Source organism: Thalassospira lucentensis (assembly GCF_050516545.1).
Classification (GTDB): Bacteria; Pseudomonadota; Alphaproteobacteria; order Rhodospirillales; family Thalassospiraceae; genus Thalassospira; species Thalassospira lucentensis_C.
Genome location: NZ_CP191544.1, coordinates 4000446 through 4058116, shown reverse-complemented (window position 1 = coordinate 4058116; position 57671 = coordinate 4000446). Strand labels below are relative to the sequence as shown.

Genomic DNA, 57671 nt, shown 5'->3' with positions numbered 1-57671 from the left:
TTTTCCTTTGCCGGGACCATGCCAAATGTCGGCTTTATGGGTCTTCCTTTGATCATTGGGCTATTGGGGCCAGAGGCCATCGTGCCAGTGATCGTCGCCCTTGCCTTTGACTTGATTGTCATGCTGTCACTTTCATTATTGCTGCTTGAAGGGGCCAAGCATGCCAATGGCACAAACCCGACAGGCAAGATCATACGCGGTGCGCTGACCAATCCGGTTGTTCTGGCCATTATTCTCGGGGTTATTGCCAGTTCGCTTAACCTGAGCTGGCCAAACGGGGTGGATTATCTTTTGGAACTGCTGGGCGGAAGTGCAGGCCCTGCGGCACTTTTTGCCATTGGCGTTGCCCTTGTTGGACGCCCGATTGCCGAAAAGCGCGCGGAACTTCTCGCCATGTCCTTTGCCAAGCTTATTGTCCATCCGCTTGCAGTCTTTGTCGGATTTTACATTGTCGGGACAGTTGCCGACCTTGAAACCAAGGCCGTATTGCTGCTTGCGGCCCTGCCGACCGCAGGCAACGTCTTCGTCGTTGCCACCACCTATGATCGCTATATCGTGCGAAGCTCTTCGATTGTGCTGGTGACCACGGCCGTCGGTGTGATCAGCTTTTCGCTCTTCTCACTTTATATCGACCCTATCGTCGGCCTTCTGACCGGCACCACCCCATAGGCACGTAAAACCGGCCCACAGAAATTCGCCGCACGGCTAAGCATGCGGTAAAGCCTGAGCACTACAACAATAATTAAATTGGGATCGTGGTGAGGTTATCTGATCAAACAGCCGTTTTGATCGTATGGGCCCGGCCGATCCACTTTTCGACTCGGCTCATCAGCTTTTCACGGTTGATCGGCTTTAAGACAAAATCATTGCCACCAGCCGCAACACCACCGCGAAGGTCTTCTTCCCCCTGACGGGCCGTCACATAGATGATGGCACAGGCCAGATCGGGGAAATAGGTCCGCACATTAAGGGCGGTTTCAAAACCGTTCATATCCGGCATCATGATATCGAGCAGGATGATGCGCGGGCGCTTGGTTTTAAGAAGCTTGAGCAGGTCCTTGCCCGAGGAAACACCCTGAAACATGAAACCGCCGCTTTCGACGATTCGTTTCAGTAAGACCAAGCTCTTGGGGTCATCATCGACTCCAACGATCAGAAGATCATTTCCAGCTGGCATGGCATTCCCTCTTTGGCTTGGACCTTTTGGGGCAGAACGGCAAAACGCCGCGTATTAACGCGGCGCCAGTACCATAATCATAACACGGCCTTCCATCTTAGGCATCATTTCCGGCTTGGCGAGGTCCTCTAGGTCCCCCGAGAAGCGCTGGAGCATGCTAAGACCGAGATCCTGGTGAGCCATTTCACGTCCGCGGAAGCGCAACGTAACCTTCACCTTGTCTCCACCGCCAAGAAACTTCTGCGCGGCACGCAGTTTGACATTGTAGTCATGGATATCGATGTTCGGACGGAGTTTGATCTCCTTGACCTCGATAACCTTCTGTTTCTTTTTGGCCTCGTTCTGCTTCTTGCTTTGTTCGTATTTGAACTTGCCGTAGTCGATCAGCTTGCACACAGGCGGTTCAGCATTGGGAGCGACTTCGACGAGATCGAGTCCAACTTCCGCTGCCTTTTCAATGCCTTCACGCACCGTCATCGGGTCGGACATATTGCCTTCAGCGTCGACAACACAGATGGCTCGGGCTTTGATATCCTCATTGACGCGCGGACCGTCCTTGGTCGGCTGCATCGGTTTGCGTGGTCGTGCTATGGATAATCTCCTATGGTAATCAAACAAATCGGTCAGAAACAGAAACAAGGAAAGCACCGCTGCGTTCAACAGTGTTTTCCTCAAGACCTGACCTAGCATATCTGTATACGTTCAGAAAGCAATGTTTTTAGGCAATTACACTGGTTGCAAAGCGCCATTTTCTGCGCCTTTGCTTTAGAGCACCCAGATCAATGCCAGTCTGGAAATTTTAATCGGTCAGATCAAGCCGACGACAGACTTCTTCCATGACCCGATTTACCGTCAATTGCCGCAAATCACTTTCACGCACAATACTGACCGCATTTTTGCCAATCCCGCGTGGCGCGCTAAGCTTGGGATCAGATTCACGTGAAAAAAGCACAATTGATGGCGCACCGGCAGCAGCGGCAATATGCATCGGCCCGGTATCATTGCCAATTGCAAGGACCGACCGTGCGGCCAAGGATGCAATATCGAGAAATCCGGTTCGCCCCATCAGATTGCGTGCCTTTGGGCACATCTGATCAATCTTGCTTAGAACGTCACTTTCCTTATCCGTGCCAATCAGCAACGGGGTTAAGCGATAATCTGCAAGTTTTTTGGCCAGCAACCCGAAACGCTCAGCCGGCCAACGCTTTGCCGGACGATGCGGCGCACCACCAGGACAAATCAGGACAAACGGGCTTCGAATGCCAAACCGATCCAATTCGATGTCCGGACCGGCAATAAAAGGTGCAGGCACATCCATGATGCCCGCATCAGCAAGCTGATCTGCCGTACGGTCAATCGAATGCATGTTGTCGCGGTCCGGATTGGCATGCGGATGCGAACATCCTCTGGCAATGCCTGACCATTCCGGTTTGGGCCCCGGCCAGAACAGCTTGTAGTAAAAACCACTTCGGTCTGATGTTTGCAGATCATAGACCCGATCGAACTTACCATTTCGCAGGAAACGACGCAGTGCCAAAACTTCGCGCGGCTGGGTCAGTTTCGGCCGACGGTCAATCGCAATGGAGTCAAAGAAACCGCTGGCCTTGATCAAATCAACATAGGGTCGTGTTGTCAGAACCGTAATATGTGCGTTCGGATGTGCTGCACGAATGGCCGCAAACGGCCCCATCGCCAAAATGACATCGCCCAACGCCGAAAGCTTGATCACAAGAATCCGCTCACGGGCAGGTTCATTGGTTTGCACAGCGTATTCCTCATCCACAGCTATAACTGCAGTGTCCTGCACAGTGTCAACTTTCCGATCTGTCATGCTGCGGTCCTGGAAGCGCGCTTAAGTGCCTTGGCATAAACGCCAAGTGTTCTTTCGGCCATTTGCTCAAGCGAGAATTCATCAATCACGTGCTGGCGCCCTTTGGCTGCGAGTCTCGCGCGTTTTTCCGGGGTTAAGCTAAGTACCTGAATAAGCGCACGCGACAGCTGCTCAACCTCATTTGGGCTTACCAGCCAACCGGTCTCGCCCGGTAAAACCGTTTCCATTGCGCCGCCATGAGCGGTCGAAATAACGGGCCTGCCCATCGCCTGTGCTTCGGATGGAATACGACCGAATGCTTCTGGCTGAATGGAAGGACAGGCAACCACATCTGCCAACATATAGGCTGCTGGCATATCCGCGCAGTGATCGACAATATGGACAACGTCTTCCAGACCCAGCTTGCCTGTAAGCTGCAGGATTTCATCGCGATAGCCAGTTCGGCCCTGATCAGACCCGACAATCAGGCACCTGATCTTACGATGGCCCAACTCTTCAAGCACTGCTGGCAAAGCGCGGATCAGGAAACAATGCCCTTTCCAGCGCGTGATGCGTCCGGGCAACATGATGACATATTCTTCACCATCCAGACGCCACTGGTTTGACAACGTGATCAGGCGTTCCTGACTGACATTCTCCGGATTGAACAGGTCAACATTGGTGCCGCGTGGCACAATGTTCAAACGTTCCGGATCGACTTTGTAAAATTTATTGATGTGATTGGCGATGTGCTTGGAAATTGCAATCACCTGATCGCCCATGGTCATGATCGCGTTATAGCGACGCTTGAACGGATTGGTGTATCCGGAATACGTCCCATGGAAGGTCGTCACAAACGGAATACCTGCTTTCCGCGCAGCAAAATAGGCACTCCAGGCCGGCGCACGTGAGCGGGCGTGAATAATATCAACACCTTCGTCACGGATAAGCTTTACCAGCGCATCGATGTTTTTGCGCATGGTCAGGATATTCTTTGATTTCAGCGGCAAATTGATATGTGTGGCACCAAAGCGTGCCAATTCACGCTCAAGCCTTCCCCCTTGGGATGCGACAAGTGCCTTGCCACCGCCATCAACAATTGCACGTGCAATATCGACCGTGCCACGCTCCACACCACCGGCGCCAAGTTCGGGCAACACCTGCAAAATTACTGCAGGACGATAGTCACCACCTTGCGCTTGGGGCTCTGATCGATAGACTGTTTCTGTCATTACTTCTGACGCGCTCATGCAACTCCAACCATCAACACCCAAGGATTCCGCCCCGGATGACACATGACATGCCGACGCCACAGCTTGAAAAGCCTAAATATCTTAACCGGCCTGACGGATTGAAAATCGCATACCATCACGTGCCGGGCAAGCAATCTGACGTACAGGCGCCCAATACTCCTGGGGTTATGTTCCTTGGCGGTTTCATGTCAGACATGACCGGCACCAAGGCAACCCATCTTGAAACACACTGCATTCGGCAGGGGGTGGCTTATACCCGCTTTGACTATTCCGGTCACGGACAATCGTCGGGTAAATTTGCCGATGGCACAATCGGTCAATGGGCTGCTGATGCCATTGCCATTCTTGATGAAATCACCAAAGGTCCACAGATACTTGTCGGCTCTTCCATGGGCGGCTGGATCATGCTGCTAACTGCCCTTGCCCGCAAAGAACGGGTTGCCGGTCTGGTGGGCATTGCAGCGGCCCCGGACTTCACCGAAGATTTGATGTGGGCGCAATTTAGCGAAGCCCAGAAAAAAACGATCATGGACGAAGGTGCATTGATCGAACCGACTGAATATGGCGATGATCCTTACACAATCACCCGTGATTTGATCGAAGATGGTCGCAATCAGCTGTTATTGCGCAAACCGCTTGCGCTTAGCTGCCCGGTCCGCTTGGTTCAGGGGATGCAGGACCCTGATGTGCCATGGCAAACCGCCATTCGCCTGACTGAAGCACTGGTAAGCGATGATGTGCGGGTTGATCTGATCAAGACAGGTGATCATCGCCTGTCTGAACCCGATCAACTTGACGTCATAACCAAACATATTGATGAAATGATTGCGCAGACGGCAGGTTAACCCGCCGTCTGCGCATTTGGGGCCCGCCCCAAGACCACTAAGGGAATTCAGGCAAGAACAACCATCTCGTCCTGAACCTTGACCGCTACGGGTTCCAGTACATCCCCCATGCAGGGGCCAGATACGCATTCGCCATCTTCAATGCGAAAACGCGCACCATGGGTCGAACAAATGATTTCACCGCCAAATTCACTGATGAATTCATCTGGTTCCATATCAAGCGGAACCCCGACATGCGGGCAACTGTTCACATAACCAAAAACGCCTTGGTCACTGCGGACAACGAAAATGCCCTTATCTCCCAGATGAAGCCCCTTGGCGCCTGTCGCATCAAGATCGGAAAGCTTGCACAAAACAGTGCCTGCTTTTGGCAGATCACTCATGGTGCAACGCCACCCATTTCACAGATGGCAGACCAGGATGCATCATCAATCGGCATCACGGACAAACGCGACTGTTTCAGTAATGAAAGATCGGCAAAACGCGGATCCGCTTTGATATCGGCAAGGCTCACAGGCAATTTTAACGGCTTGACCGTTTTAAAATCAACCTGAACAAACTTGTCCTTGGCATCGGTTGGATCGGGATAGAATTCGCGCACCACTTCGACAATGCCAACAATGCGTTTTTCATTTACCGAATGATAAAAGAACGCTTTATCACCAATTTGCATGGTGCGCAAATTCTTGGCTGCCTGATGGTTTCGCACACCATCCCAGCCCTCGACACCCTTCTTGACCTGATCGTCCCACGACCAGCTTCCCGGTTCGGTTTTGATCAGCCAATATGCCATGGATCAGAAAACCTTCTTGAACGGACGGATCACAACGGATTCAAAAAGACCGGCTTTGCCATAAGGATCATTCGCGGCAAATTCACGGGCATCTTCGATTTTATCAAAATCGATAATAAAGACCGAACCGTTCATGCCTTCCATATCAGGATCAAGGGTCGGGCCTGCTGCAACGATGCGATCAGCAAAACCGTCCTTGATATAGGCAATATGGTCATCACGATTGGCCTTACGAACATCAAGGTGGCCGGGCTTATCAACACAACGGATATAGAAATGCATGGACTGCTTCCTGCTTTTTTATGAGATCAATGCCCATAAACTGCCAGAAGGTCGTCGCATTCTCAAGCCGAACCAATTGGGAGTGCAATTCAGACGTTCAAATTAGTCCGCTGCTTCAAGCTCATCGCGGAACGGGCGCTGCAACAAGGCATTGATCGTACTGCGCAAATCAGCACCGTGATTGGCCACCTGATCGACGGCCGAACAGATCGGCATTTCAATGCCGTATTTCTCAGCAACCGCTGTGATAGAGGCCGCCGTATGAACGCCTTCGGTCACCGAGCGACGTTCACCCAGAATATCTTCGGATTTCCGGCCTTCGCCAAGTGCGACGCCAAAAGTGTAGTTACGTGACAAAGTTCCCGTACAGGTCAGGGTTAAATCCCCAAGTCCTGCCAGCCCCATCATGGTTTCAACCCGGCCCCCCATGGCACCTGCCAACCGCGACATTTCGGCAATACCGCGGGTAATCAGGGCAGCACGGGCATTATCGCCAAGTGCAAGCCCCGCAACCACACCACTTGCAATCGCCAGAACGTTTTTGATCGCACCGGCAACTTCAACACCGGCAACATCGGTGCTGAAATAAGGGCGGAATTCAGGTGTCCCAATCAGTTCAACCAGACGCTTGCCCAACACCCGATCTTCACAGGCAAGGGTGATGGCGGCTGGCAAGCCAACGGCAACTTCCTGCGCAAAGGTCGGACCAGAAAGGACGGCAACCGGAACATTGCCAAGGGTTTCTGTTACGACCTGCGCCATCAAGGCACCGGTTTGTTTTTCAATGCCCTTACAGCAAATCACCGCAGGCAGGCCATCGACCCAATGGGCGGCAAGTTTGGTCAGGGTTTCACGAAGATGCTGTGCCGGGGTCACCAACAAAACTGCATCAGAATCGCGCAATCCGTCATAAGTGGTGGTCGCACGCAAGGCACCGGGCAAAGAAACACCGGGCAAGTAAAGATCATTTTCGCCCTTGGTGTTGATCCGGTCTGCCAATTCCGGATTGCGCAAAATCAGTTCGACATCTTCACCGGCACGCACCGCCTGCACAGCCAAAGCCGTTCCCCAGGCACCGCCACCAACAACTGTAATGCGCTTTTTCATGTCTTGTGTTCCGGCAAAATGTGAAGTCGCTCTTTATCTTTCGGTAAGACGACCAAGGGGTCTGTCAGTACCCTAATGCCCTATGCCTTAACGCCCGCCCCCGGACGTTTAGGGGCCTCGGGATCAAGCGGCCAGCGCGGGCGTGGTTTGAAATCAAGATCATCGCGTTCACCAAGGCGGAACCGTTCCAGCCCGGCCCAGGCAATCATCGCGGCATTATCGGTACAAAGATCAAGGGGTGGTGCTACCAGCTGCATCCCTGCCTGATCAGTCAGTTCTGTTAAACGCCCACGCAGATATTTGTTGGCGGCAACCCCGCCCGCCAGAACCAGCGTCTTACCGGTCGGATAATCACGCATGAACTCAAACACTGCGTTTCTGGTCCGATCAATCAGGGTATCGCCCACCGCACGTTGGAATGATGCGGCAAGGTCGGCTTTGACTTCCTCGGTCTGCTGGTCAATCGGGAACCCGTCCATATAGGTTCGGACCGCCGTTTTAAGCCCCGAGAATGAAAAATCACAGCCAGCGCGGCCACGCAAAGGGCGCGGCAGACCAAACCGGTTCGGATTGCCCTTGGTTGCAATCTGTTCCAGTGCCGGACCGCCGGGATAACCCAGCCCCATCATCTTGGCGGTTTTATCAAATGCCTCGCCAACCGCATCATCAATGGTGGTGCCAATACGTTTGTATTTGCCAACTCCTTCGACGATCAGAACCTGACAATGGCCGCCAGACACCAGCAACAGCAAATATGGAAACGGCACATCGTCGGTCAAACGCACGGTAAGGGCATGACCTTCAAGATGGTTCACCGCAAGAAATGGTTTTTGAGCAGCGAAAGCAATCGCCTTGGCTGTCATGGTTCCGACCATCACCCCGCCAATCAGGCCCGGCCCCCCGGTACAAGCGACCGCATCAAGATCAGAAAATTCAAGACCGGCATCATCCATGGCTTCGGCCACCAGACGATCAAGATGTTCAAGATGCGCGCGGGCGGCAATTTCGGGAACAACCCCGCCATAAGGGCGATGATCATCAAGCTGGGACAAAACACGGTTTGCCAATATCTCGCGCTTGTCATTTACGACAGCAGCGGCGGTTTCATCACAGCTTGTTTCGATACCAAGTACGATCATGCTTTTGATCCGGTCAGGGTCTGCCAAAAGTCCGGCAATCGGAATCCAATATACGCGTCGCGCAGATGTAGCGGAAACTTTACCTGCTTTCCACCCCCGAGCGGCGCATTTGCCATATGCAGTTATCGCGTTTCACGCATGGTTTCGGCGATAACAAAGCCGCAATTCCCCGGCAGTCCGTCAACATAGATCAATGAAATATGCCGAGGCCTGACTAAAATCACGATGATATTGAACCAAAATTTTCAGCCCCGAACCGCTCCGCCAGACCTTGTTTTCAAACAGTTTTAAGACTAAGACTCCACCCATGACAGATACAGTAAAACTTCGCATTGGCACCCGTGGTTCGCCCTTGGCCTTGGCCCAAGCGCACGAGGTCCGTGACAAACTGGCAGCCGCCCATCCCGAACTTGCGCAAGATAGCGCAATTGCCATTACCGTGATCACAACGACCGGCGACAAGATCCTTGATCGCGCCCTGTCTGAGATCGGTGGCAAGGGCCTGTTCACTAAGGAAATCGACGATGCCCTGATGGGCGGGGAAATCGACCTTGCTGTGCACAGTATGAAGGATGTCCCGACCGTGCTTCCAGATGGCATGATCTTGCCAACCATTCTGCCGCGCGAAGATGTCCGAGATGCGTTTATTTCATTGAAATATAAAAGCTTCGCCGAAATGCCTGCGGGATCTGTCATCGGATCCGCATCCCTTCGCCGTCAGGCCATGATCCTGAACAAATACCCGGATCTTAAAGTCATCACCTTCCGCGGGAATGTTCAGACACGCCTGCGCAAACTTGGCGAAGAACAGGTCGATGCGACATTGCTGGCGATGGCCGGACTGAACCGTTTGGGTCAGCCCGAAATCGCCACCGCGCCAATTGCCGAAGACGATATGTTACCTGCCGTTGCCCAAGGGGCGATAGGCATCACCATTCGCCAACAAGATACCCGGACCAAAAACTGGATCGCGGCCCTGCATTGTGAAACCTCGGCCATTCGTGTCGCAGCTGAACGTGCCGCCCTTCGTGCATTGGATGGATCATGTCGAACTCCGATTGCGGCCTTGGCCGAATTCCAGGATGACGGCAGTTTGCGTCTGCGTGTCTCGATCGTGCGCCCGGATGGCAGTGAACGGCTTGATACCGAACGCAGAATTGCTAATCCGGATATTCAAACTGCAATGGCTGCTGGCACCGATGCCGGTGAAGAGCTGAAACAGCGTGGCGGGCCAGACTTTATTTCGGCCTGATCAAAAACTGACGGGAACGTAGATGGGACCATTGGTTTTAAATACTCGGCCCGACACTGATTCTGCTGAGCTTATTGCTGCGCTGGAAACGCGTGGCTACCGTCATGTGTCCGCACCTATGTTGCACATCGCGTTCCCTGAACCGGAAATGCCGCTTGATACCACCCCCTATCAGGGCCTGATTTTTACATCCGCCAACGGGGTTCGGGCCTTTGTCCGGCTATCTGATAATCGCAGTCTGCCTGCTTTGTGCGTTGGCGATGCCACGGCGCGCATGTGTCATGAACTGGGATTTGAGCACATCCGCTCAGCCAATGGCGACATTCATGATCTCGCCGCCCTCATTCGGGGAAATATTGATCCGGCTACGGGTCCGCTTTTCCATCCCGCAGCGCGCAAAACCGCCGGTGATCTTGGACAAATTCTGCGTGAGGATGGCTATCAAATTGATCGACAAACGGTCTATGAAGCCCATGCCAGTACCGAACTGCCACAAGATGCTTTGGATGCTTTAATCAGGCATGATGTTGATACAGTTTTATTTTTCTCTCCCCGCACTGCGGAAACCTTTGTTAAGCTGGTGCACAGCTATAAGCTTGAAGGGGATTTGGCCGGGGTAAGTGCAATTTGCTTAAGCCCGGCGGTGCAATCGCGGATATCTAACCTTACATGGCATAGAACGCACGTTGCATCACAACCAACACAAGAATACCTTCTTTCTTTGTTAGATCAGTCCCTTTCGTAATGGCTTCCTGCGCCTAACGCCGTTTTGGGCATAACCGCAAACTGCAATGGTCCGATCGTGAAAAAACCAGAAACGCCGAAACCAACTGCTCCCGCAAAATCGGCCGATAGCGAAAAATCGTCCGAAACCATTTCCGTTGATAGCAAAGGCAATGCGAGTCCGGATCCCAAAAAGGCGGATGCCTCACAAGCGGCAAAATCGGACACAACCAGCGCAGACAAAGCCAAACCGGCTGACAGCGCGGGCGCAAAACCGGCAACCACTCACGCCCCGATCAAACCGGGCGGCGGTTCAAAAACCGATGACAGTGCGAAGAACACCAGCGCTGTCACCAAGGAAACTGCAAAATCCAAAGGTGGTGGTGGTAAGACCCTTCTGTTGTTTGTGATCATTATCGTTGGTGCCCTTGCAGCGGGCTGGTTGACCCGCGCGTTCTGGTGGCGCGATGCCGAACCGATTTTGACCCAGTATGTCCCCGATCAAATCCTGGCTGAAATCACGCCAGAAGGATTTGGCACCGCGGATGATCAAAACAATGACATTGCGCTCACCAATGAACCGAGCACATCAACCCCGGCGTCAGACGACAGCACAAACACCCCTCCCGCCCCCAATGAAGACGCGGCGATGACCGAAAAGGATGACGGCGAACTCCAGTCCGAGGATTTGCTGCCAAGCCTATCTGATAGCGCCTCCGAAATGGTCAATGCCGATGCGATCCCCGATGGATCGGTTGTCATTGATCCGGCCTTGACCGAACGCCTGTCGCGACTGGAAGGCACGATTGATGCCCTGCGCGAACGTCTGAGCAATGAACGTGGCGATACCCTAAGCAACACAGTTGCGCGCCGCATGGCCGAGATCGAAACCCGATCCACCCCGATCGAAGAACTTGCCCGCGTTGAAAGCGAACTTGCCGGTGTCGCCAATGAAATGCGCGAACTTTCCGCACGCCTGTCGACAATGGAAGAAGAAGTCCGCGCGACTGCCGGCCTGCGGGTGGAAAGCCGTGGTCAGGCAATTGCCATGGCCGTCACCATCCTGCGTGATGCTTTGCAGCGCGGCGGACCTTTCGTCATTGCCCTGAACCAGCTTGAACGCAGTGCCGGTGATGACGCCATGATTGCCGAACAGATCGCGATCCTTAAGCCCCTTGCCGATCAAGGGGCACCGACCATCGAAAAGCTGCGTCAATCCTTCCCGGCTATGGCTCAGCAAGCCGTTCAGGCCGCGACCGATGATCATTCGGGCAGTGTCCTTGAAGCCACTTGGGCCAATATCAAAAAGCTGGTTCCGGTCCGTCGCGTCGATGCTGCAGGTGAAGAATCGCTTGAAGGCCGTCTGGTTCTTGCTGAAAACGCCCTTGCCCAAGATGACCTTGATGCTGCTGTTACAGCCCTTCAAGGAGTCGAAGGAGAACACGCATATGCTGCGGTCAGTGAATGGCTTAGAGAAGCCGAACGCCGCCAAACCCTTAACGCCGCGATCGCCAGCCTCAGCGCACATGCCATCAGTCTTCTGACCGGGACGGAGGGCAGCCAATGATCCGTCTTCTGACCTTTGTCCTTATTACCACTGCCTTGGTTTTCTGCACAGTCTGGTTTGCCAATAACCCCGGCAACATGACGATTGTCTGGCTTGGCTATCGTTTTGATGGCTCCATTGGCATGGTTGCCCTTGGTCTGCTTGCCCTGACCGCAGTTCTGGTTCTGGTATGGCGCGGCTGGACAATGATTGCCAATTCACCGGGCTGGGTCGGTCGCCTTCTGGGCAGCCGCCGTCGCAAAAAAGGCCAACAGGCCCTGACCATGGGATTGCTTGAACTGGCATCGGGCGATGTCCGTCAGGCGTTGAAACATACTCGTGCGGTGGATCGTTATCTCGAAGATGACACCCTGACCCGTCTTTTGACCGCACAGGCAGCAGAGCTTGATGGCGACAATGATGCCGCCAAGCGCCAGTTTGAAGCAATGCTTGAAAAACCCGACTCGGCGTTCTTTGGTCTGCGCGGATTGCTGCAACTGGCCCTGAAATCCGATGATCGGGGCGCTGCCCTTGATTACGCCGAACGTGCCCATCGGTTGCGCCCGCGTAATCCGGCAGTGATCGTCACGCTGTTTGATTTGCTGCTGACGTCCAAACGCTGGGACCGTGCGCTGAGCCTTTTGGTCGATGCGCAAAAGGCATCGGTGTTTGGCGAACAGGAACTTACCCATCGACGCGCCTTATTGATTACAGCAAAGGCAGAAGATGCCATCGCATCGGGTGAAAATGCCGAAGCAATCAAACTTCTGCGCAAGGCGCTTAACGCAGCCGGTGACTTTACCGGTGCGGCAGTCTTGCTGGCCGGTCTTTATCGCGATTTGAAACAGGATGGCAAGGCGCGTGAAGCCGTGATGCAAAGCTGGCGCGTTGCACCGTCTGCCGCCCTTGGTGCGATTTACCGTGAAACACTTACCGGTGATCCACTGGCCAAGGTTAAATCCGTTGAAAAACTGGTGGCAACCAACCCCGATCATATCGAAAGCCAGATTGTTCTTGCCGAAGCTGCCCTTGAAGCTGACCTTTGGGGCATTGCGCGACACAACATTGAAAAGGCCATGGCGACCAAGGCTGAAGCCCGCCATTACCGTCTACTGGCCGATCTGGAATTGCGTGAAAATCAGGATGGCGCCAAGGCACGTGATCTTCTGATCAAGGCAAGTCACGCCAATACGGACCCTGATTGGCGGTGTGGGGCTTGTGGTACTGAAACAGATCGATGGGTGGTTTCCTGTCCGTCTTGTCATTCGTTTGGCAGCGTTGAATGGCGCGCGCCATTGCGAGTGCATCAGGATGACGCCCCCAAGCCACGCGATGACACTCAAACGGCAGGTGTTACCGCCCCCGCCGCGATCGAGCAGGATGGTGCCATCATTGAACATAGTAACGATGATGCAACCGCCACAAAACCGACCGAAAAGGGCACACAACCTGCTCTTTAAGGTCAGCCAGGACGGTGCTTTATCACCCAAGACAAACAAAAACCCCGGGGACATGCCCCGGGGTTTTGCATTTTATCGTGCCAGAACTTAGTGGCGGAAATGACGCATGCCGGTAAAGACCATGGCAATGTCATGTTCGTCAGCCGCAGCGATGACTTCTTCATCACGCATCGAACCACCCGGCTGGATAACAGCCGTTGCACCGGCCTGAACTGCGGCCAGAAGACCATCAGCAAACGGGAAGAATGCATCAGATGAAACCACCGAACCCTTGGTGCGAAGTTCATATTCACCGGCATTTTTGCTAGCTTCTTCTGCTTTCCACGCTGCAATGCGCGAGCTGTCGACACGGCTCATCTGCCCGGCACCAACGCCAACGGTTTTGCCGTCTTTGACATAAACAATGGCATTTGATTTGACGTGCTTGCCAACGCGGAAGGCAAACAGAAGGTCATCAAGCTCGCTATCCGTCGGGGTGCGCTTGGTCACGACTTTAAGTTCGTCGCGTTTCACACGGCCTGCATCGCGGTTCTGCAGAAGATACCCACCCGCAAGGGAACGAAGCGTCATGTCTTCGCCTTCTGGGTCCGCCATGCCGCCAGTCACCAGCAAACGCAGGTTTTTCTTAGCCGACAGAACTTCCTTGGCCGCGTCATCCGCATCCGGGCAAATCACGACTTCGGCAAACAGCTTGGCGATTTCTTCGGCAGTTGCCTTATCAAGCGTACGGTTGACCGCAATGATGCCGCCAAATGCCGAAACCGGATCACATGAAAGCGCCTTGTGATAGGCTTCAATCAAAGTTGCACCTTCGGCTACACCACACGGGTTGGCGTGTTTGATGATGGCAACAGCCGGTTTTTCGTCAAACTCGGATACCAATTCAAACGCAGCATCGGTGTCATTCAGGTTATTGAATGAAAGTTCCTTACCCTGAAGCTGGGTTGCGGTTGAAACACCCGGACGGTTTTTACCGTTGGTGTAAAACGCAGCCTGCTGGTGGGGGTTTTCACCATAACGAAGGGTCTGTTTCAGTTCGGCAGAAACATTAAGACGCTGCGGGAAGGTTTCACCAAGTTCACCGGCAAACCAGCTTGAAATGGCCGAGTCATAAGCACCCGTGCGGGCAAAAGCCTTAGCAGCCAGAACGCGGCGGGTATCAACCGTGGTGGCACCGGCATTGTCTTTCATCTCGGCAACCACGCGGTCATAGTCGCCTGGATCAACAACGACGGTCACCGATTCATGGTTTTTCGCCGCAGAGCGGATCATGCTTGGCCCGCCAATATCGATATTCTCGATGCAGGTGCCAAAATCGGCACCCTTGGCAACGGTTTCTTCGAACGGATAAAGGTTCACCGCAACCAGATCGATCGGGGCAATATCGTTATCTTCCATTGCCTGCATATGGCTTGCAAGGGGACGACGGCCCAAAAGGCCACCGTGAATTTTTGGATGAAGCGTTTTAACACGGCCATCCATGATTTCAGGAAAACCGGTGTGATCGGCAACTTCCTTAACCGGGATACCTGCGGCTTCAATCGCCTTGGCAGAACCACCGGTGGACAGGATTTCAACACCCTGTTCGTGAAGAGATTTGGCAAATTCGACCAAGCCGGTCTTGTCAGAAACGGAAATAAGCGCGCGCGCAATACGAGCAGTCATTGGGTTCGCTTTCATGCATCAATGTGATGAAGGTTGCGGACCCATTGATGATATATCGGCCCACATAATACAGTTTGCACATGGCTGCTCGTGCATGTGCAATTGATAGTGTTGCGGGCATGACCGGCCGTTAACGGGATCAGAATGCCTTTATTCCAATCCGGGCCGACACATGATCAATGAGTCCGAACCATGGTTGTTTCGCGCGGAGCTTTACCATGTGCAGCGCAAAAAGTGGACCCCGAATTCTTGCATGGCGGGTTTTAGCAATCCGGTCATCTAGGGTCCGAAGCCATACCCAAAACGGGGCCGCCGTTGGATCACCCCAAAGACCGCCCCGTCAAAATGATGCCAACCCTCAGATCAGGCGACGTTTTTCTTGATCCCCAAAACATCAAGTGCCTGTTTCAGAGATGCGGTTTCACGGTCGGCATACAGGATAAGTTCATCTCGCACCGTTGCCCCCAAACACTGTTCAAACACGTCCTGATTTGAGTGTTCCTGATAGTTTTTCTGAGCATCTCCGCCAAGATTTGACTGGAAAATCCCCGCAGCACTGACCGGTAGGAAGTCTTCGTAAATGATCGGATCAGCGCGCAGATATCCCCGATCAATCAGATCATTCACTGAAGTACCAACGTTTTCAGTGCTTGCTGCATTTAACCCGGCTTCGGTCACGCTATAGTGGAAAAATGCCAGTTTTTCGACGCGAAGGGTTTCATAGTCATCGGGAAATGCCGCAAAGCGTTCAGACAATTCGACTTCATAATTACGCGCATTCGATCCACCGGCATTGATCTGCACCGCCTGGCGGGTTGCAGACAAAAGCGTGTCATAAAGCTTGCGCCCTTCGGCGGTTAAGGCGATCCCGCGTTGCTCAATCTCGCCAAAACGAGCGGTATGGGTGCCAGCCGTCCCTTTGGGACTGCCTCCAACGAAATAAACCTGTTCTTCAAGTGCCTTGAAACTGGTTTGACGCAGCAAGATCGGACAGTTACGCGCAGGTGGGCCTTCGACAATTGCCTTGGGCGAAATGCCACGTTCGGGCATTGCATGCTGAACCGCATCAATATCCAAGGTGCGCGGCGTTAAATGATTGATATGTGGTCCTTTGAAACAGACCACATCTGCAATCAAACGATGCGCCTCGCAAAGTGTTTGATAGGTTTCCAGCGATACTGTTGCGTCACTGTGCCAACGGAATGTTTCAAGCGCCTCAGTCACAAACTGTTCAGCCTGAACGCGGGTAAGACCACCATTCTTTTCGGTCAGATAGATCAGCTTGATGGCGTCAGCAGTAAAGATATCGCGCTTTGCCAAAATCTCTTTTGCCGTGGCCCGAAGGTTTTCATCTTCGATCAGTTCAAGGCGCAAAAGCGAGGTAAAGACACGAAACGGATTGCGGCGCAGTGCCGCGTCATCAATCGGGCGAAATGCTGTTGAATGCACCGGCACCCCCGCAACCGAAAGGTCATAATACCCCACCGGATGCATGCCCATCACCGCAAACAAACGGCGCATATTAAACAGTTCTTCTGGCGTGCCCAAACGGATCGCACCATGGCGTTCCAGATCAATCCGGTCCATCTCATCATTGCGCACCAACCCATCACGTAAAACCGGATCACCCGCAAGCTTTTGCGCATTGATGTCCGATACCAGTTCCATCAGGGTTCCATATTGCGGCACTTCTGCGCGGTACATGTCCGACATTGCACTGGAAAACATTGAACGGATTTCATCCGCATGGACAAAAGCGTCTGCCGACATGGTTGGCCTCCAAAAAACGGAATTGAGGTGGGGTTTCTAATGACCCTGCCATCAAGGTCATTCCCATTTGTCATTCTGATCGCAAAATATTGCTCATAAATGGCGATGACAAACGACAAATCCGCACAAATTCATTCCATCAAAGAATGAACTTCCACGGTCTAACAAGGTAATGTTCTGGAGGGCGTGGTTTCGAAACCAATCGCGAGTTTAAGCCGAACGGCCTGCTGCCTTATCCAAAGCATCAACCGGTGCATTTTGTGACACGCTATCGGTGTCTTTGGCGAAAATCGATTTCACACCGATTTCTGGTGGCTGGAATTCCGGCACCAACTGGCTTATGAGTTCTAGCGTTTTGTGGGTATTCCGGCTGGTTGCACTGTCTTCAAGGGCGTCAAACACCTTTTGGATCAACGCGTAATCAACAACCCGCGGGGCCGCCAACATCACACCATCCGTATCGGTGGGCGCGGGCGGTTCAGAATCATGGAACAGCTCTTCATACAGCTTCTCCCCCGGCCGCAATCCGGTGACTTTGATCTCGACATCCTTACCCGGCTGCAACCCGGAAAGCAGGATCATCTGACGGGCCAGATCAATAATTTTAACCGGCCGCCCCATATCAAGAACAAAGATCTTCCCGCCATCGGTCACACCATGACGGCCAAGTTCGGCTGATTGCAAAACAAGCTCCACCGCCTCGGCAATGGTCATGAAATAACGGGTGATGCCTTCATGGGTGACAGTCAGCGGCCCACCCGCTTCAAGTTGGCGCTTAAACAACGGCACGACCGATCCGGTCGATCCCAACACATTGCCAAATCGAACCGTAACAAACCGCGTTGACCCGCGTTGATCGGCAGGCAAGGTCTCAAGCGCCTGACAATAACATTCCGCCAAACGTTTCGATGCACCCATGACATTGGCCGGATTTACTGCCTTATCCGTCGAAATCAAAACCATCGTGCCCACACCGGCGGCACGGCAGGCCTCGGCGACATTACGGGTGCCCAGCGTGTTGGTCAGGATGCCTTCGTTGGGATTATGTTCGACCAACGGTACATGTTTATAGGCCGCAGCGTGGAAAACGATTTCGGGCGAGATTTCTTCAAAGACCTTCGCAATACGGGTGCGATCACGGACATCACCCAGAATGCTTTCGCGCGGTAAATCAGGATATTTTTCCGCCATCTCCATATCGATGGCATAGAGATTATATTCCCCGGCATCGACCAATGTCACACTGGCCGGACCATAAGATGCAATCTGGCGCACCAGTTCTGACCCGATGGAGCCACCTGCCCCTGTGATCAAAACCCTCTTACCACCAATCATTTCACGCACGCGGTCGCGATCAAGGCGGGCTTGTGGGCGCCCCAGCAAATCTTCAATCGCCACCGGGCGAATTTGCAGCGGATCGGCAAGGCCTTCGCGCAGATCACCCAGCTTCGGCAACCGGGCCAGCGTCATGCCATAACGATCGGCAATCTCGACCCATTTGGCATTGTCTTCATGGCGCAGGGCATCGCCGGTCAGAACCAGTCGGCGCGGCAGGCCATGCCGGCTCATTTCGAGTTTTTTGATGACGTCTTCAAGCTTATCGACCGTGGCAAGAACATCCACGCCGTGCATATTGCGGCCAACCCGCCCGTCGGTGAGCGACACAATCCCGACGACTTTAAACGGTGTATCGGCTGAACGTTCGGTCTCGCGGATGAAGGCTTCAGCTTCGTCCCCGGCCCCAATCAACAACACACTGAGACGCGTTGTGCCCTGACGCACAAGCGCACGTGCGGTCGATTTATCCTTAGCAATACGGTATGTCAGGCGCGATCCACCCAACAATGCCATCAACAGGAACCACTGAATAATCGGTGCCGAACGCGGCATCCAGTCAAGGCGGGTTGTCAAAAACAGCACAACAAACAGAACGGCGACCGCTACAGAAACAGCTTTGGCAATACGGGTTAAATCATTCAGTGACGCATAGCGCCAAATGCCGCGATACAGGCCGAAATACCAGAATGAAACGGCGGCAATCAGGGTAAAGATGCCCGACGAAAACAGAATGTTCTCCATCGCATAAAAGCGCACGCCATCGCCAACCCGCAAATAAAGTGCGAGTGGGAAGGAAATTGCCGCCATGAAGATATCATGGACAAAGGCGATATGGCTTCGCTGTAAAATGCGCGACATGCGGTCCCTAGCGGCAGTTTTCTATGTTTATTTATAAAGGATATACCCGCTGGTGATCAGACGGATAAGGCTTTCTTTTCGCGCCCACCTGAAAACAAGTCAAGCAATCGACGCAATCCTTAACAATGCTTATGCGTCCGGCACACTCTTAACGGGCATGCGCACCATCATGCCAATCAGGCCAAGAACAACAAACAGGGCGGCAAAAACACGCAGGCCATCGGGTGTGTCATTTTGCGCAAAACAAACCCCGATCAGAATAAGGTTACTCACCCCGATCATCGTCGAGACCTTGGCATGCGACAGGCCGCGCTGGGTCGCCTGCTGATAAAAATGTTCGCGGTGCGCCTGCCAAATCTTTTCCCGACGAAGGGCGCGCTTGATCAGCGTATAAGTCGCATCAAACAAATAATAAGACGGCAGGATCAGCGCGATCGCCCATGCCCCATTTGATGCAATATCAAGCAATACCCAACCTAGAATAAAGCCAAGCGGGATCGATCCAACATCGCCAAGAAACAGTTTTGCCGGATGCCAATTCCAGATCAAAAAGCCGATCATGATTGCGGTTATGCCAAGCCCGATATATCCAGCCCCGACGAATTCTGTCACTGGCACCAAAAGGGCAAGAATGAAAACACCAAGCCCGATTGATCCGGCCTCAATGCCCGAAATGCCATCAATCCCATCCATGAAATTAAACAGATTGATAAACCAGACCCAGGCAAACACCACCAACACATGATCCAACCAAATCGGCACAGCCCCGCCCAAAACCGGTTTATCAAGGGCAAACACCCCAATGATCACCGCAATGAACTGAAGCGCAAACCGCATGGCTGCCGACAAGTCATGGCGATCATCAAACCAGCTTAACAAACCAAGCCCAGCAGCCGCGGCGAGCATCAGCCAATGGCTGATTGCGCTGACCCCGGTATGGATAAAGACCACCGCGACCAGAACGATCAAAAGCGGCGTTACAGCAAGCCCACCGCCACGTGGGGTTGGCACCGCATGGCTGGAACGATGGTTTGGCATATCAAGGATCGCCTTGCGCCGCAGATAGTTCAGCACCCCCCATGTCAGCAACATCGAGCTAATCAGAAAAATGCTGGAAAAGGTCGCAAGTCCGGCGAAAGTCATCGTTTGGGTTGTCCTTGTCCGTGTCCCGGTCAAAATCGTCTGTCTGGATTAGCCGTGCCGGGTTTTCATCGCAAGGCTTTTCACCCCAATGGTTTGTCAATCAGATGGGAAACACCCTGCAGAACAAGGCAGCCATGCTGCATGAACAGACGCTTGGTGCTTTACACTTTGCTATCGCGGCCTTAACTACACGTCATACCATAAAACCGGAGATATCCCTTTGACAGAACGTCGTTCCCGTCCGCCACAGCGCAATGCCTCCCGCCATCAGGCGGTTGAGGCACCCGATCCACGCATGCTTGCACTGAAAACGTTGCAGGAATTGCGGGGCGGCGAAGTAACGCTGGACGAACTTCTGTCAAAACATGGATTTGGCCTGCCATCGCTTGATCGCAATTTCCTGCGTCATTTGCTGGGCACCACGTTACGCCATTTGGGCGAAATTGATGCGGTTCTCGCCCCGCGTTATCAACCACCACAAGACCGCGTTGCCGCCCGCCTGACCAACATCATGCGTCTTGGTGTCGCACAATTGTTCTTTATGGACACATCTGATTACGGTGCGGTTGATAGTACAGTCAACCTGACCCGCGATGCCGGACTTCATAAATATGTGAAACTGGTGAATGCGGTTCTGCGTGGACTGCAACGCGACGGGTTTGAATGGCCCGAAGGCGTTGAAGACTGGCAGCTTAACATCCCCGCATGGCTGCGTGGATCTTGGAAAAAGGCCTATGGTGCCGAGGTTGCACAGGAAATTGCCGAGGCAAGCCTTGGCCACGCCATGCTGGATTTATCCATCAAGGATCGCAACCAGTCCGCCGATTGGGCAGAGAAAATGGATGGCCTTGTTCTGCCAACCGGATCGGTCCGCCTTGAAAGCGGTCGTCGTATCCGTGATTTGCCGGGCTATAAAGATGGTCATTGGTGGGTTCAGGATGCGGCTGCGGCCATTCCGGCCACGCTTTTCTCTGCCTATAAAGACAAAACCATTTACGATCTGTGTGCGGCTCCGGGTGGCAAGACCATGCAGTTGGCATCCCTTGGCGCAAGTGCCATTGCGGTTGATAAATCCGAAGGCCGTTTAAAGCGCGTTTATGAAAATCTTGAACGGGTTGAACTCGGTGCAGCAGTTGTGATCGGTGATGCCACCGATCTGGCACCAGACACCCCCCGTGCCGACGCGGTTCTTTTGGATGCACCTTGTTCGGCCACCGGCACCATTCGCCGCCACCCTGATATTCTTTTGCGCCAAAACGACAAATTGATGCGCTCGCTTCTGCCAATCCAGACCAAGCTGCTTAATCAGGCGGACAAACTTCTAAATGTTGGCGGTGAACTGATCTATTGCACCTGTTCACTGCAACCCGAAGAAGGCGAGCATCAGGTAAAATCGTTCTTGGCCGACCATCCCAATTATGAACGCAAAGCCATCACCGCAGATGAGCTTGGCGGCTGGGATGAAGCGATCAATGAAGCAGGCGAATTGCGCGTTTTGCCAATCCATATGGCCGAATTTGGCGGCATGGACGGCTTTTTCTGCGCCCGGCTTGTCAAAAAGTCCTGATTTCGAGTCACCATACCTGTTTTCCATGCACACAAGGCTGCCATGACGTCCCATTCGGGTGACAGGGCAGCCGATTTGGGTTATGAGAAGGCCGAATTTCCCATATCCCGCAGTGTTTCAGGACCGATGAGATGACCACCTCGAACATTAAAATCGCACCTTCGATCCTTTCGGCCGATTTCGCCCAGCTTGGCGTTGATGTCCGCGCCGTTGACGCAGCCGGCGCAGATTACATCCACATTGATGTGATGGATGGCCATTTCGTGCCAAACATTACCATTGGCCCGGACGTGGTAAAGGCACTTCGCCCGCACAGCGACAAGGTGTTTGACGTGCATCTCATGATCGCACCGGTCGATCCATATATCGAAGCATTCGCTAATGCCGGTTCTGACATCATCACCATCCACGCAGAAGCGGGCCCGCACCTGCACCGCTCATTGCAGTTGATCAAGTCGCTGGGCAAAAAGGCTGGTGTATCGCTGAACCCGTCGACCCCGGAAAATATCATCGAGTATGTCATGGACATGGTTGATCTGGTTCTGGTCATGACCGTTAATCCCGGCTTTGGTGGTCAGAAATTCATTCCAAGCCAATTAGAAAAGATCAAACGCATCCGCAAAATGATTGATGCAACCGGCCGCGATATAGACCTTGAAGTCGATGGTGGCGTGAACCCGGAAATCGCCCCGCAAGTGATTGAAGCAGGCGCAAATGTTTTGGTTGCCGGGTCAGCCACATTCAAAGGCGGCCCGTCAGAATACGCCAACAATATCAAGGCAATTCGCGGCGCATAATCCCCGCATACAGCAATGCCGATCTTAATGCGGCCCGAAACCCAACAGGTGGTTTCGGGCCGTAATGATTTTTATCCGCATTTAAGAATAAGCTTTAAGGGTTTGATAAATTTTTTCTATCACCCCATTAGGTATGCATACTTGACCTAATTTGCGATATCGCAAATAGATGCCTGTATGAACGAAAGCTTTATTGGAAAAAAATCATCGGCGGCTGGCGGATGGGGCGCGCTTAAAAGTTGCGGCAAGCAGCTTTTGCAAAGCGGGAATCCATTGTCCGGTGCACGCGCGATGCTTAAGGCAAATCAACCCAATGGGTTTGATTGCCCCGGCTGTGCATGGGGCGATCCCGCGCATGGATCTTCCTTTGAATTTTGCGAAAACGGCGTCAAAGCCGTTTCGTGGGAAGCAACAGAAAAACGTGCGACCCCGGCCTTTTTCGAAAAACATACCGTTTCTGAACTAAGCCGACTTTCCGATTACGAGTTGGAATTAAACGGACGTCTGACCCACCCGATGCGCTATGACGCACAAAGCGACAAATACCTTCCTGTCGCGTGGGAAGATGCCTTTGCCGAAATCGGCGATATTCTTAAAAGCCTGGATTCCCCGGATCAGGCCGAATTTTACACATCCGGTCGGGCCAGCAATGAAGCAGCCTACCTTTATCAGTTGTTTGTGCGTCTTTATGGCACCAACAATTTCCCCGATTGTTCGAACATGTGCCATGAGGCAAGTGGTGTCGGCCTGCGTCAGGCAATTGGCGTTGGCAAAGGCACGGTCTTGCTGGAAGATTTCGAAAAGGCCGATGCCATTTTCGTGCTTGGGCAGAACCCCGGCACCAATCATCCGCGTATGCTGGGCGACCTTCGCCGGGCATCCATTCGCGGGGCAAATATCGTTGTCTTTAATCCGGTCCGTGAACGCGGTCTGGAAAAGTTTTCTGACCCGCAGGCCAAACTTGAAATGCTGCATGGCGGATCAACCGATATCGCAAGCCACTATTACCAACCCTTATTGGGCGGTGACATGGCCGCTGTGCGCGGTATGAGCAAGGCAGTCTTTGCCGCCGAAGATGCCGCCATCGCATCAAACAGCCCACCCGTGCTTGATCATGATTTCCTGAGCGAACATTGCGCCGATTTTGTTAATTATCGTGCCGCTGTCGATGCAACAAGTTGGGATGAAATCGAAGATCAATCTGGGTTATCACGCCACGACATCGAACAGGCCGCACAGGTTTACATATCGGCCGAACGGGTAATTTGCACATGGGCAATGGGCATTACCCAGCATCTGCATTCTGTTGCGACCATCCGCGAAATTTCCAATTTCATGTTCCTGCGCGGCAATATCGGCAAACCCGGTGCCGGATTGTGCCCGGTGCGCGGACATTCCAACGTTCAGGGCGACCGCACGGTTGGCATTAATGAACAACCATCGGATGCCTTCCTTGATGCGTTGGAACAAGAGTTTGGATTCACTGCACCGCGCAAACACGGCCACAATGTTCTGGGCGCGATTGGCGCGATGCTTGATGGCAGTGCCAAGGCATTCATTGGCCTTGGTGGCAATTTTGCCCGCGCAACGCCGGACAGCGCACTTGTTGCCAAGGCGCTTAAGAACCTGAAACTGACAGTAAATATCGCAACCAAGCCCAACCATTCGCATCTTATGCCAGGCGAGGTCAGCTTTATTCTGCCCTGCCTTGGCCGGACCGAAATTGATCTGAATTCCCAAGGTCAATCGCAGGTCGTCAGTGTCGAAGATTCCATGAGCATGGTTCACGGGTCCGCCGGGATCAATCGCCCGGCATCGCCGCATCTTTTATCCGAAGTCGGCATCATCGCCGGTATTGCCGAGGCAACTGTTGGCACCCAAACCGTGTCATGGGCGGCCCTTGCCGATGATTATGAACGCATCCGCAGCCATATCGAGGCAACCGTTCCCGGCTTTAATGACTATAACACCCGTCTGCGCACACCGCGCGGGTTCCATCTGCGCAACACGGCATCTCATCGGGAATGGAATACCCCATCGGGCAAGGCCAATTTCTTTGCCGGGGCCCTGCCATCCCAAACCGTGCATCAAAAGGCCCGTACCGCGCAAACCAGCTTCGCGCTTCAGACATTCCGTTCACACGATCAGTACAACACGACGGTTTATGGCCTTGATGATCGCTATCGCGGAGTTTACGGCGAACGAAATGTCATTTTCATTCACCCGGACGATCTTGCTGCCCTTGGTGCGAAATCCGGTGATCGGGTGAATGTTGTTGGTGAATATCACGACAATGTTGAACGGATTGCAGCCGATTTCCGGTTCGTTTCATACGACATTCCGCGTGGCAGTGTTGCGGGCTATTACCCCGAACTCAATGTGTTGGTTCCGCTTGGCAGTTCCGGGGATCAAAGCGACACACCAACATCAAAATCCGTCATGGTGTCATTTCACACAGGCACGGCGGCGTGACCCGAACAGCACCCGAAACCCCGCCCGATAGCGAACAGTTCATGAATCTGGTTGCGCGCCTTTGTGCTATGCAACCGGAACTCACCCCGATACAGGCGGGCATCATCATCGCGGCCCAACACGATATTGCCCGCGACAGCCGGACCTTTGCCCGCCTTCTCGGCCTTGCCCATGCGCTTGTCCTGCGCGAACTTAATGCGCTTTTACAATTAGGTGATGTTCTCGAATTGATAAAGCGCGACGAACGGACATTGCGCACCTACTACGAACCGAGCGAAAGCGTGGAAAAGTATGGTGATATCTTGCGAGACGGTTTGGCGACCTAAGATGATGTACTCAAGTGCTGTTGAATATGTCGTGGCCATGGTTGATCTGATGCTGGTGATAACCATGAACCTTGCCTTCTTGTTATTGCAACATCTTATCAACCCAAGATATGCCAATGCCCCCCTATATTTATTGCTCGGTAAAACCTAACAAATTTATGCCTACGCTCTTCTTCCGGGAACTGGAAAATTGCTACGTTATTTGGGCTAATTTTCGACAGTCGGGAAGTACCTATCATGACTAAGATCAACTCAGCACACATCAACAGATCCTGCCTTAAGACGGAGACAAAATCTGTTACTAACACTCGTGGCAAAGGACTTACTTTGTGCTGCACTTCAATAACGGGAGGTCGAACAGTACCGTCAGATTGAACAGAGAAATCATCAACTACTACTACCTGCCCGTCTTTCCGGTGCTCACAGGCATTTCTGTAATCCCGTAACCGCCTAAGATAATTTAGGATATCATCCCAACTAGTTTCCAAATCTGTCTCTAATTCAAGATGACGACGAGCCGCCTTATCAATATCTTCAATTTTTGGATTCTTGGTGGAGGGATCAATCCACTCCGACTTGCAGATTCCCAACAATGCCTCTCGCACCTTGTCGGCCTGCAATATCACACTCAAAACTCGGCTCTCCAACCCCGGACAGGACGGGATGTGAACCGAACGGACCGACGTGAACTCCTCGGTACCCAAATTGATTTTACTACTAACTTCATCAGAAATCTGTGAAGCCAACTTATCAAGATCAAGCATCTTCTTTGTTAGGTCGACGCATCGATCAAATATTAAAGCTGTGCTATCTGAGACCGTGGCGTTTTGCTGATCGAACAACTCTTTTGCCGTCAATAAAATAGTCGCAACAATATCGTTGTTACTACCCTCATCCAAAACGGATTGGCTTACGTTTGGAATGGATATGTTCGTGCGGTCTGGATCGATTTCATCTGCTAGTCGTACTCTATGAACCGAGCTTGCCCTTAGCACATACAAGCCATCACTAGTTGACAACATGCCTACTATCTCAGAGCTATCATCCCCTCCGACTCTAATGGTGGCTGCAGAATTTCTAAGTTTATCGATTGGTCTGTCTCTTTTCATACCAACACACGGAAGCTCTGATTTAAATTGGTTAGTTGCACAACTTTGATAAACAAACCTTTTCTAATGAATTCATTAGGTAGTTTTCTATGTGCTGACATCGAGCAGTAAACCTAGAAATCGATACAACGACCCTTGTTTTCCCAATCACCAAAGCGGGTTGGTTCCGGGCCTTTGGGGCCGCCGATTTCGCGGGCCTTGGCCGCTTCTTTGAACGCCTTGGCTTCTGCTAGTGCGTTGATGGCATCTTGCGAAAGTTGTGGTGTGGCATCCGCACCGGCGATCTCGCCTGTTGTGTCATCCCTGGCCGTGTCGGCCTTTGGTTCGGCCTTTTCTTTTGGCACCTGATGAATGACGGTCTCGCGGAACTTTCCGGCCATTCGAATTCTCCTGCTTTGGGCGTATCGCCCCGTAATTTCACATTTGCCAAAGAAATAGCGTCCAAAACGCCGATGGGCAAGCTTTGGTCCCATAGCAGCCGAACCACGCAAAACGCATGGGATTTCAGTCCCTTGGAATCAAAGAGAGAATCGTAATATGCGGTTTGGCGAAATTTTGGCGAAAACTGACTCTTTCCGATCAGTGTCAAAGCCGCTATTCCAAGCATACGAGCAAAAAAAGGAGAAACCATGCGTCCAATTCCCCAGCGTATCGCCGAAGAACTTTCGGTTCGTCCGGAACAGGTCATTGCCACCATTGAAATGCTTAATGAAGGCTCCACCGTTCCGTTTATCGCCCGTTACCGCAAAGAAAAAACCGGTGGGCTTGATGACACCCAACTTCGCACGCTGGAAGAACGCTTAAGGTATCTCACCGAACTTGAAAGCCGTCGGTCATCGATCCTTGAAAGCATCCGCGAGCAGGAAAAACTGACCCCGGAACTTGAAGCCGCGATCAACGAGGCCGACACCAAGACGCGCCTTGAAGATTTGTATCTGCCCTATAAGAAAAAGCGCCGCACCAAGGCCCAGATTGCGCGTGAAGCCGGGCTGGAGCCATTGGCAGATGGCCTGTTTAACGATCCGACCTTGGACCCGGAAACCGAGGCGGCAAAATTTGTCGATTCGGATAAGGGCGTTGAAGACACCAAAGCCGCCCTTGATGGTGCGCGTCAGATCCTGATGGAACGCTTTGCCGAAGATGCCGACCTTGTCGCCAAACTGCGTGATCGTCTGTGGAATGACGGTGAAATCACCGCAAGTGTGATTGAAGGCAAACAGGCCGAGGGTGCAAAATTCTCGGACTATTTCGAACATTCCGAAAAAATCAAAACCTGCCCGTCGCACCGCGCACTTGCTTTGTTCCGGGGTCGAAACGAAGATATCTTACAGCTTAAACTGACCCTGGGGGCAGAAGACGAAGCCCGACCACGCGGCGAACAAGGCCGTGCCGAGATTATGATTGCGACCCATGTCGGCATCAGGGATCAAGGGCGTGCTGCGGATAAATGGCTTGTCGATACGGTTCGTTGGACCTGGCGGGTGAAACTGTCACTGTCGATCGAGCTTGATCTATTTGGAACGCTTCGCGACAGTGCGGAAGAAGACGCGATCAAAGTCTTTGCCGATAACCTCAAAGACCTTCTTTTAGCGGCCCCTGCCGGTCAAAAGGCCACCATGGGTCTCGATCCGGGGGTACGTACCGGGGTTAAGGTTGCTGTGGTCGATGCCACCGGCAAATTGGTCGATACCGCAACGGTTTATCCTTTCCAGCCGCGCAATGATGTCGAAGGGGCGATTAACACCATGGCTGCCCTTGCCGCCCGCCATCAGATCGAACTGATCGCCATTGGCAATGGCACATTTTCGCGTGAAACCGATGATCTTGCCGGTCAGATGCTAAAACGGTTCCCGGCATTGAAGGCAACCAAAGTGATCGTCAACGAATCCGGGGCATCGATCTATTCCGCGTCGCAATTTGCCGCCGAAGAATTCCCTGATCTGGACGTATCGCTACGTGGGGCGGCATCCATCGCCCGTCGTTTGCAGGACCCGCTGGCCGAACTGGTCAAGATCGAACCGAAATCCATCGGGGTTGGTCAGTATCAGCATGACGTATCAGAAACCAAACTCGCACGTTCCCTTGATGCCGTGGTTGAAGATTGCGTGAACGGGGTTGGGGTTGATCTTAATACTGCATCGATCCCGCTTTTGACCCGTGTTGCAGGCCTGACTGAAACACTGGCGCGCAATATTGTCGGTTATCGCGATTCAAATGGTGCGTTTCAATCACGCACAGATTTGAAAAAGGTCGAACGTCTTGGACCCAAGGCGTTTGAACAGTGCGCCGGTTTCTTGCGCATTCGTGGTGCTGCCAACCCGCTTGATGCATCGGCAGTTCACCCCGAAGCCTATCCGCTGGTGAAAAAGATCGGTGCGCAAGCCTCCAAATCGCTTGCCGATCTGATCGGGGATTCGGCCTTTATCAAAACCCTTCGGGCCGAAGACTATGCCGATGACACATTCGGTGTACCGACCATCCGCGATATTATTGCCGAACTTGATAAACCCGGCCGTGATCCGCGCCCGGAATTCAAAACCGCGAAATTCACCGATGGTGTGAATGAAATCAAGGATTTGAAAACCGGCATGCGGTTGGAAGGCACGGTCACCAACGTCACCAATTTCGGGGCATTTGTTGATATTGGTGTTCATCAGGACGGCCTTGTTCACATCTCCCAACTGGCCGATAAATTCGTTGAAGACCCCCGTCAGGTGGTCAAGGCCGGGCAGATTGTTTCCGTCACCGTCATGGAAGTCGATGCCCCGCGCAAACGGATCGGGCTTTCGATGAAATCGGACCCGGATTACGAAGCAACCCGCGAACGCCGCACCGAACAACGCACTGATCCGCGCAGCACCGCCCCACGCGGTGGAAATGCTAATCGCGGCCAACAATCATCTGGTTCGCGCAACAATCAGGCCAATCCGAACCGTGGCAATGCTGGAAATAATAGCAGCAGTGGCGGCGGTGACGCCGGTGGTGCGATGGCAGCCGCCCTTAAGGCCGCGATGGAACGCCGTAAATAACGGCCAACAGCAAAGCTGAACATCATCAAGGCGGCGCGATTGGGTATCAACCATCCCGCCGCCTTTTTATTTTCCCGTGACCTATGCAGTCAATTGACACAAAGCGCGGAAAACCCCATTTTGCAGCTTCACCAAGGGGAGCCTCGTCAGGGGGCTGAGAAACTGCCGTGTGAAATATCAGCGCAGTGACCCGTTGAACCTGATCCAGTTCATACTGGCGTAGGGACGGTGCGAACGCTGTCACCAACGTTCTCCATCTTTCCGACTTCGAACTGGGTCTCCAACGCCGCGACATAAGATGCATTGGAGCCTCGATATGACGACCGACCTTTCCCAAACCGCGACCGATCTTTTTGAACGCATGCGCGCGACCAATCCATTGGTTCAGTGCATTACCAATTATGTCGCAATGAATTATGCCGCCAATGTCCTGCTGGCAGCAGGCGCATCGCCTGCCATGGTCCATACACCCGAAGAATCCGGTGAATTTTCCTCCATTGCCAGTGCCCTGACGGTTAATATCGGCACCCTGTCGCCCAACTGGGTCGATGGCATGATTGCCGCGGCCAAATCGGCCAATGATGCGGGCAAACCATGGGTACTTGATCCGGTTGCGCATTTCGCCACCGGGTATCGCCGCGAGACTGTCGCTAATCTGTTGAAGCTTCGCCCGACCGTAATTCGCGGCAACGCATCAGAAATCATCGCCCTTGGCGGTGGTCAAAGTGCCGGTCAGGGTGTTGATAGTGGCGATCCGGTCGAACAGGCAGAAGATGCCGCACGCACTCTTGCCGCTGCGCAAAACGCGATTGTTGCCGTCACCGGCGAAGTTGATTACGTCACCAATGGCACCCGTTCGGTCCGCATTGCCGGTGGATCGGACCTTATGCCAAAAATCACGGCGATGGGCTGTGCGCTTACCACCCTTGTCGGGGCCTATGTTGCCATTGCGCCCGATCAGGCGTTTGAGGCAACCGTTGCGGCCCTGACCAATTTTGCCGTGACCGGTGAAATTGCCGCCAAAACCGCACAAGGCCCGGCATCCTTCATGACCGCCTTTGTCGATGGGCTGCATAACCTCGATGCAGGAACCTTTAACACCACCGCCCGGATCGAGGTTCTATGAAGAAGTTCGGCTTATCCCTTTATCTGGTTCTTGATCCCGGTCTGTGCCGCACCCATTCGATGGTTGAAACGACCATGGCCGCGATTGCAGGTGGGGTAACCATCGTGCAATTGCGCGATAAAAAGGCCGGAACCGAAGGCCTTATTCGTATTGGCCGTGAATTGATGGATGCGATGTCTGGAACCGGTGTTCCGTTGATCGTCAATGACGATATTGACGCCGCCATCGCAATTGGTGCGGATGGCCTGCATGTTGGACAGGATGATCTGCCATCGCGGGCGGCCCGCGACCGGCTGGGGCGTGACAAGATCATTGGTCTTTCGATTGAAGATGAAGCCGTAGCGCGCAAGGTTGACCCAAGCATTGTCGATTATGTCGGCATTGGCCCCATCTTTGCCACCCCGACCAAGCCCGACCACAAACCAGCCATTGGTTTTGACGGGTTGGCTGAATTGATAAAGATCGCAGGCCTTCCATCTGTTGCGATTGGCGGGCTTAAGCTTGAACATGTCGCGCCGGTTATAAAAAGCGGTGCCAACGGATTGGCGGTTGTTTCGGCCATTTGCGGCCAACCCGATCCCGAGTCTGCAGCGAAACGTCTTTCTGACGCTCTAAAGACCGCCCGTTCATAACGCCCAAACACGATCTAATTTGCGCTGAAATATCACATTTGGCGAACTTCCAATCCCCGCAGCGCTAACCTTCTGCGGGGATTGGTGTTTTTGCTGTGACGAGATTTCACACCTTCTGGTCTGCGCATGGCAGTCCATCACCTTATGCACGAACCGGCACGGAAATGCCGCAATTGCGCCGCTAATTCTTCTGCTTCGCCGGTCATATTACCCCGCATGAAGAACGAGAAACCGCGCGAGGAAGGCCATGCCTAAATCTTTGCTCAGTAAACCGGTTGTCATAGCCTTGATCAGTCTGATGACGATCACCACAGCCGCGTTGGCTGCGATCAAGGTCGCCCCAAGACCAACGACGGACAGTGTCACGATCCATTCTGAAACCAAGAAAGGTGAAGTCATCTTAAGCCACCCTGACGGAACCATTGCGTTTCTACGCAATTGTCTGAAATTCCCCTGTCAGATCGATATTTCGGCCCTTAGCCGCGGGGAATATGACGTCATGATCCGCAATGGCACCGACATTCAGCATATGGTCGGACTTTATAAAGAATAGCGGGCCTAATCTGCTGATCACCCGCGAATTGCAAAAAAACCACCGGTTTTCGGGAACGTTTTGCCCCGCAAATTGTTCATCAGATGTGTTTAAGCAACAGACCATTGCCAGATGACGCATTGCATAAACCGCCCAGCGTCCTAGATAACTGAGCAAAGGCATCCCTCTTGCCGCGTTTAACGATCCTGCAACAAAGGTTTCCAACAGGTTGCACGGGATTTTCACTTTCACCAAACGCGCAAAAAGGGATATGTTGCGTTACCGCACAGACCCATAATGAAAGTCGAGGAACTGTATCATGGCATTTGAACTCCCAGCACTTCCGTATGCATATGACGCGCTTGCACCAGTCATGTCGTCTGAAACCCTTGAGTTTCACCATGACAAACATCACAACGCATATGTTGTGAACGGCAACAAGCTGCTCGAAGGTTCGGGCCTTGAAGGCAAATCACTCGAAGAAGTTATTGTTGCTTCCTACGATGACGCTGCCAAAGCCGGCCTGTTCAACAACGCTGCCCAGCACTGGAACCATATCGAGTTCTGGCAGATGATGAAGGGCAATGGCGGCGGCGCCATTCCGGGTGAACTGGAAAAGAAAATCGTCGAAGATTTCGGCTCTGTCGATGCCTTCAAAGAAGCCTTCATTCAGGCTGGCGTTACCCAGTTCGGTTCGGGCTGGTGCTGGTTGGCAATGGACAAATCGGGCAAACTGGTTGTGACCAAAACCCCGAATGCGGAAAACCCGCTTGTTCACGGTCAGACCCCGCTGCTTGGTTGTGATGTTTGGGAACACTCCTATTACATCGATTACCGCAACGCGCGCCCTGACTACGTCAAAGCGTTCCTCGACAGCCTGGTTAACTGGGAATATGTCGCAGAACGTTTTTCCAAAGCTGGCTAATCAGCCCCAAGCTTTGAGACGACTTCAAAAGCGGTCCCTTCGGGGGCCGCTTTTTTATTTGTTTTGGCTTACTAACATGCAACCATAAAATGAATCGGTCATAGGGAGTTTTCAGTTTGGAGAAAGAAGAGAAAGGGGAGAACAAATGGTTCTCGATCGCCTTTGCTATCTCCGTCGTTCTAGCTGGGCTCGCCTTGGTTGGAATGATTTGGTTCGGGGTGCAAAAAACCTCTGACTTTAAAGAGCTAGGTCAGTGGGGTGACTTCTTTGGAGGAACTCTAAACCCAATATTCACATTCGTAACTATACTTGGTCTTTTGCTAACAATTGTTCTTCAACGTAGCGAACTCATACTATCAAGAAAAGAACTCAGCCGTTCAGCCACGGCACTTGAAGGTCAGATCAACCAAATCAACTCGCAAAAGTTTGAAAGCACACTTTTCCAGATGCTCTCAATGCTTAACGAAATCGTTGATGCGATTGAGGTTATACAGCCTTCAACTAGAAACAAGCATAAGGGGAGAGATGCATTTACAATTCTGTATTCAACAATGCAGAATTCTTATCAAAACCAGAAGAATTCCCCATATAATCATCAAGAAAGTCGGGACTTTACAGACACTGAATTAGTCAACTTGTCGATGACCCGATTCATGAAAGAATATGCGCCAAAAATCGCTCATTACTGCCGATATTTATATAATATTTTCAAATTCTTGGACGAAAACGAACATTCCCAACAATATCATTCAAGAATGGTCCGATCACAACTATCAAACCAAGAGTTGAAGCTCTTGTTCTATAACTGCCTCTCTGATCAGGGCACAAAGTTCAAGTTGGTTGCCGAAGAGCATGCCCTTTTTGACAACTTACCAACAAGTGAGCTTTTCGAGACAAATCACAAATTGTCTTTCAATGATAAAGCATTCGGAATTGAAAACGCCGCCGAATAATCGGCAGCGTTTCACTTTTACACCTGCTCAAACGCCTGATCAGATATCGAATTTGATACCCTGAGCCAATGGCAATTCGCGGGAATAGTTGATCGTGTTGGTCGCACGGCGCATATAGCCTTTCCATGCGTCTGAACCAGATTCACGACCACCACCGGTTTCTTTTTCACCACCAAATGCGCCACCGATTTCAGCACCCGACGGGCCGATATTGACGTTGGCGATGCCGCAATCCGAACCAACAGATGACAGGAACAACTCGGTCTCACGAAGATCGGTCGAGAAGATGCAAGATGACAGGCCCTGGGGCACGTCATTCTGAAGGGCAATGGCTTCTTCAAGTGTCTCGTAGGTCATGACATAGAGGATCGGCGCGAATGTTTCGTGTTTCACCGTGTCGGTCTGACCGGGCATTTCGACCACCGACGGGGTGACATAAAATGCGTTCGGATATTCCGCTTCAAGTGTGCGTTCACCGCCATGAACCGTGCCACCATCTGCCTTGGCCTTGGTGAGTGCGGTCTGCATGTTGTCAAAGGCATCCTTGTCAATCAGCGGCCCGACAAGCACGCCGTCTTTAAGCGGGTCACCGATTTTGACCGACTTATAGGCCGCAATGATTTTCGGCAACAGTTGATCTTTAACATCCTTGTGGACAATCAGGCGACGCAAGGATGTGCAACGCTGACCACAGGTGCCAACGGCCGAGAACACAACCGCACGCACGGACATATCGATGTCTGCTGACGGGGTTATGATCATGGCATTGTTACCGCCAAGTTCAAGGATGGTGCGGCCAAAGCGCTGTGCAACACGTGGGGCAACTTCGCGGCCCATGCGGGTCGAACCGGTTGCCGAAATCAGGGCGACATCGCGGCTATCGGTCATGATTTCACCGATTTCGCGATCACCAACAATCACCTGATGCAGATTTGCCGGGGCATCGCCAAATTTCGCCAGCGCCTTTTCAACGATTTTCTGACAGGCAAGTGCGGTGACCGGGGTTTTTTCCGACGGCTTCCAGATCACGGCATTACCACAGACCAGTGCCAACGCAGTATTCCACGCCCAAGGTGCGACCGGGAAGTTAAAGGCTGTGATCAGGCCAACAACGCCCAAAGGATGCCAGTTTTCCATCATTTTGTGGCCTGGACGTTCGGATGCGATGGTCAAACCATAAAGCTGACGCGACAAACCAACTGCGAAATCGCAGATGTCGATCATTTCCTGAACTTCGCCAAGGCCTTCTTGATAAATCTTGCCGCATTCAAGCGACACCAGACGACCAAGCGGTTCTTTGGCAGCGCGTAGTTCTTCGCCCAACAGACGTACCAATTCACCACGGCGCGGGCCGGGAACCTGACGCCATGCACCGAATGCCTTTTTGGCATCGCCGATCACATCAAGCATTTCGGCCGGTGTGGTTTCGGTGACAGACGCAAATTCAGACCCGTCGACCGGGGTCTGGACTTTTAGCGTCCCGGTGGCAATTTCGGCGTCAGACAGACCAAGCTCGGTCAGGATGGATTTAAAACTCACAGTAAAACTCCCTTCTTTTTAAACTTTCGGTGACCTCACCGACCATTCCAGTGATGTTAATCTGCGATCTCTGCCACTTTTGGCAAAAGTCTGGCGATGATGGCAAAAGCCTCATCGACCTGATCAAACGGAATGGTCAAAGGTGCCAACAGGCGCACCACATTGGCATGTTCACCACTTGGCATTAACAATAGCCCGCTCGCACGGGCCAGTTGCAATAAGCTTTGCAGACGTTTGGGCGATGGCTTGCCGTCATCTGCAATCATCTCGAAGGCGCGCATGGCGCCAATTCCGCGCATATTGCCGATTACGTGCCCGCCGGGCAGATCGCACAACCATGCGATATGGGTCGCGTATTTTTCGCCAAGCTGCTTGGCACGACCCAGAATTTTATCGGTTTCCAGTACTTCGAACACACCGGTTGCTGCCGCACAGGCCACCGGGTTGCCCGAATAGGTCCCGCCAAGCCCACCGGGGGCCAGCGCGTTCATAACATCTTCGGCCCCGGTGATGGCAGCCAGCGGGAAACCACCGCCAATCCCCTTGCCCATGACAAGGATATCGGGTGCCACACCGGCATGCTCAATGGCAAACATCTTGCCCGTCCGCCCAAACCCTGACTGGATTTCATCGGCAATCAGAACCATACCGTTTGCATCACACAGGCGGCGCAGCGCCACCAGAAACGCCGCGTCACAGGCGCGAAAACCGCCTTCGCCTTGCACCGGTTCGATCACAATGGCCCCAACAGATGCCGGATCGGCTGAAACGGCAAATAACTTATCAATCGCTGCCATGGCATCGCCAACCGATATCCCGGTTTCAGGGCAAGGATATGGCAAATGCCAAACCGGCCCCGGAAGCGGCCCAAGCCCGGTTTTATAAGGCTTGGTCTTTCCGGTCAGGGCCAATGTCGCCAAAGTTCGACCATGAAACGCCCCGTCAAAGGCAATCACCCCGGTCCGTCTGGTAAAGGCACGGGCAAGTTTCAATGCATTTTCCATGGCCTCTGCCCCGGAATTGGTCAGCATGGATTTTGCAGGACCTTCAATCGGGCAGTTTGTCGCCAACCAATCGGTCACGGCAACATAGGGCTCATGAGGCAGCGCGTTAAAGCAGCTATGGGTAAAGCGTTCACACTGTTTTGCCACCCGCTCCATCACCAGCGGATTGCGATGCCCGACGGTTAAAACACCAATCCCGCCAACAAAATCGATGAAACGGTTGCCATCAACGTCCCATGCTTCGGCATTCAGTGCGCGATCGAGATAAACCGGATGAAGGTTGCGCACCCCTGCTGAGACCGATCCGGCCTGACGATCCCGAATTGCGGTGCTGTTATCTGGCATCTCTGTCGTGCTGGCATCATCACGGGGCATGTGGGGCGTGCTCCGACCTTTTTGGTTAACAGTTTAATTTCGTATCATCGTTACGAAACCGAATTAAATTACGTTTAGTTCCAACACCGGGGCATTGTCGCGGATACGTTCGTAGCCAAACACAGATAGATCAAGGGTCTGATAGGTATTGGTTGCTATCAGCTCAGATATGCCGCGCCCGACCGCCGGGCTTTGCTGCAATCCGTGGCCGGAAAAGCCATTGGCAAAGACAAAGTTCGTAACGTCCGTATGGCGGCCAAGGATCGCGTTTTGATCAAGCAGGTTATAGGAATAATGACCGGCCCAGGCATTAACGACCTTAATCGCTTCAAACCGTTCACAGCGCTCATACAGACCGGGCCAGATGATGTCGTCAAACAGGCTGTGATCAACGTCGAAATCCCAGCATTCCGGATCGCGATCTTTGGGCGGGGCAATGCCGGTGATGAAAAATTCGCCTTCGGGACGGACATAAAGCCCGCTTGGGTCAATCAGCATCGGGCAGGATGCATTAATGTCAGCAGCATCGCGGCAGTTAAACACGAAGATACAGCGTTTGCGCGGCTCAACCGGGATTTCAAGACCCGCCATTTTCGCAAGCTTTGATCCACCCGTTCCCGCGGCATTAACCAATGTGCCGCACCCAAACCGACGGCCATCTTTCAGAACAACACCGGTCACCTGATCGCCTGCGCGCACAACATCGACCACTTCACCGTCGATATATTCCGCCCCCCGACGACGGGCCTGTTTGCGGAACGACTGCATCAAGCAATAGGCGTCAAACCATCCCTCGCCCGTGCGGCCCCAGCATCCTGCTGCCAGATCGGATGTATTCATCCACGGGTATTTTGCAGCCAATTCATCGGGTTCCATCCAGATGATATCGCCCCCAAATTCGGTCTGGGTCGCGTGGTTCTGGCGCAGGATATCGCGGCCATCATTGGTTGCGAGAACAAGATAGCCCTTTTCATGCAGGGCAATATCAACATCCGGGTCAAGATCACGTTTCAGATTGCGCAGAAAATCAATGCCGTAAGCCGACATTTCAATATTGATCGGGGTCGAAAATTGCTGACGGATTGATGCTGCCGACAAGGCAGTCGAGCAAAATTCATAATTGGGATCTTTTTCAATCACCAGAACCCGACCCTTGAAATCATCCCGGCCGGTCAGATGCCACGCGATGGAACTGCCAATGACCGCGCCACCGACAATGATCACATCATAATTTTCGTTCGCCAAACCCATTCTTGCGATCTCATCCGATACAGTGTTGAAGCCTTCTGACCGTTTTCATTCCCGGACATTATTGTTGTTCTGCCTTAGATACCGGCATGGTCTGAAAGGAATATATCCTTCCAAAACATTACAAACTGACAGCCCCCCGGTACTTTAGCTCCATAGCCCGAACGCTTCAAATGGTGGCGCGAGGGGGCTTGGAACCGTTTAAAACGTTACGCCTTGGAGGAGAAGCAAACAAACGATATATTCGCACCACATCATTCCGTTTTGTTATGAACTGGATTATCCATGCGCCGCGTGCTTCCGTCCCTGACCGCCTTGCAATTCTTTGAAAGCTCTGCGCGTCATTTGTCCTTTACCCGGGCTGCCGAAGAACTCAACGTCACGCAAAGTGCGATCAGCCGCCAGATCCGTGCGCTTGAGGAATATCTTGGTCGTGATTTGTTTCGCCGGGTTAAGAAACGCCTGAAACTGACAGCTGCGGGCGAAGCTTATGCCGCACAGGTCCGTGATCTTTTGGATCGGGCAGAAGCCGCAACGCTGCAAGTCATGGCCTATTCCGATGCAGGCGGGATGCTGACGGTTGGGACACTTCCAACATTCGGGGCACGCTGGTTGGTGCCACGTCTGGGGGACTTCAAGGCAACCTGGCCTGATATTCAGCTTAATCTGATCACCCAAACGCGTGAGTTCAATTTTGACCGCGAAGGCATCGATATCGCCATTCACTTTGGCGATGAAAACCTGCCGGGCTGTGTGTTTCACCGTCTGATGGGCGAAACCTTGATTGCGGTATGTGCGCCAAAACTGCTTAAGGAAAATGACGATCTGCCGATTGCCCGCGAACGGGTGCGCAATTGCACACTTTTACAACATTCCACCCGCCCGCGCGCATGGCAGGACTGGTTGGCGGCAACCGGCGTTGCTGTGGTTGATGAATTGGCCGGTCCACGGTTTGAGCATTTCCACATGGTCATTCAGGCCGCGGTTGCCGGACTTGGATTGGCACTTTTGCCGGAATTTCTGGTGCGCGAAGAACTTGAAAGCGGGCGATTGGTCGCACCTTTCGATGTCTCAATCCCCAATCACCACGCCTACTACGTTGTGTATCCGAAGGAAAAAGAAAACAATTTTGCCGTCCGCGCGTTTAGGGACTGGTTGCTTGCAACCTGTAAAAACGACCAAGAACAACTCCCATCGCAATGATCCGATACTATCCTTACGGATCAGAAATTGATTGTCGATTAAGCAACCGGTCCCTAATGTTCCTTATGATTGGGCTTTACCGCCGGAAAAGGTGGACTGTTCCCATATAGAAAAGAAGCTTTCAAAAAGCTGATCTGGGAGAAATCCGGTACACATACCGGGAGTTGGGAAAAGGGGATATGCGCTGTGTCGTTACTTGAAGACCGTCTGGAACGATATGCCATCTTGCCGGCTACTTTTGGCACCTTGCGCAAGGCATCACGCGACATTCACGATGGATCGCCCAAACGGGCCAAGAATTTTTATGAATCTATCGCGCAAAAACCTGAAATCAATCAGGCCACCCTTGACCGTCCCAAACTTGATCAGTTGACCAAAACCTTACAGGCACATTGGCAAAAACTGTTTGACGGTAAAATCGACGAGGATTTTGTTCGCCAATCCATCGCCATTGGTGAACGTCATGAAGAGTTTGGCATCACGCCCAAACTTTACATCGCGGCCTATAACGCGGTTACCGATGCGCTGATTGAAACCATCATCGTCAAATTCCGCTGGCGTGCAGGTGAAGCTGCCAAGATCGTCACTGCCCTGACATCCGTGATGTTGCTTGATATCGAGCTGACCCTGACCGCCTATTGCGATGCCAGTGCAGAAAAGCGCCATACGGCATCTGAAAATGCCTTTGCAGATCAACAGCTTGACCGCACCATGGATCTATCGGTTGCCATCAATGAAAGTGCCATTTCCAACGCGCGCATGATGAACGTGATCGAAGATGTCGATCGTCAAGCCCAATCAATCTCAGCGGCCGTTGATCAGATGGTATCTGGCATCAGTCACATTGCCGAAAATGGCCGGGCAGCAGCAGACAACGCCGAAGATGCAATCAATGTCACGCGCACCGGTCAGGAAACCGTCAAAGGTGCTGTCAACAGTATGGACGAAATTGCCAATGTCGTAAGCGATGCGTCAAAGCGGGTTGATGTCTTGGCCGAAGCATCGGCAAAGATCGGTGAAATCGTTGAGTCCATCGAAGCGATTGCCTCGGAAACCAATCTTTTGGCCCTTAACGCGACGATTGAAGCAGCCCGTGCCGGTGATGCCGGAAAAGGTTTTGCCGTGGTCGCCAATGAGGTCAAAGCGCTGAGCCAACAAACCGCGCGCGCAACCGAGGAAATCCGAACCCGTATCACCAATCTTCAAGACGAAACGCAGGGCATTGTCGATGCAATGAATTTGGGGACAGAGGCGGTTTCACGCGGTCAAGACGTCATGGGGGAAGTTGCGCGCGAAATCGGTGACATCGGCACCAAGATGGAAGACACCACCCAACGCATTGCCGATATATCCAATATTCTTGATGAACAAAACCGCGCAACCGATGCCGTTCGCGGCGGCATTACGGGCATTGCCAACCAAACAGGTGGACAAGTCAGCGCGATCAGATCGGCGATTGAAACCGTCAGCGAGGTCGAACAACTGATCGATCAACAGGTTTCGGAGCTGGTGCGCTATGACATTCCCAACCGCACCATTCGCAGTGCGCGGGCCGAACACGCCGTTTATTTCAAGGCAGTTGCCGAAGTACTTGCTGGTCTGACCGACCCTACCAAGGTTGATATGGGGGCGGCTGAAGCCTGCCGATTTGGCAAATGGTATAGTAGCGACGCCGCCGAACCGTTCCGCAAACTACCCAGCTTTGCCACTGTGCGCGTTCCCCATGAAATGCAGCACAAAGCTGGCCACGATGCCCTTTTGGCCTATGCCAATCACAATACGGCGGCCGCCGAAGCCGCATTTTCCAAGATGGAGGCCGCAACCATCGACGTTTTGGCCGCCCTTAAACAGCTTGCAGCAGAAGCCCGTGAAATTGTCGCCTAAGCCAAACTATCATCTAGATTGTGCTTTGCCTGACTGACCAGAACTGCACCGCCATCAGGGTCAGAAATCGCACGGATCGGACTTTTAAACACTGCTGACAACAGGTCGGGACGCATAACCGTATCAACGGCACCGTCCGCGACCATTTCACCGTTCTGCAGAACAACAACTTTGTCGGCATAGGCCATGACCTGATTAAAGTCATGCAGGATCATGAGAACACCGACGTTGTTTTGATGTGCTTCGCGTCGTGCGACGGCCAACAAGGTGTGCTGATGGGATACATCCAACCCCGAGGTCGGTTCATCAAGCAGCAAGAACCGACTTCTTATTGATTGACCATGAGCTTCCATACCATCCGAACCCGTTACCAAAGTGCGCGCATCAACATCCGCCCCGTCCATGCCCCAGACCTGAACCAATGCGCGCGCAAGATGGACGCGCTGTTTCTCCCCACCCGAAAGGGCCGGATACGCCCGCTCACTCAGATGATCAATATCGGCAAGTTCTATGGCACGTCGAACCAATTGCTGATCAAGTTGCCTTATTGATAGCTTACGAAAAGGCGACCGCCCCAAAGCAACGACGTCGCGCACGACAAACGGGAATGTCATAGAGGCTGCCTGTGGCATTACCGCCCGTTCTTGCGCCAATTGCATTGCAGGGATACCCGAAATATCCCGTCCATTCTGGGTTACAGTGCCTTGAGCGGCATAAAGCTCGCCGGCAAGAACCTTTAGCAAGGTCGATTTTCCGGCCCCGTTTGGCCCCAACACCGCAAGAACTTTGCCCGGTTCCACCGCAACAGAAATATCGCGCAAAAGATGACGCCCGCGGGCCACAAAACTGATGTTGTCCGCAATCAGGCTCATAACCGACGCCTTTTCTTTTCGCGCATCAAAAGCCCAAGGAAAAATGGCCCCCCGACAATCCCGGTGACCAAACCAATCGGCAATTCCGCCGGAAGAACAATGATCCGGGCCACCGCATCCGCACAGGTCAGAATGATCGCACCACATATTGCCGATGCCGGCAGGACATAGCGATTATCCGGCCCCGTTACCAAGCGCACCAGATGCGGCGCGACCAATCCGACAAAGCCGATAATGCCTGACACGGCAACTGCCGCCCCAACCACAAGTGCGGTAACGACCGTTGCCCTGCGTTTAAGATGCTCAACCTCGACACCAAGATGGCGTGCTTCGGCCTCGCCCAGCAAAAACAGGTTCAGTGGCGTTCCCAACCCTAGCAGATACAAAATACCGCCAGTCATAACGACCAAGGCAGGTGTATCGGCCGGACCATTTCCCGACAAAGCCCCCATCTGCCAGAATGTCAGACTGCGCAATTGGGCATCGTCAGCCATATAGGTAAAGACACCGACCCCGGCAAAGGCGATGGCATTGATCGCGACCCCGATCAGCAACATGATTGCCGCATCTGTCTGACCATCCTGACGCGATAAAACCCGGATAATACCGGTCGCCAAAACAGCACCGCCAAAGGCCGCAACCGGCACACCATAGGGTCCAACAACCGGATAATAACTTCCCAGAATGATGTGCCCTGCCACAATCATCGCCACCGCCCCCAAGGCAGCACTGGCCGACACCCCGATGATACCGGGATCGGCAATCGGATTGCGAAACAGGCTTTGCATAACAGCCCCGGCAAGTCCAAGCCCGGCGCCAATCACAATCGCGCGCAAGATGCGCGGCAGGCGCAACGTATCAAGCACACGTGCGTCAAACGCATCAATGCCTGTACCGGTAAAACCGACGCGATGGGCGAGATGACCGACCACATCCCCCCATGCGATTGCCGCACCACCTGTGCCAAGTGAAACAATCGCCGCGGCAATCAAGCCAAACATCAGAAGAATCAAAACCACAACCGGCCCACGGATCGGCACATGATTATGAAACGATGTCACCATCTGCTTCACGCGCTCACTGCCCCTGTTCTTTTTGATGCAGTGTTTCAGCAATCTGGCGAATTTCCGATGCGGATTCCGGCCCGAAACCCAGAATCGTCGAAGACGAAACCGACAAGACGTTACCTGTGGCAACGGCCTTGTTCAGGCCCAGAATAGGATGCGCTTTCAAACCATCGAGACCACCCAGACCATCAATGGTCGATTGCGCGATCAGAACATAATCTGATCGATCAGATGCAATCACTTCTGGTGAAACCGGCTTGTAACCATCAAAGGCCGCCATGGTGTTTTCCCCACCAATCAGACCAATGATTTCGTTGGCAGTCGTATGGTTCCCACCTGAAAGCGGTTGTCCATGCCCGACCGCCATCAAGAAGACGATGCTTGGCCGCGGATCGGCAGAAGCCCCGCCCAGATTTGAATTGTCATCTTGAACCTTACGGCCAAGGGCGGCTGCCTCGTCCGGACGTCCCAGCGCATCCCCGACAAGGGCAATTGCAGCCGGAAGGTTTTTCATTTCATCAAGGGACGGCAATTTGAGAATTGGTATTCCAAGACCGTCAAGTTCCTGCAGCACCGTGTCCGGACCGGCTTTTTCGACCACAACGATCAGATCGGGTTGCAGACTGATGATGCCTTCGGAGGCCAATTGCCGCATATAACCGACCTTGGGCAGATCAGGAACCGGTTCTGGCCGCGTGCTGGTGGTATCTGTTGCAATCACACTGTTGCCCGCCCCAAGGGCAAAGACAATTTCAGTCGCCGGTGCCCCAACCGTGATAACGCGGCTGGGACGATCGGCGGCAAAACTTGGCACCCCAAAACCGATAAAACCGGTCAGGGCGATTAAAAAGATGATGAAACGGTGCTGCATCGACTACTCCGCAACTGCTTGCAGTGCGGCATCGAAACGCGGAAGGCTTTCGGCCAATGCCTGCCATGCCGGGTTCTCAGATTCCTTTGGCGGACGCTCGCCACAGAAAATGACAAAATTGTTCAGATCAGAATCATAAAGCTCGACCGTGGTAACAACACCTTCGCGGATCGGCTTCCTTACAATCCATGCCTCGGCAATCATATCCATGCGCAGATGCAGGGTGAAACGCGGGTCCGTAACATTGATCCAGTCACCCATTTCACGGATGTTTTTCACCGGACCGGTATGGATCTGGATCGCCCCGCTATTGCCGACAAACACCATAATCGGCAGGCTGCTTTCGGATGCCTTTTCCAACATGGTTTTCAGTGACTCATTGCCAAGGCGTTCGGCAAATTCTGGGCCGACAAGACGCATGCCCTGCTGACGTCCAACATTGAAATCTTTCAGCAATCCGTGGAACTGATGGACATCCATCATCTTGCGCCAATGTGCCCGAAGGTTCTCTACGTCAACCTCGTCATCTTTTCGCGTGACCGACTTGGGCAATGGCGGCAGGGTTTCGATACCCGGTGTCTGATTTTCTGCCTTGAATTCAGCGACCAGCGCGTCATAGCCCGCATCAATCGACTCTGCCGTCAGGAAGACCTTGTGAATGGCTTTACCTTCGTGATCAAAGAACTGGATGCTGCGGCGGCGACCTGCACGCGGGTTGTTGGTTTCAACGGCAAACCCATGGCCCCAGTGCCCAAGGAACAGGCGCAAATCCACATCTCCGTTCAGAACCAGACCCATTTCACCATTGATGCCGACCTTGCCGAATGTTCCGATTTTTTCATGAACAACGCTCGGATTGCGGGTAAGGATCTTGACCTCGCCAAGGCCCTCAAGACGCTTGATCAGATCACCCCAATCGGCATCAAGACGGGTAACGTTGCCACCAACACCTGATGCGACCAATTCACCTTCACTCAGGCCAAGCTCGGCTGCGATATCAACGGCATATCCTGTTGCCTCACCTGCAGAAAATGCGGCCCAGGCTTCAGACGGGGTTTTAAAATTATTTTCACTCATGGCGTTTCTTTACCTCTCAATAAAGATCCGGTGGTCCAGACGATGCAGAAGCTGCATCGCCTGACCCCGTGACCTAGAATTTCATGCTTGCGGAGATTTTTACGTTGCGACCCGGCTCATACAGGCCGTTGTCAGCCGTCTGATAGTTATGATCGAGAATGTTATCGATCCCGGCATTCACCGTCAGCCCGGGCAGGGTTTCGCTTGCATCCCAGCTGGCAAAAAGATCGAAGGTTGCATATCCCGGAACCTCGTCACCCGAAGCAATCCGGGTCAGTCGGTCAACCATGTTTGCCCGTCCGCCAAGCTCGACACCGACGTCAACAAAGCGATATCCACCAGAAACCGAAACCTTGTCGGCAGGAATGTTTGAAAGATTTGCACCTGTTTGCGTGTTTTCACCGCGAATACGCGACCCGGCTAGTCCGGCAAAAACAACGCCCGTATCGTAGGACAGTTCCGCTTCGAACCCTTCGATCTGCGCTTCCGGGACGTTCACACTTTTGGTTTCCGCACTGCCCATAACAGCGCCTTGTTGCTCGATATAATCGCTAATATCGTTCTGGAAATAGGCAACCTTGGCACGGAAGGCATCACCTGCGCTCAGCAGGTTGTCCGACTTGAAATTGGTCCCGAATTCCCACGTCTTGGCTTTTTCAGCTTCAAGATCGGGGTTCGCGACAAAATTGTTGCCGGGGAAGTGATAGCCGCTTGCATACATTTCAGTCATGGCCGGTGCACGGAAGGCCTCGGCATAACTGACATAGGGCTGCATCCACGATGTCACCCGATAGCTTGCCGAGAAACGGGGCGAGATCGCACTGTCTTCGCGCGAACGTTGTCCGTCAGCAGACAGATCGTATGAATCAAACCGCACACCCGCCGTGACATCAAGCGCATCCGTTAGCGCCAGATTGTTGTCGACATACAGGCCATAAATCACCATATCGGCATCCGGGAACAGGTTGGATACGGCAACCCCGTTGCGGCGACCTTCCTGTGAATCCTGATAAAGCTCGCCGCCAATTGTTACCGCGAGATCGCGACCGGCCAGATCAAACCGTGACGTGTTATTGCCATCAAGCCCGATGGTATCAAGGGTGCGTTCATCATGGCGACCATCGCTGACGCGCTTTTCATCCAGATCAGTCCGCATGCCATAGGCATTAAGCTTTGCATCAACCCAGTCATTGCTGGAATCCCGATAGCTGTAGCCAAGGACCAACGATGTTTCTTCGCTTTCGCGATCTACAAGAAAGTTGCTGGTGGCGTTAACAGCAGCACCGCTATCGGGTGCCGCCGGCAATTGGTGATCATCGCTATAGCGCTGCAAGGTAAGGGTCAGACGGTTTGCATCATTGATGTCGACCCCGCCTTTGAACAACCCGTTGATGTAATCATCATCGGTGTAAGGTTGCTTGTCGCCATCCCCGGATTCAAAGTTTCCCGTGCTTTCGCGGGTTACACTGGCAAGAATGTCGGTATTGTCTGACGGGCGACCATAGACCATGCCGTTCGTTGTCAGCCCGTGATCGACACTGGCATATCCCACCTTCACACGCGCACCGATATTCTGACCCGGATCAAGAAGATCATCGGCATCCTTGGTGGTCAGGGCAATCACCCCGCCAAGTGCGCCCGTACCCTGCATCGTTGACGCCGCACCGCGATAAACTTCCACAGATTTCAAAACTTCGGGATCAAAGAAAAAGCGCCCTTTGTGACCAACACTCATGTTGGCACGCGCACCATCTACCCGGACAACAACCCGATCCCCAGTCAGACCACGAATGATCGGTTCCTGAACCGTACTTCTTGGACCGCCGTAAATTTCGACACCTGGCATGCCGCGCAAAATGTCACTCAGATCAGAAGGCTGGCGACGTTCCAGTTCTTCTTGATCGACAATCGAAATCGATGCCGGTGCATCAATTGCCGATGTTTCCAGCTTGTTCGCGGTGATCGTGATCGCATCAAGTGCAACCACAGTTTCCGCAACGGGCAGTTCTTCAGTTCCGGTAACGTTTTTCGCATTGGTCGCAGATGTATCTGCCGCTTCCTGGGCATGTGCCGCGACGCTAAGTGCAATTGTGGATACTGTCGCCAAAAGCAGGCGCGCAGAGATGGCTCGAACCATAGATTTTCCCCTGTAAGGCAGCTTTTACCGATTTCGGCTGGCTGGCTGGCTTGTGCAGGGAGGCACTGGCGCGCTGGCTGGCAAATCTGGTCAGATTTGATGGTGTGGCGTCGTTTTGACGCCTTATTTGGTCAGAATTAGTTTGTTGTTTGACGTCATACGAAGGCGGTATTCGTCCCCTTGATGAAGAATGATGACTTCGCGGTCATCCCTCATCAATTCTTCCACCTGTATCTGTCTTGGCTGATCGGCTTTTCCGGTCTGTTCCGGTCTGGCTGCGATGTCAGGCATCGCAAACTCCTTGTCCAATTTCTTTTTAATACTAATAATGATTTGCATTCCTATAAGAAAATGAGAATGCAAGTCAACTGCATAATTACACCGGAGATGCGATCTCCCCGTTCCAAGGTTCCATGATGTGAAAAAGGCCACATTCCAAGTTCCGGAATGCAGCCTTTTGGTTAGAAACCTATCTGTCTGGTTGATTATGCCGCTAGTTTCCGCCGATCTTTTCCGCCGATCCCGCACGCATCGCAGCGACTAGCTGGATTGCAACGACGACAAACAGGAAATAAAGCGCAACCTGCCAATCGCCCAAAAGATCGTGAAGGGCGCCAAACAGCACCGGACCAATGGCAGCAAACAAATACCCCACCGATTGGGCCATGCCCGAAAGCCGGGCCGATGTTTGCGGATCAGCACCGCGCATCCCCACCAAGGTCAGGGCAATACTGATCATGCTGCCTTGACCAAGGCCAAGACACACCGCCCAAAGATACGGCAATTCCGTGGTGGCAAAGACAAATCCGGGAACCGCAATAATCAACGGAATATGCAAGACAAGCATCGCAAGTTTTTTATTGCGAAACTTGGAATAGATCAGGGGGGCTGCAAAGGCCGCCGGAATACCAAAAACGTTAAACACGGTCAAAAGAGTCGCGGCTTCGGCCTCGGAAATTCCGTGATCGATGAAGACTTTGGCGACCCATGCTGTGCCGGTATAAAACATCAACGACTGGCACCCGAAAAACAGGGCAAGCCACCATGCTTCGACATTTTTCCACAGCGATATTTGCGCAATCGGCGATGGTGGCACCGTCTTATGACGATAGCGCAGCATCGGCAACCAGCAGACAAAAGCAATCGCGGCAAACACCGCCCAAACACCAAGCGACCAGCGCCAATCGCCATCCGCCGCATTTCGTATCGGAATAGAAACGAATGCCGCGACCGTCGCACCGGTTGACATGGTAAAGGTATAAAGGGCGGTAACCAACGCCACATGCGTTGGAAAACTGCGCCGCACCAATGACGGTGTCAGCACATTCATGACCGCAATTGCAGCGCCCAGAATGATCGTCCCGATCACCATGATGTCATAAGCACCACTGGCGCGAAGCCCCTGCCCGACCGCGATAAACAGCAACATCGCAAGCAAAGTTGCCTCAATCCCGAAACGCTGCCCCAATCGCGGGGCAAAAATGGACAAGACACCAAAACTAAGCACCGGCAAGGTGGTTAACAGACCAAGTTCCGTCCCCGAAAGCGACAGGTCCGTTCCGATAATTTCGGCAAGCGGGCCAAGCCCGACGATGCTGCCGCGCATATTGGCCGCCAAAAGCAGGATCGCGATTAAAAACCAGATATGCGCGCCAAGGCGGTTAAACCCGCGCCCGGCATCAATGTTGGGCGCGGCATGTGGGGCAGTCTTCTCAGTCATCGGATGGCTCCGTTTGGGTCTGGTGTGACCCATGTTAATCCGTGGTGGTGGCACGTATGAAATCTGGTTTGGTGGATCAAGTATTGATCAAAATTGACATCGTCGGTCTATATCGCACTCAGCCCCCAAAGAACACGCAGCGCGACAAGTACGAACAAAATCGCAATGATCCGTTCAATCCATCCTGCATGATCGCGCAACCATGGCAGGACAGCCCCGTGCGACAATCCAATCGCCACAAGGCAGTACCATGCCGCATCAATCGCTGCTGCGGTAAAGGCCAGCAGGAATTTGCTGCTCCATTCGAATTCGGGCGATACAAACTGGCTAAACAGGGCAAGGAAGAAAAGGGCGATCTTGGGGTTTAGAAACGCAATCATGAACCCGTCGCGGGCGGCTTGGAACAATGATCCCGAAAACGCATTAGCGCCGTCGACATTAAACTTCGCACCTGCCCCTGCGGCCCGCCATGCCTTGATGGCAAGCCAGATCAGATAGATCGCCCCAAGAATACTCACCGCATTGTGAAACACCGGAACGGTTTGAAATAAAATGCCAAGCCCGGTCATGGTGATGACGGCATAAAAGCCGATCCCCAAACCATGCGACACGGCACAGGCAAACCCGGCTTGGCGGGACTGCCCGACAGAATAACGCAACACAACCGCCAGACTGGGTCCCGGCGTCATTGCGCCAAGAACACAAATGGTTGCAACGGACAACCAGGCGGTAAAGCTCATAACGTTTCCTTTTGGTGGCGCAGGATGACGTCCTGCTTTATTTGCCTGCAAAGCTATCTGCTTGCCAGAACCGTTTCAACGGAAATGAACTATCGCTATGATGCGCATATGCGCCACCACGCAAACCAACACACATTTCCTGCAAGTTACGGTTTTAAATAATGTTTCTGCTGTTAAAGAACGCCAATGTTTTCGCCCCCACACCCCTTGGCCTGAACGATATCCTGATCTGTCATGACAAAATCATCGCCATTGCCCCTGATCTGGTCATTTCTGTTCCAGCCGATCTTCACGTCATCGACCTTGGCGGCAAAACCACTGTTCCGGGCTTTATTGATGGCCATGCCCATTTGATTGGCGGCGGCGGCGAAGGCGGATTTGCCACCCGCACACCCGAAGTCGCGGTTGGCAAACTGATCGAAGCGGGCATTACATCGGTGTGCGGTTTGCTGGGTACGGATGGCGCCACCCGCCATATCGCGTCGCTTTATGCCAAGACCAAAGCATTGCGGAGTGAAGGTATATCGGCCTGGTTCTTTACCGGTGGCTACCGCGTCCCATCCCCGACCCTGACCGGCAATATCGTTGATGACGTCACGTTTCTGGATGCCTGTATTGGCCTGAAAACGGCGATCTCGGATCATCGCAGCAGTCAAAGCACGGTTGATGAAATCGCGCGCATTGCATCACAGTCTCGCATTGGGGGGATGACATCGGGCAAGGCAGGATCGGTTGTTGTCCATCTTGGCGATGGAACCGGGCATTTTGATCCACTGTGGGCTGTGATTGATCAAACCGAAATCCCGATAGGCCAATTCATCCCGACCCATGTGAACAGAAGACGTGCTTTATTGGATGTTGCCAAGGATTGGGCAAAGCGTGGTGGCAATATCGATTTCACCACCGGCATTGATGCCGAACCGCAGGATGGCGGCGCAGTTAAAACATCCAAGGGCATTGCAGAATGCCTTGGCGATGGTGTCACGATTGATCGTATTTCCATGACATCGGATGGCAATGGATCGCTTCCTGATTTTGATGCCAATGGGACAATGATCGGGCTGAGTGTTGCCGGGTTTGACACCATCGGGCGTGAATTTGCCGATCTCGTGGAAACAGAAAGACTTGATCTCGAAACCGCCCTTGCCCCAATCACCATCAATCCGGCCCGGATGTTGGGGCTTGATAACCACAAGGGACAGATCAAATCCGGCTTTGATGCCGATATTCTCATCCTTGATGACGGGTTGGCCCCAGATACGGTCATTGCGCGCGGCAAACCGGCCATGATTGGCAAAGAACGTCTGTTGCGCGGAACATTTGAAGATTAATTTCCCGCAAATCACGTTTAATGGCCGCTAAAAGGGCGACAATTCCATATACGTGCGGGATTGGCGCCTTTTTATCGCCCTATCTGCCCGAAAGAACCCCCAATATCGCCAAACCCCTTTCGTATTTCCCCTTCAGGCTCTCATCCCTCGGCACAGGCCAACCTATGGTCTGCGGTGGATACGGATCGAAAGGGTATGGAAAATGCGACAGGTCGCCATGGTTATCGCGATTGCCAGTACGTTGGGGGTTTCCGCATGTAGCGGTTTGAATGACCGGAACCAGCGAATGCTAAGCGGGGCGGCCATTGGTGCCGGTGCCGGGGTTGTTGGCACGGTCATAACCGGTGGATGTGTGACCTGCGGTGCGGTTATTGGCGGCGCTATCGGGACCGGTGCTGGCTATATCCTGCATGAGAATGAGCAAGCCCGAAAAGAATAAAGCACGACATCCGCGCCATCCCGGCAAAGGTGAAAGCTTCGTCAGGATGATCGTGCCCACATCAGGCTATCTTGAAAGCCGTCAAAGCGAAAACCGTTCGCGTGCTTATTTCGGAGTCGCGCAAAAACGATTCCCTTCGGCCAACCCGCAACTGAAAAATGCACAACGGCGTTACTGCCCTTGATGTTATCTAGCGGTCAAGATTGGCCGAAAACTGCCGAAATCCGTCGTTCGTCCGATCACCTTCGTTGAGAAATCTTGGAGAAACCAGCCCACAACACCATGCTTAATCTGGTGCATCGAATTTTGGAATTGACCCCGCATGAGCCCCGGTTGATCCGGGATTTTTTGTGCCTTTTTCGAATGGTTTCACAACTTAAAATTTCTTTATTTCAATGCCTTATTAGTCGCTATAGTTTCGCTTTAGTAATTTAGTTTACGTTAACGTCACTTTCTATTACAGTCAGATCACAACATAAAAAAAACAACATCTGAATGAGGGAGGCGTTCGTGGATGACATCCTCGACACCGTAAAACAAAAGCTGCCGCAACTTCGCGGCCTGAATGCTGTCGTCGCATTTGATTGCGGAGATGACGGTCATATCGTGATTGATGCCACCGGTGATGAACCGGAAATCAGTGATGACGATATCTCTGATGCGGATTGCATTCTTAAAATCAAGAAAGCCAACCTCGAAAAACTGATCGCTGGAAAACTTGATCCGATGCTTGCCTTCACACTGGGCAAATTGAAGATCAAAGGATCCATGGGAGTAGCGGCGAAATTGTCATCCATGCTGGACTGACAATGCCAAACTGATCCGTTCTACGGGGGAAACATGCGGAAAAGCGTCCTAAAACGCACCGTATCGGCCGCAATAACCGGTCTTTTTGCCCAATGTGCCGTTTTATCAACGGCATATGCAGGTGAAATCCTGAATTTCCGCGTCCTGAAGGACGGGGAACCGATCGGCTATGAGAAAGTCGAAATCACTCAAACAGCCAACAAACGCACGGTCACGGTTGAAACACTGACCGATGTCCGCGTGCTGTTTTTGCAATTCCATTACGACCATCAACGCACCGAAAACTGGGATGGCGATGCGTTGATGTCTGTCGATACCACCACCAACGATGACAGCACACACTACACCTATCAGGCGAGTTACCAGGACGGTTGCTATCAACTTGCCGGAAAAGGTGTCGGGAAACGTGATGCCTGTGACGGGGCCTGGCCACTTACCTTGTGGCTTGAAGACGTTACGCGCAAAACCAATCTCTATAGCGTCATTGATGCCGAACCTTACGCAGTTCAAACCAGAAAGGTCAGCACAGAAAAACTGATGGTCGAAAACCGGGAAACACCGGCGACCCATTATGTCATGTCCGGCGATGTCGAACGTGACCTTTGGTATGGTACGGACGGAAAACTGCTTAAAACCAGTTTCAAACGAAAGGGTTACGACATCGACTTTATCAGGGTCGATGCGATTGCCCTTCAACACTAGGAAGCGGGCGTTTTAAATCGGGAATTTGAAACGTTTAAAGATTAAGGGAGAAACAGATGTCTCAGTTCAAGAAAGGCTGCCTGTGGGGGGCTGCTTCGGGTACGGCACTTTTGTGCGCACTTGCCAGTGTCGGCACCGCACATGCGTCGGGTTTTCAGGTCCGTGAAACCAGTGGCACGCTTCAGGGTTCAAGTTTTGCCGGTATGTCGACACTTTCGACCGATGCTTCGACGATGTCCTACAACCCGGGAACCGTCGGTCAGTATGATGAAACCACATACAGCACCGGTCTTACAGTGATCAGGCCCGTTGCCAAGGCAAAAAATGTATCTGCATCCGGGGGCACCCTAAACAATGGGCAGAACTTTAGCAGCCCGAGCGACGAGGACATGGCTAATGATGCAATCGTCCCAAACGCCCATGCTGTTTGGAAGCTCAATGATCAATTGAACCTCGGAATTTCAATCACCTCGCCTTGGGGCCTCGTGACGGATTATGAGGGTGATTTTGCAGGTCGGTTTTACGGTACGACGTCTTCAATCAAGACCATAAACATGAAACCTGTTCTGGCATATCGTTTTGATAATGGTTTGTCGATCGGTGCAGGACCTCAGATCCAGTATATGGACGCTGAACTTTCAAAAGCAGTGGATAACCTTGCTGGCGCAGGCGAAGGCAGCAGTAAAGTTAGCGGGGACTCCCTTGATTATGGCTGGACCGCTGGCATTAACTGGGAAATGACCCCATCCACGACGTTTGGCTTATCTTATGTTTCCGAAGTTGAACACGACCTAAAAGGTAAAATCGACTTCGACAGCGCAGCTGAAGGTTTCGCAGCACCTTATGTAGATAGAAATGCGACAGCAACCGTCGCAACCCCCGAGTCAATTACATTTGGCGTCGCTCAGAAACTAGATGAACAATGGACGGTAATGGCGGATGCACAGTGGACCAATTGGAACACTATTGACACATTAACCTTCAATTTTGATGGTTTGACGAACGCAGCGTCTACGACCTCCGATTCTAGTTCCGACGAATACAAATGGGGCAGTGCATGGTTCGGTTCGCTTGGTGCCCGATACCAGCACGATGAAAACTGGGCATTCACCGGTGGCATTGCATTTGACGAAACGCCCATCAAAACCCAGTACCGTAATGTTCGCCTCCCTGATTCAAACCGTTACTGGACATCATTGGGAGCCTCTTATCAGGTTTCCGATTGGGCAATGGTCAGCCTCGGCTACACTCATATATTTGCCGATGAAGCTCGCGTTGACCACACGACTTCCACGCTTGGCACGTTCCGAGCCGACTACGAGGCCCATGTCGACATCATCGCTCTGCAGGCGAACTTCAAGTTCTGATCTGCTATACTATCGCGGCGCGGGGTAGCGGTTGCTACCCCGACCGGGTTCTTTTTTTTGCCCGCAAGGTGACGTTAACGTAATGGAGTTAACGCAAGTGAATAAAGCAAACGTTCAAGATGCACCGACCCTGATGAATGGCGTTGATTTCAGCACCCCCATTCATACCCGTCCAGTGCACGAGATTTTCGATCAGGCCGCCGCACGATTTCCGCTGCGTCCATGCATTGATTTTCTTGGCCGGATCTATGATTACAAAACGATCAGTGATCAGATTGATCGCGCGGCTGAAGGCTTCAAGCAACTTGGCATCCGCAAAGGTGACAAGGTTGGTCTGTGCCTGCCCAATACGCCCTATTACGTGGTGTGTTACTACGCGATTCTGAAATGCGGTGGGGTTGTGGTTAATTTCAACCCGCTCTATGCCAAACGTGAAATCGCCTATCAGATTGAGGATTCCGGCTGTCGCCTGATGGTGACCTTAAACCTCAAACAGATTTACCCCAAGGTCGCGGCCTGTCTGGATGAAACCTGCCTTAAGCGGATTGTCGTCTGCGAAATGAGCAACATTTTACCGCCGGTCAAAAGCGTTCTGTTCTCGCTGTTTAAACGAAGTGAGCTTGCCGACGTTCCGACCGACCTTCGTCACATTCCCTATTCACGTGTGATAGGCTGCAAACCGATTAACACAGTGGTTGACGTCAACGTCAATGATCTGGCCGTATTGCAATATACTGGTGGTACGACCGGCCGGCCCAAAGGGGCAATGCTGACCCATGCCAATCTAAGTGCAAATGTCGATCAACTGACCCGATGGATGCCAGACGCCAATCCGGGTCACGAAGTCACCCTGTGCGTTTTGCCGTTTTTCCATGTCTTTGCGATGACGGTTGCCCTGAATACCTCGATCAATCTCGGTGCTGAACTTGTCTTGCATCCGCGGTTTGAATTGGGCGCTTTGTTGAAATCGCTTGATAAGAAAAAGGCAACCATCTTCCCCGGTGTGCCAACGATCTATACCGCGATCAATAATTCACCAGAAACACCCAAACATGACCTGTCCCATATCGGATGCTGTATTTCTGGCGGCGCGCCTTTGCCGGTAGAAGTCAAACATCGGTTCGAGGAAATTACCGGCTCCAAAGTTGTCGAAGGCTATGGCCTGACCGAAGCCAGCCCGGTTTGTACCTGCAACCCGGTGAAGGGTGAAAACAAAGAAGGCTCCATCGGGATTCCAATGCCCGGTAGTGAAATTGAAATTCGGTCATTGGACCGCCCTGACCAAACCGTACCGCTTGGTGAAAAAGGCGAAGTTTGCGTTCGCGGCCCGCAAGTCATGACCGGATACTGGCAAAACGATGCCGCCACCCAAGAGACATTTGTCGATGGCTGGCTCCGCACCGGTGATGTCGGTTATCAGGATGATCAAGGCTATACGTTCCTGGTTGATCGCCTAAAGGATGTCATTTTGTGCAGCGGATACAACGTTTATCCCCGCGCAATTGAAGAAGCCCTTTATTTGCACGATCAAATTGCCGAGGTAACCTGTATCGGGGTGCCCGACCAATATCGCGGACAAGCCCCAAAGGCGTTTGTTCGCCTGAAAGACGGCGTCACAGATGTGACTTCCGAAGATCTTCGCTCATTTCTTGATGACAAGATTTCAAGAATCGAGATGCCGCGAGAAATCGAAATTCGGGAAGAACTTCCTAAAACCATGGTCGGCAAATTGTCGAAAAAAGAATTGGTCGAGGAAGAACGCCAAAAACGTGAAGGAAAAAAAGCTTAGTTACAATGCGTTAGCGTCACATCACACACACTGAAAAAATTATGTGACGTTAACGTAAACTAATTGACGTTAAGATAAAAATATATACGATAAGGGGCGAAATATGACCAAACTTGACGACCAGTTCTATACTGTTCCCGAATTGGCCGACGATCTTGGAATTACGCCGCGCACGATCCGGTTTTACGAGCAAAAAGGGCTTTTGAACCCGCAGCGTGCCGGGACCACACGGGTTTATACCCGCCAAGATCGCGCCAAACTGCTTCTCATTTTGCGGGGCAAGCGACTTGGGTTCAGCCTGAAAGAGATTGCCGATTATCTCGATCTTTATGGCGCGGACCCAACCCAGGCAGAACAGATCAAAATGTTGCTGGGGCGTGTCAGGGAACGGATTGCCGATCTGGAAGAACAACGCCAGGCGCTGGACGTCACGTTGGATGAATTACGCGAAATCGAACAGCAATCGGTTGATGCGCTTAAAGAAAAAGTACTCGATCCGGTTTCGTAACGATATCGGGCACGAGGACAGCTCAGGAAGGAAGACACAGTCATGACCAACGCCGTAATTGCCGGATATGTCCGGTCGCCATTCACCCCGGCCCGCAAAGGTGCGCTTGCCAAGGTTCGTCCTGACGATCTGGCAGCACAGGTTGTCAAAGGTCTGGTTGAGAAGACCGGCATTGATCCCAACCACGTTGAAGATCTGATCCTTGGTTGCGCCTTCCCCGAAGGCGAACAGGGTTTCAACGTTGCCCGCCTTATCACCTTCTTGGCAGGTCTGCCGCGCTCGGTTGCTGGTGTAACTGTTAACCGGTTCTGCGGATCATCAATGCAATCAATCCATCAGGCTGCGGGCGCGATTGCCATTGGTGCCGGCGATGTTTTCATCTGTGCCGGCGTTGAAAGCATGACCCGTGTTCCGATGATGGGCTTTAACCCGCTGCCGAACCCGGACCTTTATAAAGAAATGCCTGAAGCCTATATGGGTATGGGCGATACCGCCGAAAACGTGGCCGCCAAATACGGCCTGTCGCGTGGTGATCAGGAAGCATTTGCGGTTGAAAGCCATAAAAGGGCCGGTGCCGCGCAAGCTGCTGGCAAATTCACCGATGAAATCATTCCGATCCAGACCAAAGACGGTGTGGTTTCCGAAGATGGCTGCATCCGCGCTGAAACCACCGCCGAAAGCCTTGCTGATTTAAAACCGGCATTTAAGGCCGACGGCGTTGTCACCGCCGGAACGTCTTCACCGCTGACCGACGGGGCATCTGCTGTTCTGGTTTGCTCAGAAGACTATGCGAAGAAACATGGCCTGACACCGCTTGCCCGCATCAAGTCGGTTGCGGTTGATGGCTGTCTTCCGGAAATCATGGGCATCGGCCCGGTTGGCGCATCGAAAAAAGCCCTGTCCCGCGCAGGTCTGTCTGCTTCTGATATTGATGTGACCGAATTGAACGAAGCGTTCTCGTCACAAGCCATCGCAAGCATGTCCGATCTTGGTCTGGACAGTGCCAAGGTCAATATTGATGGGGGTGCGTTGGCCATTGGCCATCCGCTGGGTGCCACAGGTGCGCGTATTGTTGGCAAGGCAGCGGCCATTTTGAAACGTGATGGCGGCAAATATGCCCTTGCCTCGCAATGTATTGGCGGGGGTCAGGGGATCGCGACCATTCTGGAGGCGATGTAATGACCAACATCAAACAGGTCGCCGTCATCGGCGCCGGTGTTATGGGGGCTTCGATCGCTGCCCATATCGCCAATTCGGGGACTCCGGTCCTGTTGCTTGATATCGTTCCCGAAGGGGCAAAAAACCGCAATGCGGTTGCCGAGGGTGCGGTTGCCAAAATGCTTAAAACCGATCCGGCCCCGT

At 52.7% G+C, this 57671-nt stretch carries 54 protein-coding genes and 1 riboswitch (2 of these 55 cut by a window edge); of the genes, 28 read left to right on the top strand and 26 right to left on the bottom strand.

Going from position 1 to position 57671, the window contains the following annotated elements:
• Positions 1 to 669: the 3' portion of an AEC family transporter gene (locus tag ACQ0MK_RS18650; RefSeq protein WP_430473880.1), read on the top strand. 291 nt of this gene lie to the left of the window's left edge; 669 of the gene's 960 nt are visible here — the last part of the coding sequence; the start codon falls outside the window, past its left edge; its stop codon occupies positions 667 to 669.
• A gap of 103 nt (positions 670 to 772) precedes the next feature.
• Here the strand turns inward: ACQ0MK_RS18650 and ACQ0MK_RS18645 are convergent, their stop codons facing one another.
• The 4 genes from ACQ0MK_RS18645 to ACQ0MK_RS18630 all read right to left on the bottom strand — a co-directional run bounded on the left by ACQ0MK_RS18645 (position 773) and on the right by ACQ0MK_RS18630 (position 4237).
• Complete coding sequence (locus ACQ0MK_RS18645) at positions 773 to 1177, bottom strand: response regulator (RefSeq protein ID WP_350043635.1); 405 nt, start codon at positions 1175 to 1177, stop codon at positions 773 to 775.
• A gap of 54 nt (positions 1178 to 1231) precedes the next feature.
• Positions 1232 to 1747 (bottom strand): translation initiation factor IF-3, encoded by a 516-nt coding sequence (gene infC, locus ACQ0MK_RS18640; protein ID WP_350043673.1) that lies wholly within the window; start codon positions 1745 to 1747, stop codon positions 1232 to 1234.
• 229 nt (positions 1748 to 1976) lie between these two features.
• Positions 1977 to 2867 carry a glycosyltransferase family 9 protein gene (locus ACQ0MK_RS18635; protein WP_430476048.1) on the bottom strand — a complete coding sequence of 297 codons (891 nt, stop codon included), beginning with the start codon at positions 2865 to 2867 and terminating at the stop codon, positions 1977 to 1979.
• Between the two features lie 137 nt (positions 2868 to 3004).
• Positions 3005 to 4237: a glycosyltransferase family 4 protein gene (locus tag ACQ0MK_RS18630; protein WP_430473879.1), complete on the bottom strand. Its 1233-nt coding sequence runs from the start codon at positions 4235 to 4237 to the stop codon at positions 3005 to 3007.
• 38 nt (positions 4238 to 4275) lie between these two features.
• On the opposite strand from ACQ0MK_RS18630, the gene ACQ0MK_RS18625 reads away from it, so the two are divergent.
• Entirely contained in the window at positions 4276 to 5085 is an 810-nt protein-coding gene (locus ACQ0MK_RS18625; protein ID WP_430473878.1) for an alpha/beta hydrolase, read from the top strand.
• A gap of 47 nt (positions 5086 to 5132) precedes the next feature.
• On the opposite strand, the gene ACQ0MK_RS18620 is transcribed toward ACQ0MK_RS18625, so the two are convergent.
• From ACQ0MK_RS18620 to tsaD, 5 genes are all read right to left on the bottom strand, one after another.
• Positions 5133 to 5468 (bottom strand): Rieske (2Fe-2S) protein, encoded by a 336-nt coding sequence (locus ACQ0MK_RS18620; RefSeq protein ID WP_430473877.1) that lies wholly within the window; start codon positions 5466 to 5468, stop codon positions 5133 to 5135.
• Positions 5465 to 5878 carry an EVE domain-containing protein gene (locus tag ACQ0MK_RS18615; protein WP_430473876.1) on the bottom strand — a complete coding sequence of 138 codons (414 nt, stop codon included), beginning with the start codon at positions 5876 to 5878 and terminating at the stop codon, positions 5465 to 5467. Before ACQ0MK_RS18615 ends, ACQ0MK_RS18620 begins: the two co-directional genes overlap by 4 nt.
• Before the next feature lie 3 nt (positions 5879 to 5881).
• Positions 5882 to 6160 (bottom strand): YciI family protein, encoded by a 279-nt coding sequence (locus ACQ0MK_RS18610; RefSeq protein WP_350044911.1) that lies wholly within the window; start codon positions 6158 to 6160, stop codon positions 5882 to 5884.
• A gap of 102 nt (positions 6161 to 6262) precedes the next feature.
• Entirely contained in the window at positions 6263 to 7267 is a 1005-nt protein-coding gene (locus ACQ0MK_RS18605) for an NAD(P)H-dependent glycerol-3-phosphate dehydrogenase (RefSeq protein ID WP_350159720.1), read from the bottom strand.
• Between the two features lie 80 nt (positions 7268 to 7347).
• Positions 7348 to 8406 carry a tRNA (adenosine(37)-N6)-threonylcarbamoyltransferase complex transferase subunit TsaD gene (gene tsaD / locus ACQ0MK_RS18600; RefSeq protein WP_350043628.1) on the bottom strand — a complete coding sequence of 353 codons (1059 nt, stop codon included), beginning with the start codon at positions 8404 to 8406 and terminating at the stop codon, positions 7348 to 7350.
• 307 nt (positions 8407 to 8713) lie between these two features.
• On the opposite strand from tsaD, the gene hemC reads away from it, so the two are divergent.
• The 4 genes from hemC to ACQ0MK_RS18580 are packed head-to-tail and all read left to right on the top strand — an operon-like array spanning position 8714 to position 13387.
• Positions 8714 to 9658, top strand: coding sequence for a hydroxymethylbilane synthase (gene hemC / locus ACQ0MK_RS18595; protein ID WP_430473875.1), 945 nt, complete (start codon positions 8714 to 8716; stop codon positions 9656 to 9658).
• 22 nt (positions 9659 to 9680) lie between these two features.
• Positions 9681 to 10403: a uroporphyrinogen-III synthase gene (locus ACQ0MK_RS18590; protein WP_430473874.1), complete on the top strand. Its 723-nt coding sequence runs from the start codon at positions 9681 to 9683 to the stop codon at positions 10401 to 10403.
• A gap of 57 nt (positions 10404 to 10460) precedes the next feature.
• A complete protein-coding gene (locus tag ACQ0MK_RS18585) occupies positions 10461 to 11948 on the top strand; it encodes a COG4223 family protein (protein ID WP_430473873.1) in 1488 nt (495 codons plus the stop codon).
• Positions 11945 to 13387 carry a heme biosynthesis protein HemY gene (locus ACQ0MK_RS18580; RefSeq protein WP_430473872.1) on the top strand — a complete coding sequence of 481 codons (1443 nt, stop codon included), beginning with the start codon at positions 11945 to 11947 and terminating at the stop codon, positions 13385 to 13387. The genes ACQ0MK_RS18585 and ACQ0MK_RS18580 overlap by 4 nt, the downstream gene beginning before the upstream one ends.
• 87 nt (positions 13388 to 13474) lie before the next feature.
• Here the strand turns inward: ACQ0MK_RS18580 and purH are convergent, their stop codons facing one another.
• The 4 genes from purH to ACQ0MK_RS18560 all read right to left on the bottom strand — a co-directional run bounded on the left by purH (position 13475) and on the right by ACQ0MK_RS18560 (position 20161).
• Complete coding sequence (gene purH, locus ACQ0MK_RS18575) at positions 13475 to 15052, bottom strand: bifunctional phosphoribosylaminoimidazolecarboxamide formyltransferase/IMP cyclohydrolase (RefSeq protein WP_430473871.1); 1578 nt, start codon at positions 15050 to 15052, stop codon at positions 13475 to 13477.
• Between the two features lie 363 nt (positions 15053 to 15415).
• A complete protein-coding gene (gene hglS / locus ACQ0MK_RS18570; RefSeq protein ID WP_430473870.1) occupies positions 15416 to 16822 on the bottom strand; it encodes a 2-oxoadipate dioxygenase/decarboxylase HglS in 1407 nt (468 codons plus the stop codon).
• A 210-nt stretch (positions 16823 to 17032) separates the two neighbouring features.
• Positions 17033 to 19018 carry a polysaccharide biosynthesis protein gene (locus tag ACQ0MK_RS18565; RefSeq protein WP_430473869.1) on the bottom strand — a complete coding sequence of 662 codons (1986 nt, stop codon included), beginning with the start codon at positions 19016 to 19018 and terminating at the stop codon, positions 17033 to 17035.
• A 129-nt stretch (positions 19019 to 19147) separates the two neighbouring features.
• A complete protein-coding gene (locus ACQ0MK_RS18560; RefSeq protein ID WP_430473868.1) occupies positions 19148 to 20161 on the bottom strand; it encodes an MraY family glycosyltransferase in 1014 nt (337 codons plus the stop codon).
• A gap of 220 nt (positions 20162 to 20381) precedes the next feature.
• Here ACQ0MK_RS18560 and ACQ0MK_RS18555 point away from each other — a divergent pair, with 220 nt between their 5' ends.
• From ACQ0MK_RS18555 to ACQ0MK_RS18540, 4 genes are all read left to right on the top strand, one after another.
• The gene (locus tag ACQ0MK_RS18555) at positions 20382 to 21728 is read left to right on the top strand and encodes an RsmB/NOP family class I SAM-dependent RNA methyltransferase (protein WP_430473867.1); all 1347 of its coding nucleotides are present in this window, start codon (positions 20382 to 20384) and stop codon (positions 21726 to 21728) included.
• Between the two features lie 131 nt (positions 21729 to 21859).
• A complete protein-coding gene (gene rpe, locus ACQ0MK_RS18550) occupies positions 21860 to 22525 on the top strand; it encodes a ribulose-phosphate 3-epimerase (RefSeq protein ID WP_430473866.1) in 666 nt (221 codons plus the stop codon).
• 177 nt (positions 22526 to 22702) lie between these two features.
• Positions 22703 to 24997 carry an FdhF/YdeP family oxidoreductase gene (locus tag ACQ0MK_RS18545; protein ID WP_430473865.1) on the top strand — a complete coding sequence of 765 codons (2295 nt, stop codon included), beginning with the start codon at positions 22703 to 22705 and terminating at the stop codon, positions 24995 to 24997.
• Positions 24994 to 25323: a hypothetical protein gene (locus ACQ0MK_RS18540; RefSeq protein ID WP_430473864.1), complete on the top strand. Its 330-nt coding sequence runs from the start codon at positions 24994 to 24996 to the stop codon at positions 25321 to 25323. Before ACQ0MK_RS18545 ends, ACQ0MK_RS18540 begins: the two co-directional genes overlap by 4 nt.
• A 98-nt stretch (positions 25324 to 25421) precedes the next feature.
• Here the strand turns inward: ACQ0MK_RS18540 and ACQ0MK_RS18535 are convergent, their stop codons facing one another.
• Positions 25422 to 26345 (bottom strand): hypothetical protein, encoded by a 924-nt coding sequence (locus tag ACQ0MK_RS18535; RefSeq protein ID WP_430473863.1) that lies wholly within the window; start codon positions 26343 to 26345, stop codon positions 25422 to 25424.
• A gap of 200 nt (positions 26346 to 26545) precedes the next feature.
• The gene (locus tag ACQ0MK_RS18530; RefSeq protein WP_430473862.1) at positions 26546 to 26812 is read right to left on the bottom strand and encodes a DUF1674 domain-containing protein; all 267 of its coding nucleotides are present in this window, start codon (positions 26810 to 26812) and stop codon (positions 26546 to 26548) included.
• Between the two features lie 249 nt (positions 26813 to 27061).
• Here ACQ0MK_RS18530 and ACQ0MK_RS18525 point away from each other — a divergent pair, with 249 nt between their 5' ends.
• The 6 genes from ACQ0MK_RS18525 (at position 27062) to ACQ0MK_RS18500 (ending at position 33629) form a co-directional block, all read left to right on the top strand.
• A complete protein-coding gene (locus ACQ0MK_RS18525) occupies positions 27062 to 29461 on the top strand; it encodes a Tex family protein (protein ID WP_430473861.1) in 2400 nt (799 codons plus the stop codon).
• 124 nt (positions 29462 to 29585) lie between these two features.
• Positions 29586 to 29704: riboswitch (TPP riboswitch) on the top strand.
• Between the two features lie 73 nt (positions 29705 to 29777).
• Entirely contained in the window at positions 29778 to 30587 is an 810-nt protein-coding gene (gene thiM, locus ACQ0MK_RS18520; RefSeq protein ID WP_430473860.1) for a hydroxyethylthiazole kinase, read from the top strand.
• Complete coding sequence (gene thiE / locus ACQ0MK_RS18515) at positions 30584 to 31219, top strand: thiamine phosphate synthase (RefSeq protein ID WP_430473859.1); 636 nt, start codon at positions 30584 to 30586, stop codon at positions 31217 to 31219. The genes thiM and thiE overlap by 4 nt, the downstream gene beginning before the upstream one ends.
• A gap of 247 nt (positions 31220 to 31466) precedes the next feature.
• A complete protein-coding gene (locus ACQ0MK_RS18510) occupies positions 31467 to 31772 on the top strand; it encodes a hypothetical protein (RefSeq protein ID WP_430473858.1) in 306 nt (101 codons plus the stop codon).
• Positions 31773 to 32070: 298 nt separating this feature from the next.
• Entirely contained in the window at positions 32071 to 32676 is a 606-nt protein-coding gene (locus tag ACQ0MK_RS18505) for a superoxide dismutase (protein WP_430473857.1), read from the top strand.
• A gap of 116 nt (positions 32677 to 32792) precedes the next feature.
• Positions 32793 to 33629 carry a putative phage abortive infection protein gene (locus ACQ0MK_RS18500; protein WP_430473856.1) on the top strand — a complete coding sequence of 279 codons (837 nt, stop codon included), beginning with the start codon at positions 32793 to 32795 and terminating at the stop codon, positions 33627 to 33629.
• Between the two features lie 39 nt (positions 33630 to 33668).
• Here the strand turns inward: ACQ0MK_RS18500 and amaB are convergent, their stop codons facing one another.
• The 3 genes from amaB to ACQ0MK_RS18485 all read right to left on the bottom strand — a co-directional run bounded on the left by amaB (position 33669) and on the right by ACQ0MK_RS18485 (position 37798).
• On the bottom strand, positions 33669 to 35168 hold the full coding sequence (gene amaB, locus ACQ0MK_RS18495) for an L-piperidine-6-carboxylate dehydrogenase (protein ID WP_430473855.1): 1500 nt from the start codon (positions 35166 to 35168) through the stop codon (positions 33669 to 33671).
• Between the two features lie 56 nt (positions 35169 to 35224).
• The gene (locus ACQ0MK_RS18490; protein ID WP_430473854.1) at positions 35225 to 36547 is read right to left on the bottom strand and encodes an aspartate aminotransferase family protein; all 1323 of its coding nucleotides are present in this window, start codon (positions 36545 to 36547) and stop codon (positions 35225 to 35227) included.
• Between the two features lie 63 nt (positions 36548 to 36610).
• Complete coding sequence (locus ACQ0MK_RS18485) at positions 36611 to 37798, bottom strand: NAD(P)/FAD-dependent oxidoreductase (RefSeq protein ID WP_430473853.1); 1188 nt, start codon at positions 37796 to 37798, stop codon at positions 36611 to 36613.
• A gap of 282 nt (positions 37799 to 38080) precedes the next feature.
• Between ACQ0MK_RS18485 and gcvA the strand changes: the two genes are divergently transcribed.
• Complete coding sequence (gcvA, locus tag ACQ0MK_RS18480; RefSeq protein WP_430473852.1) at positions 38081 to 38998, top strand: transcriptional regulator GcvA; 918 nt, start codon at positions 38081 to 38083, stop codon at positions 38996 to 38998.
• Between the two features lie 186 nt (positions 38999 to 39184).
• Positions 39185 to 40882 carry a methyl-accepting chemotaxis protein gene (locus ACQ0MK_RS18475; RefSeq protein ID WP_430473851.1) on the top strand — a complete coding sequence of 566 codons (1698 nt, stop codon included), beginning with the start codon at positions 39185 to 39187 and terminating at the stop codon, positions 40880 to 40882.
• Here ACQ0MK_RS18475 and ACQ0MK_RS18470 read toward each other — a convergent pair.
• The 8 genes from ACQ0MK_RS18470 to ACQ0MK_RS18435 form a co-directional block, all read right to left on the bottom strand.
• Positions 40879 to 41754: a heme ABC transporter ATP-binding protein gene (locus ACQ0MK_RS18470; protein ID WP_430473850.1), complete on the bottom strand. Its 876-nt coding sequence runs from the start codon at positions 41752 to 41754 to the stop codon at positions 40879 to 40881. The two genes, ACQ0MK_RS18475 and ACQ0MK_RS18470, sit on opposite strands and share 4 nt — an antisense overlap.
• On the bottom strand, positions 41751 to 42818 hold the full coding sequence (locus tag ACQ0MK_RS18465) for a FecCD family ABC transporter permease (RefSeq protein WP_430476047.1): 1068 nt from the start codon (positions 42816 to 42818) through the stop codon (positions 41751 to 41753). The genes ACQ0MK_RS18470 and ACQ0MK_RS18465 overlap by 4 nt, the downstream gene beginning before the upstream one ends.
• A gap of 13 nt (positions 42819 to 42831) precedes the next feature.
• Positions 42832 to 43692 carry a heme/hemin ABC transporter substrate-binding protein gene (locus tag ACQ0MK_RS18460; protein ID WP_430473849.1) on the bottom strand — a complete coding sequence of 287 codons (861 nt, stop codon included), beginning with the start codon at positions 43690 to 43692 and terminating at the stop codon, positions 42832 to 42834.
• A 3-nt stretch (positions 43693 to 43695) separates the two neighbouring features.
• Positions 43696 to 44769 carry a hemin-degrading factor gene (locus tag ACQ0MK_RS18455; RefSeq protein WP_430473848.1) on the bottom strand — a complete coding sequence of 358 codons (1074 nt, stop codon included), beginning with the start codon at positions 44767 to 44769 and terminating at the stop codon, positions 43696 to 43698.
• Between the two features lie 73 nt (positions 44770 to 44842).
• Entirely contained in the window at positions 44843 to 46906 is a 2064-nt protein-coding gene (locus ACQ0MK_RS18450; RefSeq protein WP_430473847.1) for a TonB-dependent hemoglobin/transferrin/lactoferrin family receptor, read from the bottom strand.
• Between the two features lie 123 nt (positions 46907 to 47029).
• A complete protein-coding gene (hemP, locus tag ACQ0MK_RS18445; protein ID WP_350044943.1) occupies positions 47030 to 47197 on the bottom strand; it encodes a hemin uptake protein HemP in 168 nt (55 codons plus the stop codon).
• 202 nt (positions 47198 to 47399) lie between these two features.
• The gene (locus tag ACQ0MK_RS18440; protein ID WP_430473846.1) at positions 47400 to 48626 is read right to left on the bottom strand and encodes a CynX/NimT family MFS transporter; all 1227 of its coding nucleotides are present in this window, start codon (positions 48624 to 48626) and stop codon (positions 47400 to 47402) included.
• 107 nt (positions 48627 to 48733) lie between these two features.
• Positions 48734 to 49366 carry a LysE family translocator gene (locus ACQ0MK_RS18435; protein ID WP_430473845.1) on the bottom strand — a complete coding sequence of 211 codons (633 nt, stop codon included), beginning with the start codon at positions 49364 to 49366 and terminating at the stop codon, positions 48734 to 48736.
• 161 nt (positions 49367 to 49527) lie between these two features.
• On the opposite strand from ACQ0MK_RS18435, the gene iadA reads away from it, so the two are divergent.
• From iadA to ACQ0MK_RS18385, 10 genes are all read left to right on the top strand, one after another.
• Positions 49528 to 50697 (top strand): beta-aspartyl-peptidase, encoded by a 1170-nt coding sequence (iadA, locus tag ACQ0MK_RS18430; protein WP_430473844.1) that lies wholly within the window; start codon positions 49528 to 49530, stop codon positions 50695 to 50697.
• Positions 50698 to 50899: 202 nt separating this feature from the next.
• On the top strand, positions 50900 to 51136 hold the full coding sequence (locus ACQ0MK_RS18425) for a hypothetical protein (RefSeq protein ID WP_430473843.1): 237 nt from the start codon (positions 50900 to 50902) through the stop codon (positions 51134 to 51136).
• A complete protein-coding gene (locus ACQ0MK_RS18420) occupies positions 51114 to 51320 on the top strand; it encodes a hypothetical protein (protein ID WP_430473842.1) in 207 nt (68 codons plus the stop codon). Before ACQ0MK_RS18425 ends, ACQ0MK_RS18420 begins: the two co-directional genes overlap by 23 nt.
• Positions 51321 to 51646: 326 nt before the next feature.
• Positions 51647 to 51943: an SCP2 sterol-binding domain-containing protein gene (locus ACQ0MK_RS18415; protein WP_430473841.1), complete on the top strand. Its 297-nt coding sequence runs from the start codon at positions 51647 to 51649 to the stop codon at positions 51941 to 51943.
• Positions 51944 to 51976: 33 nt separating this feature from the next.
• Positions 51977 to 52645, top strand: coding sequence for a DUF6134 family protein (locus ACQ0MK_RS18410; RefSeq protein WP_430473840.1), 669 nt, complete (start codon positions 51977 to 51979; stop codon positions 52643 to 52645).
• A 56-nt stretch (positions 52646 to 52701) separates the two neighbouring features.
• Positions 52702 to 54012, top strand: a complete 1311-nt coding sequence (locus ACQ0MK_RS18405; protein ID WP_430473839.1) for an OmpP1/FadL family transporter — start codon at positions 52702 to 52704, stop codon at positions 54010 to 54012.
• 97 nt (positions 54013 to 54109) lie between these two features.
• Positions 54110 to 55801 carry a long-chain-fatty-acid--CoA ligase gene (locus ACQ0MK_RS18400; protein WP_430473838.1) on the top strand — a complete coding sequence of 564 codons (1692 nt, stop codon included), beginning with the start codon at positions 54110 to 54112 and terminating at the stop codon, positions 55799 to 55801.
• A 103-nt stretch (positions 55802 to 55904) separates the two neighbouring features.
• Positions 55905 to 56309, top strand: coding sequence for a MerR family transcriptional regulator (locus ACQ0MK_RS18395; RefSeq protein WP_430473837.1), 405 nt, complete (start codon positions 55905 to 55907; stop codon positions 56307 to 56309).
• Positions 56310 to 56351: 42 nt separating this feature from the next.
• Positions 56352 to 57488, top strand: coding sequence for a thiolase family protein (locus ACQ0MK_RS18390; protein WP_430473836.1), 1137 nt, complete (start codon positions 56352 to 56354; stop codon positions 57486 to 57488).
• A protein-coding gene (locus ACQ0MK_RS18385) for a 3-hydroxyacyl-CoA dehydrogenase NAD-binding domain-containing protein (protein ID WP_430473835.1) crosses the window boundary here: on the top strand, positions 57488 to 57671 show its 5' end (the start). It continues 2141 nt past the right edge of the window; only the first 184 of its 2325 coding nucleotides appear in the window; it begins with the start codon at positions 57488 to 57490; its stop codon lies off the right edge, out of view. Before ACQ0MK_RS18390 ends, ACQ0MK_RS18385 begins: the two co-directional genes overlap by 1 nt.

What these genes read in the sequence shown, in the direction of transcription:
- tsaD (WP_350043628.1), bottom strand. Translation starts at nt 8,406, where the DNA reads ATGATCGTACTTGGTATCGAAACAAGCTGTGATGAAACCGCCGCTGCT.
- ACQ0MK_RS18460 (WP_430473849.1), bottom strand. Translation starts at nt 43,692, where the DNA reads ATGCAGCACCGTTTCATCATCTTTTTAATCGCCCTGACCGGTTTTATC.
- ACQ0MK_RS18440 (WP_430473846.1), bottom strand. Translation starts at nt 48,626, where the DNA reads ATGACTGAGAAGACTGCCCCACATGCCGCGCCCAACATTGATGCCGGG.
- infC (WP_350043673.1), bottom strand. Translation starts at nt 1,747, where the DNA reads ATGCAGCCGACCAAGGACGGTCCGCGCGTCAATGAGGATATCAAAGCC.
- ACQ0MK_RS18455 (WP_430473848.1), bottom strand. Translation starts at nt 44,769, where the DNA reads ATGAGTGAAAATAATTTTAAAACCCCGTCTGAAGCCTGGGCCGCATTT.
- ACQ0MK_RS18565 (WP_430473869.1), bottom strand. Translation starts at nt 19,018, where the DNA reads ATGTCGCGCATTTTACAGCGAAGCCATATCGCCTTTGTCCATGATATC.
- ACQ0MK_RS18545 (WP_430473865.1), top strand. Translation starts at nt 22,703, where the DNA reads ATGAACGAAAGCTTTATTGGAAAAAAATCATCGGCGGCTGGCGGATGG.
- ACQ0MK_RS18390 (WP_430473836.1), top strand. Translation starts at nt 56,352, where the DNA reads ATGACCAACGCCGTAATTGCCGGATATGTCCGGTCGCCATTCACCCCG.
- ACQ0MK_RS18535 (WP_430473863.1), bottom strand. Translation starts at nt 26,345, where the DNA reads ATGTTGTCAACTAGTGATGGCTTGTATGTGCTAAGGGCAAGCTCGGTT.
- hemP (WP_350044943.1), bottom strand. Translation starts at nt 47,197, where the DNA reads ATGCCTGACATCGCAGCCAGACCGGAACAGACCGGAAAAGCCGATCAG.
- ACQ0MK_RS18560 (WP_430473868.1), bottom strand. Translation starts at nt 20,161, where the DNA reads ATGACTTTCGCCGGACTTGCGACCTTTTCCAGCATTTTTCTGATTAGC.
- iadA (WP_430473844.1), top strand. Translation starts at nt 49,528, where the DNA reads ATGTTTCTGCTGTTAAAGAACGCCAATGTTTTCGCCCCCACACCCCTT.
- ACQ0MK_RS18435 (WP_430473845.1), bottom strand. Translation starts at nt 49,366, where the DNA reads ATGAGCTTTACCGCCTGGTTGTCCGTTGCAACCATTTGTGTTCTTGGC.
- thiM (WP_430473860.1), top strand. Translation starts at nt 29,778, where the DNA reads ATGACGACCGACCTTTCCCAAACCGCGACCGATCTTTTTGAACGCATG.
- ACQ0MK_RS18410 (WP_430473840.1), top strand. Translation starts at nt 51,977, where the DNA reads ATGCGGAAAAGCGTCCTAAAACGCACCGTATCGGCCGCAATAACCGGT.
- ACQ0MK_RS18530 (WP_430473862.1), bottom strand. Translation starts at nt 26,812, where the DNA reads ATGGCCGGAAAGTTCCGCGAGACCGTCATTCATCAGGTGCCAAAAGAA.
- ACQ0MK_RS18615 (WP_430473876.1), bottom strand. Translation starts at nt 5,878, where the DNA reads ATGGCATATTGGCTGATCAAAACCGAACCGGGAAGCTGGTCGTGGGAC.
- ACQ0MK_RS18605 (WP_350159720.1), bottom strand. Translation starts at nt 7,267, where the DNA reads ATGAAAAAGCGCATTACAGTTGTTGGTGGCGGTGCCTGGGGAACGGCT.
- ACQ0MK_RS18525 (WP_430473861.1), top strand. Translation starts at nt 27,062, where the DNA reads ATGCGTCCAATTCCCCAGCGTATCGCCGAAGAACTTTCGGTTCGTCCG.
- thiE (WP_430473859.1), top strand. Translation starts at nt 30,584, where the DNA reads ATGAAGAAGTTCGGCTTATCCCTTTATCTGGTTCTTGATCCCGGTCTG.
- ACQ0MK_RS18450 (WP_430473847.1), bottom strand. Translation starts at nt 46,906, where the DNA reads ATGGTTCGAGCCATCTCTGCGCGCCTGCTTTTGGCGACAGTATCCACA.
- ACQ0MK_RS18505 (WP_430473857.1), top strand. Translation starts at nt 32,071, where the DNA reads ATGGCATTTGAACTCCCAGCACTTCCGTATGCATATGACGCGCTTGCA.
- ACQ0MK_RS18590 (WP_430473874.1), top strand. Translation starts at nt 9,681, where the DNA reads ATGGGACCATTGGTTTTAAATACTCGGCCCGACACTGATTCTGCTGAG.
- ACQ0MK_RS18395 (WP_430473837.1), top strand. Translation starts at nt 55,905, where the DNA reads ATGACCAAACTTGACGACCAGTTCTATACTGTTCCCGAATTGGCCGAC.
- ACQ0MK_RS18610 (WP_350044911.1), bottom strand. Translation starts at nt 6,160, where the DNA reads ATGCATTTCTATATCCGTTGTGTTGATAAGCCCGGCCACCTTGATGTT.
- ACQ0MK_RS18625 (WP_430473878.1), top strand. Translation starts at nt 4,276, where the DNA reads ATGACACATGACATGCCGACGCCACAGCTTGAAAAGCCTAAATATCTT.
- ACQ0MK_RS18465 (WP_430476047.1), bottom strand. Translation starts at nt 42,818, where the DNA reads ATGGTGACATCGTTTCATAATCATGTGCCGATCCGTGGGCCGGTTGTG.
- ACQ0MK_RS18510 (WP_430473858.1), top strand. Translation starts at nt 31,467, where the DNA reads ATGCCTAAATCTTTGCTCAGTAAACCGGTTGTCATAGCCTTGATCAGT.
- ACQ0MK_RS18405 (WP_430473839.1), top strand. Translation starts at nt 52,702, where the DNA reads ATGTCTCAGTTCAAGAAAGGCTGCCTGTGGGGGGCTGCTTCGGGTACG.
- gcvA (WP_430473852.1), top strand. Translation starts at nt 38,081, where the DNA reads ATGCGCCGCGTGCTTCCGTCCCTGACCGCCTTGCAATTCTTTGAAAGC.
- ACQ0MK_RS18420 (WP_430473842.1), top strand. Translation starts at nt 51,114, where the DNA reads ATGAGCAAGCCCGAAAAGAATAAAGCACGACATCCGCGCCATCCCGGC.
- ACQ0MK_RS18485 (WP_430473853.1), bottom strand. Translation starts at nt 37,798, where the DNA reads ATGGGTTTGGCGAACGAAAATTATGATGTGATCATTGTCGGTGGCGCG.
- hemC (WP_430473875.1), top strand. Translation starts at nt 8,714, where the DNA reads ATGACAGATACAGTAAAACTTCGCATTGGCACCCGTGGTTCGCCCTTG.
- ACQ0MK_RS18470 (WP_430473850.1), bottom strand. Translation starts at nt 41,754, where the DNA reads ATGAGCCTGATTGCGGACAACATCAGTTTTGTGGCCCGCGGGCGTCAT.
- hglS (WP_430473870.1), bottom strand. Translation starts at nt 16,822, where the DNA reads ATGTCGGCAGACGCTTTTGTCCATGCGGATGAAATCCGTTCAATGTTT.
- ACQ0MK_RS18645 (WP_350043635.1), bottom strand. Translation starts at nt 1,177, where the DNA reads ATGCCAGCTGGAAATGATCTTCTGATCGTTGGAGTCGATGATGACCCC.
- ACQ0MK_RS18635 (WP_430476048.1), bottom strand. Translation starts at nt 2,867, where the DNA reads ATGGGGCCGTTTGCGGCCATTCGTGCAGCACATCCGAACGCACATATT.
- ACQ0MK_RS18425 (WP_430473843.1), top strand. Translation starts at nt 50,900, where the DNA reads ATGCGACAGGTCGCCATGGTTATCGCGATTGCCAGTACGTTGGGGGTT.
- ACQ0MK_RS18490 (WP_430473854.1), bottom strand. Translation starts at nt 36,547, where the DNA reads ATGCCCCGTGATGATGCCAGCACGACAGAGATGCCAGATAACAGCACC.
- rpe (WP_430473866.1), top strand. Translation starts at nt 21,860, where the DNA reads ATGACCACCTCGAACATTAAAATCGCACCTTCGATCCTTTCGGCCGAT.
- ACQ0MK_RS18620 (WP_430473877.1), bottom strand. Translation starts at nt 5,468, where the DNA reads ATGAGTGATCTGCCAAAAGCAGGCACTGTTTTGTGCAAGCTTTCCGAT.
- ACQ0MK_RS18580 (WP_430473872.1), top strand. Translation starts at nt 11,945, where the DNA reads ATGATCCGTCTTCTGACCTTTGTCCTTATTACCACTGCCTTGGTTTTC.
- ACQ0MK_RS18630 (WP_430473879.1), bottom strand. Translation starts at nt 4,237, where the DNA reads ATGAGCGCGTCAGAAGTAATGACAGAAACAGTCTATCGATCAGAGCCC.
- purH (WP_430473871.1), bottom strand. Translation starts at nt 15,052, where the DNA reads ATGACTGCTCGTATTGCGCGCGCGCTTATTTCCGTTTCTGACAAGACC.